The organism is Staphylococcus sp. HMSC056G08, assembly GCF_001812305.1.
In the GTDB taxonomy this organism is placed as follows: Bacteria; Bacillota; Bacilli; order Staphylococcales; family Staphylococcaceae; genus Staphylococcus; species Staphylococcus simulans.
This window is the reverse complement of the sequence record NZ_KV808454.1, coordinates 1-57,671: the sequence shown is the minus strand read 5'-3', so window position 1 is coordinate 57,671 and position 57,671 is coordinate 1. Positions and strand designations below refer to the sequence as shown.

The window sequence follows — 57,671 nt, the reverse complement described above, 5'->3', positions numbered from 1 at the left end:
TTATCACCAGTCCTAAATAGTATAGAGCCACTTTTTACTAAATAGGAACAGGATGAGTAAATTCATTTCTGTTCCTATTTTCATGAATAATAGTATCAATTCCTCAGAATATAGTACGATTTTTCTTAAAAGCAAAGATATTTCAAATAAATCCTTTTAACGATTTAATTTCAGGTTTTAAATATTTATTGCACCATGAAGAGATTTTTTTGATAGTTGTACTTTCTGTACTTGTAAACTTTTTTCTTGCAGCTTATAACTTACTACTGCCATTTAGTAATCAAATATTTCCTGATATAGCAATAGGTTTATATGGTTCATTTTTAACTGCTGAAGCTTTTGATGGAATAATTGGCGCATTAATAATAGGAATATCAAAAAAAGATCTACCAATTCAGAAATTGATGACTTTATTAGGAATTTCAGGAACCTCATTAAGTGTTTGCCCAATTGTATACTTATTACTACATAACTATTTTGTGATTCTACTCATACCATTAATTTTCAATTTATTTTTAACAATGTTTAACATACAAATTTTTTCATATACTCAAAGAAATGTTGAAGATATATATTTAGGAAGAGTTTTTGGGATTATATTTTAAGTTGCAATACTATTTATGCCGTTAGGAACTTGGGTGTTTTCTTCTATAATGAAACCTACTAATCTATTCAATTTCTCAATTGTTGGAATAGCCATAGTTATGATATCCATCATTTTCAGACTCATATTAGGTTTTCGTCATAACTAATCTTTTGAATCAAAATTAAATCATGACATACAAATCTATTATGTGATATTCAGGTTTCTATAACGTTTAAGGCTAATGAATTAAAAAGTACGATTTTCATTTGTCAGTGAAAGTCGTATTTTTATTTTGTTTTTAGAGATTTAAACTGCAAAATAACTATTTGAGGGTAACAAGTCATTACTTTTATAGGGGATTACTTTTAATTGAATACTAGATTAAGGTAAAATATAAAGGATAGTTTTGAGAAAACATGAATACTGCATCATGAATGCAATATAAAGCAGGTGAAATATATGACCAATATTTTAGTCATAAATTTAGGTAGTACCTCTTCAAAAATAGGCTTTTATCAAGATGAAAATTGTGTTTCAATGGAAACGATTCATCATGATTTGAACATCTCACAAAAGCCTTTACTTGATCAAGAATCATATCGAATTGATTCCATAAAATCATTTATAAAAGAAAAGACTCCAGGGATGCAAAGTATCGATGCGATAGCTTGTAGAGGCGGTCTACTTAAACCCATAGCTGGCGGTACATATACAGTGAATTCTAAAATGTATGAAGACTTAAGATCTTTCAAATATGGTGTACATGCTTCCAATTTAAGTGGGATTATAGGGTATAAATTAGGAGAAATACTAAATATACCTGTATTTATTGTTGATCCTGTAGTTGTTGATGAATTAATTGATATCGCAAGGATAACAGGTATAAAGGATATTAAGCGTAGAAGTGTTTTTCATGCTTTAAATCAAAAGGCAGTTGCACGTCAATATGCAAAGTCCATTCAAAAGCCTTATAACAAAGTCAATGTTATTGTGGTTCATATGGGTGGAGGTATTACAGTAGGTGCGCATTTACAAGGTAAAGTTGTGGATGTGAATGAAGGCTTATACGGCGAAGGTCCAATGAGTCCGGAACGTGCTGGCACAATTCCGAATGATATGCTTTATCAATTTGGAGTTGAGCGTGGGTATTCACCTGAAGCACTTCAACACTTTATTAGCAAGAAAGCAGGACTCGTTAATTTATGTTCTACTAATAACATGAAACAGTTAGTGAATGAATATAGCGTAAATAAAACAACTCATTTAATTTTAGATGCAATGATTTATCAAATTGCGAAGACAATTGGCGAAAGGGCTGTTATTTTTAAAGGCGATATCGATCAAATTCTTTTAACAGGCGGAATTGCACACAGTCAACTCATCACGGATAAAATTCAAGAATATGTAGAATGGATTGCTCCTGTTAGTGTATATCCAGGCGAGTTAGAGATGGAAGCTCTTGCAAATCAAGTTTATGAAGCAGTTAATTTACGCGAAGAAGTAAAAATATATAGTTAGGAGATCAATCATGGCAGAAGAACAATATGATTTAGTTATTCTAGGTGGTGGCACTGCAGGTTATGTCGCAGGCATCCGCGCATCTCAATTGGGCAAAAAAGTCGCGATTGTTGAAAATCAATTACTCGGCGGTACATGTCTGCATAAAGGATGTATTCCGACTAAAGCCTTGTTAAAGTCAGCTGAAGTATTACATACAGTTAAACATGCTGCGGCATATGGTATTGAAACAGAACAATTTAATTTGAATTATAATAAAGTATATGAACGAAAAAACGATATTGTTGAACAAATGCATACTGGCGTTAAGCACTTAATGCAGCACAACCATATCGATATCTACAACGGCACTGGACGTATCCTGGGTTCATCAATTTTTTCACCTCAACCAGGTACAATATCTGTTGAATACGAAGATGGTACATCTGAACTTATTCCGAATGATTATGTGCTGATCGCGACAGGTTCTAGACCAGCGGAATTACCTTTCTTATCATTTGATCACCAAGTTGTACTTTCAAGCAATGACATTTTAAAAATGACAGAGCTTCCTCAGTCCATTGCTATTATTGGCGGCGGTGTTATTGGTATGGAATTTGCTTCATTATTAAATGATTTTGGTGTTGATGTAACAGTTATAGAAGCAGGTGAACGCATTTTACCTAGTGAAAATAAATCAGTTACACAAACATTAAAAAAACACCTGAATGATAGAGGTGTGCAGATTCGTGAAAATGTTCAATTATCTGAAGACCAAATTCAAATTAGTGATGATTCAGCTGAAATCAAACTAGAAAATGAGACACTGCAAGTAGATAAAATTTTATTAGCAGTAGGTCGCAAACCAAATACAGAGGATATCGGCTTAAACAATACAAAAATTAATTTAGACGAAAAAGGTTTTATTGAAGTTAATAACAAACAACAAACCCAAGAACAACATATTTATGCAGCTGGAGACTGCATCGGTAAATTACAACTTGCACACGCTGGTTCTAAAGAAGGGACAATTGCAGTAGAAGCAATGTTTGAAGACTCAGTAATTCCAGTTGATTATAATGCAATTCCAAAATGTGTTTATACTTATCCTGAAATCGCATCAATCGGCATGAATGTAGAACAAGCTAAAGCCGCAGATTATAAAAAAGCACGTAGTTTTAAAGTTCCTTTTAAAGTTATTGGTAAAGCTGTGATTGAAGATGCTAATCAACAAGATGGTTTTTGTGAAGTAGTGGTAGACCAAGAAACAGATTCTGTATTAGGATTAAGTATGATAGGTCCACATGTAACAGAACTAATCAACGAAGTTGCTTTACTACAATTTATGAATGGATCTACGCTTGAATTAGGACTAACAACACATGCACATCCTTCACTTTCAGAAGTTCTAATGGAAGCTGGACTTAAAGCAGCAAAACGCTCTGTTCATGCGTAATATGAGGAGGAAATAGAAAATGATGGATTATAAATCTGCCGGTCTGACCGAAAATGATTTAAAAGAAATGTATAAATGGATGGATCTTGGCCGCAAATTAGATGAAAGAATGTGGCTCTTAAACCGTGCAGGCAAAATTCCTTTCGTAATTAGTTGCCAAGGTCAAGAAGCAGCACAAATCGGTATGGCGTTTGCGATGGAAAAAGGAGATGTTTCAGCACCTTATTATCGTGATTTAGCATTAATCACATATCTCGGTATTACACCTGCTGAAACAATGATGTCAGCTTTTGGTAAAAAAGGAGATATCAACTCTGGAGGTAAACAAATGCCTTCACATTACAGTAAAAAATCTGTCGATATTTTATCACAAAGTTCACCAGTAGGCACGCAAGTATTACAAGGTGTAGGTGCAGCTTTAGCATTAAAAATGGATCGCAAACCTAATATTGCTATGGCAACACTAGGTGAAGGAACATCTAACCAAGGTGATTTCCATGAGGGACTAAACTTTGCTGGGGTTCAAAAATTACCATTTATTTGTGTGATTGAAAACAATGAATATGCAATCTCAGTCCCATCACACTTACAATATGCTGCTGAAAAACTTTCTGATCGTGCGCTTGGATATGGTATCCACGGAGAAAGAGTAGATGGAAATGATCCAATTGCAATGTATAAAGCTATGCATGAAGCACGCGAAAGAGCATTAAGTGGCGAGGGTTCTACTTTATTAGAAGCAATGTGTACTAGAATGACTGCACATTCTTCTGATGATGATGACCAATATCGTAGTCCTGAAATCAGAGAAGGCTTAAAATCTCAAGATTGCAATATTAAATTTAAAGCACATCTGATGGATTTAGGCATTGCGGATCAAGCTTGGTTCGACGAAATTGAAAAAGAAAATAAATCAATCGTCAACAAAGCAACAAAAGAAGCAGAAGCTTCTCCTTATCCAGATCCAAGTGAAACATATACATTTGTTTACGAAGAAGGAGGGCTTGAATAATGGCTAAACTCACTTATTTAGCAGCTATCAAACAAGCAATTTATCAGGCTATGGAAAATGACCCTGATGTATTTGTATTAGGAGAAGACGTCGGTAAAAAAGGTGGCGTATTTGGTGTTACTCAAGGCTTACAAGAAAAATTCGGAATTGAACGTGTCATCGATACACCATTAGCCGAATCAAATATCGTTGGTACAGCTATTGGAGCTTCTATGTTAGGTAAGCGCCCAATTGCTGAAATTCAATTTGCTGAATATATTTTACCAGCGACTAACCAAATTATGAGTGAAGCTGCAAAAATGCGTTACCGTTCAAATAATGATTGGAGTTCACCAATCACTATTCGTGCACCTTTTGGTGGAGGTATACATGGCGCTTTATATCATTCTCAAAGTATAGAAAGTGTTTTTGCATCTACACCTGGATTAACAATCGTTATTCCATCTACACCATATGATGCGAAAGGTCTGCTATTAGCTTCAGTTGAATCGAATGATCCTGTACTTTATTTCGAACATAAAAAAGCGTATCGGTTACTTAAAGAGGAAGTACCTGAAGAATATTATACAGTCCCACTAGGTAAAGCGGATGTAAAACGTGAAGGCAATGATATTACAGTCTTTACTTATGGTTTATGTGTTAATTACAGCTTACAAGCTGCAGATGTTTTAGCAGAAGAAGGTATAGATGTAGAAGTTGTCGACTTACGTACAGTTTATCCATTAGACAAAGAAACGATTATTGAACGTGCAAAACGTACAGGTAAGATTTTACTTGTAACTGAAGATAATTTGGAAGGCAGCATTATGTCAGAAGTATCAGCAATCATTGCTGAAAATTGCTTGTTTGATTTAGATGCTCCAATCATGCGTCTTGCTGGTCCAGACGTGCCATCTATGCCATTCTCGCCACCATTAGAGGATGAATTCATGATGAATCCAGATAAAATCAAAGCAAAAATGTTAGAACTTGCGCGTTTCTAAATTATAGGAGGCTTATCAAATGGAAATCAAAATGCCGAAACTCGGAGAAAGTGTACATGAAGGTACAATTGAACAATGGTTAGTAGAAGTCGGCGATACTATTGAAGAATACGAGCCTATTTGTGAGGTTATTACAGATAAAGTAACAGCGGAAGTACCGTCTACTGAAGCTGGTACAATTACCAAAATCCTAGTTGAAGCTGGGGAAACTATTAGTGTCGGGACACCAATTTGTGAAATTGAAGCTGAAGGTTCATCAGATGAGAGTTCAGAATCTGATTCAAAACCAGAATCAACAGCAACTACAGAAAAATCCGAAAATGAAAATACATCAACAGAATCCCAATCTGAATCTAAACAAAATTTTAAGAGCGCTACCTCTGATAAACCACTAAATAATGGTAGATATTCACCTGTTGTATTTAAACTAGCTTCTGAACATCAAATTGATTTATCACAAGTTAAAGGGACAGGATTTGAAGGTCGTGTGACAAAAAAAGATATTGAATATGTAATTGCTCACTCAGAAGCTGTCTCAACTCAAGCTGGGTCAACACCAATTCAAAATAAACCTGCTGAAAAAGAAAATATCCAACCTTCTGCATCTACAGAACAATCAACTGTTCCAGCTGATTCTGTTCCTGTAAATGGTGTGCGTAAAGCGATTGCTAAACATATGGTTCAAAGTGTTTCAGAAATTCCTCATGCATGGATGATGGTTGAAGCTGATGCAACAAACTTAGTGAAAACTAGAAATCATCATAAAAAGCAATTTAAGGCAAAAGAAGGTTATAATTTAACATTCTTCGCATTCTTTGTTAAAGCAGTTGCAGAAGCATTAAAAGAGTTCCCAATGTTAAACAGTAGTTGGCAAGGCTCTGAAATTAAAGTTCATAAGGATATCAATATCTCAATTGCAGTAGCTGTAGAGGATAAATTATATACACCAGTCATCCACAATGCAGATGAAAAATCAATTAAGGGAATTGCACGCGAAGTTAATGAATTAGCTCAAAAAGCACGTCAAAATAAATTAACACAAGCTGATTTACAGGGTGGAACTTTTACTGTAAATAATACTGGAACATTCGGTTCTGTCTCTTCGATGGGCATTATTAACCACCCACAAGCTGCGATTTTACAAGTAGAATCCATTGTAAAAAAACCAGTTGTGATTGATGATATGATTGCAATTCGTAATATGGTGAACTTATGTATTTCGATTGATCATCGTATTTTAGATGGCTTACAAGCTGGTCGTTTCATGAACACAATCAAAAATAGAGTAGAACAATTTACAATCGAACATACGCATATTTATTAAACTGTTCTTAATGTTAAAGTTAATCCTGTTGAAGATTACTAAATTAATTAGTAGAATAAAATAGAACGTTATTAAGAACTGAAAGGTGATTTCGATATGGATTTAAATTTCGATTTATATATGAACGATGTTGTAGAACAAGCACGTAACGAGATAGAAAAAGCAGGTTATGAACAACTTACAACGCCTGAAGAAGTAGATGCTGTATTAAAACAAGACGGTACTACACTTGTTATGGTTAACTCAGTTTGCGGTTGTGCCGGAGGTATTGCACGTCCAGCTGCTGAACATTCATTACATTATGATAAACTACCTGATCGCTTAGTTTCAGTCTTTGCAGGACAAGATAAAGAAGCGACACAACAAGCGAGAGATTATTTTGAAGGTTATGCTCCTTCAAGTCCATCATTTGCGTTAGTTAAAGATGGTAAAATTGCTGAAATGATTGAACGTCATCAAATAGAAGGCCATGACATTATGGATGTTATTACACAGCTTCAAAATTTATTCGAAAAATATTGTGAAGAACGATAAGAGGTAAAGCAGATGATGCGTTTTAATCCCTATAAAATAGGATTTAGAACGATAAAGACTGCTGTAGGAATGGCACTTGGAATAATTATTGCCAAATTAATTGGTTTAGATAATTTTTCTTCAAGTGCCATTTTAGTTGTTTTATGTATTAAACATACAAAAGTACATTCCCTACAAGCAATTGTTTCTCGTTTTGTATCCTGTATTCTTATATTGATATTAGGATCTATCGTTTTTAGTTTGCTTGGTCAAAATGCAATTGTATTAGGTTTAATCGTATTATTCTTTATACCTTTAACAGTAGTATTAGGGGTACAAGAAGGTATTATTACAAGTTGCGTTATATTGCTACATGTTTTTAATGCTAAAGTTATTGATTTACATTTATTTATCAATGAAGTTTTACTGTTAATCGTTGGCTTAGGTATCGCTTTTATTATGAACTTAATTATGCCAAGTCTAGATAAACAATTAAAAGAATATAAACATAAAATAGAGAAACAGTTTACTGAGACTTTCAATGCATTCAGTAAATCATGTTTTGATTTAGATTATCCAGTAGATGTGCCACTCAAAAACATTGAACTCGAAATCCAAAAAGCGAAATCTTATGCGTTCAGAGACGTAAAAAATCACTTTGTTCGTAACGAAAACTCTTATTATCATTATTTTGATATGAGAGAAGAACAATTGGAAATAATAGAGCGTATTGAACACCTGCTGAAGAATATAAAATCAGAAGATAAAATGATGCACCGTTTAGGTAATTTGTTTGCTGAAATAGCTAAGAACGTTAATAGTAATGATTATACTGCGATGCGTCTGTATTCACTTTATGATTTACATATTGATCTTTATGATCAATCTCTGCCTCAGTCGAAAGAAGCCTTAATCAATCGTGCAAACGAAATACAAATTGTTAGTGAACTAGAACGTTATTTACAAATTAAATCTCATTTTGGATCGTTAAAATTATACGATGAAATATAAAAAAACGAGGGTGATCTTTTTTACAGATCATCCTCATTTTTTATTACTGCATCAATGGTGCTAAACTTGATAATATCAGTGCAACGATTACTGCTACCAACATAACGATGATAACAACTTTTGAGACTTTGCCTTTAAACACGTTATTCTCCTCCAGATAAACTTTCTTCTTAATTATAAATATAGTACTTTATTTTAAATCAATATGGTTATGTTTTCAACTTGACGCTTACAAATTATTATATCATGATTTTAACCTATTTTTTAGAACATATATGTTTTACAAAGCAGATAAATCGTATACACTAAACATAGTATAGGAAGGGGTTAGAACATGATTAACGAACAACGTTTACTAGAAACATTTTTAGAATTGGTACAAATCGACTCAGAAACAGGTCATGAAGAAATCATTCAACCAATTCTTAAAGAAAAATTTGAAAGTTTAGGTTTAACAGTAAAAGAAGATAATGCAGGTGAGCAGCCTGATTTAGGTGCAAACAACTTAATCTGTACACTTGCGGCAACAGAAAATCACAATAAAACCCAAAAAATTTATTTTACAAGTCATATGGATACAGTTGCACCTGGTATTGGCGTTAAACCTATCATCAAAGATGATGGATATATCTATTCAGATGGTACAACTGTACTAGGCGCAGATGACAAAGCAGGGATTGCTGCTTTACTTGAATTAATTCAAGTATTAAAAGTAAATCAAATCCCACATGGCCAAATTCAATTTGTTATCACAGTAGGTGAAGAGTCTGGTTTACTAGGTGCTAAGGCGCTTAATCCTGAATTATTAGATGCACAATTTGGATACGCAGTAGATGCTAGTGCACCAATTGGAACAACTGTATTGGGTGCACCTACACAGATGAAACTTAGTGCAGTAATTCATGGTAAAAAAGCACATGCCAGCACACCGGATAAAGGTGTAAGTGCTATTAATATTGCGGCGAAAGCAGTCAGTAAAATGAAGTTAGGTAAAATCGATGATGAAACAACTGCCAATATCGGTAGTTTTACTGGCGGTTCAGCAACGAATATAGTCGCTGACGAAGTCACATTACATGCAGAAGCCAGATCACATGACAATAACAAAATCGAAGCCCAAATCAACCATATGAAACAAGTATTTGAGGAAACTGCCGAAGCTTATGGTTGCAGTGCTGATGTATTTACAAGTAAAAGTTATCAAGGTTTTAAAGTAGCTGAAGATGCTAAAGTGACACAATATGCAGTAAAAAGTGCACAAAGTTTAGGATTAAGTGGAAATACAGTGGTTGCCGGAGGCGGCTCTGATGGAAATATTATCAACGCATTAGGTATTCCAACTGTGATTATTGGTATCGGATATCAAAATATCCATACAACTGAAGAAAGAATGGAAATTCAATCTTTAAATTTATTAGCTGAACAACTACTTAAAATTGTAGAATTAACTAGCGATTGATTTTAAGCTTGAATAAGTGAGCAGGAACGCTAATTGTGATACAATAAAATAGAAAATTTTATCAAAGAGAGGTAAGTAATATGACGCAACAAATTGGTGTAGTCGGTTTAGCCGTAATGGGTAAAAATCTAGCTTGGAATATTGAATCTCGTGGCTATACAGTCTCAGTTTATAACCGCTCAAAAGAAAAAACTGACACAATGGTCGAAGAATCAAAAGACAAAAATATTCACCCAACTTATTCTTTAGAAGAATTTGTGAATTCACTTGAACGTCCACGTAAAATTCTTTTAATGGTTAAAGCAGGTCCGGCAACGGATGCGACAATCGAAGGTTTATTACCATTGTTAGATGATGGTGATATTTTAATCGATGGTGGTAATACAAACTATCAAGATACGATTCGTCGTAACAAAGCATTAGCAGAAAGCGGCATTAACTTTATTGGTACAGGTGTATCAGGAGGAGAAGTAGGCGCATTGACTGGTCCTTCAATCATGCCTGGTGGTCAAAAAGAAGCATATGACAAAGTTGCTGATATCTTAGAAGCAATTTCTGCTAAAGCTGACGATGGTGCGCCTTGTGTAACATACATTGGTCCAGACGGTGCAGGACATTACGTTAAAATGGTACACAATGGTATCGAATATGCTGACATGCAATTAATCGCTGAAAGTTATGCATTAATGAAAGATGCATTGCATATGTCACATACTGAAATCGCAAATACATTCAAAGAATGGAATGCAGGCGAACTTGAAAGTTACTTAATTGAAATTACTGGTGAAATCTTCAACAAACTTGATGAAGACGGTTCCCCATTAGTTGAAAAAGTAATGGATAAAGCAGGTCAAAAAGGTACTGGTAAATGGACTTCTATTAATGCATTAGAACTAGGTGTACCATTAACAATTATTACTGAATCTGTATTCGCACGCTTTATCTCATCAATGAAAGATGAGCGCGTCGCTGCTTCTAAAGAATTAACTGGCCCATCACCAAAATTTGAAGGTAATAAAGATGAGTTCTTAGAAAAAATCCGTAAGGCGCTTTATATGAGTAAAATCTGTTCATATGCACAAGGTTTTGCGCAAATGCGTAAAGCAAGTGAAGAAAACGAATGGAACTTACAACTTGGCGATTTAGCTATGATTTGGAGAGCAGGTTGTATTATTCGTGCACAATTCTTACAAAAAATTAAAGAGGCATATGATAATAATCCAGAATTACAAAACTTATTATTAGATCCTTATTTCAAAGATATCGTAACAAATTATCAATCAGCATTACGTGATGTTGTTGCTGAAAGTGTTGCAAATGGTGTTCCTACACCTGGATTTGCTGCGAGCATTAATTACTTTGACAGTTATCGTTCAGAAAACTTACCAGCAAACTTAATTCAAGCACAACGTGACTACTTCGGTGCGCACACTTATCAACGTAAAGACCAAGAAGGTACATTCCATACACATTGGGCCGAAGAAAAATAATTTTATAAATCTATAAAAAGCACACTATCAGATTATCATTTCTGATAGTGTGCTTTTCACTTTAATTATTCATCTAAATCAACAGGCAACCATAATTGAATTTTTGTAAAAGGATTGTCGAAAGAAATATCAAATGGATAAACCTCTACATACAAAGCTTCAGTTTCATAAGGCATCGTAAGCTGCAATCTTGTTTCAATATAGTGCCATGCTTCATTGACCGCAAAATCAATCTCACCTTGTAAATTAAACTTAGCATATTGTCTAGAGGGTAAAAATCGACTTTCTAAATGAGCGGGGTACCGTTCGCTTGGTACACCTATAAACAATTCAACACCATTTTCCAGTGGGCACTTTACAACAAATAGTTCATGAGGACTTACATCGTTATAACGTTCAAGTTCTTTAATTTTACCATCTACTAATAAATCCTCTAAAAAATCAGCAACAAGAAATGGATTGCTTAAGTCCTCTGTATTCACAAATTTAGCATAACCGACTAATGCGTGATCCTCAGATTTTTCTAATCTATACGTATAAGGTGGACGATCCGTTGTTGCTATTCTTAAATATAATCTTTCTTGCATTTTCAACTCATCTTGCTTCAGCTTTGCTTGAATAGGGGAAATGCCATGATAATTACTAAATGCATTAGCAAAATCATTTGTATCTTCATAATGATACTTTTTAGCGATATCTACTAAACGAAAAGCCCCTACAATCACATCTTCAGCTGCTTTCGTTAATTTTCTAGCTTCTGCATACTCACTAGGAGATAAGCCGACAACCATTTTAAAAGACTGATCTAGATGCATGGGAGAAAGGCCAACGTAATCGCTTAAATCTTGCAAATGAAAAGGCTCATAAACACGGTCCTCAATATAAACAATGGCCTGTTGTATTTGCTTGATAACGTCCAAACTGCTCACTCCTAAAATAACTATTGTCCTATATTATACCGTATTCTTCTATGACTTTCCTACAAAAAGACGTTAAAAAAACAAGACAGTATCAATGTTGTGACACTGTCTTGTCTTCATAAATTTAAACTGATATTAATGTATATCGTCCCACCAGTGGAATCCATCACGACTTAATAACAATTCACTTGTTAATGGACCATTAGTACCTGATTTATAGTTAGGGAAGTCAGGTTCAACTTGATCCCATTCTTCTTGAATTGCATCAACATATTTCCAAGTTGATTTTAATTCTTCCCAGTGTGTAAAGTTTGTTGCATCACCTTTTAAGCAGTCGAACAATAAGTTCTCATAGGCGTCAACGGTATTCATTTTATCTTGTGCACTCATTGAGTATGATAGTTGAACTGGTTCAGTTTCAATACCTTGTACGTTCTTCTTCGCATTTAAATGAATAGAAACACCTTCATTAGGTTGGATGTTAATAACCAATAAGTTGGAATCTAAATGCTTATCTTTTTCGTAATATAAATTCATAGGTACTTCTTTAAATTCAACCACGACTTGAATAGATTTACGTTTCATTCGTTTACCAGTACGGATGTAGAATGGTACACCAGCCCAACGGAAGTTATCAATCATGACTTTACCTGAAACAAAAGTAGGTGTGATTGAGTCTTCGCTGACACGATCTTCTTCACGATAGCTTTTAACATACTTGCCATCAATTTCACCAGCATCATATTGACCACGTACAAAGTTTGTACGAACCGCTTCAGAATCCAATGGTTGCAACGACTTTAACACTTTTACTTTCTCCGCACGGATATCTGCACTATTTAAACTGATCGGCGGTTCCATCGCTAACAACGCCACCATTTGAAGCATATGGTTTTGGAACATATCTTTCAATGCACCGCTAGATTCATAATACCCTCCACGGTCTTCAACACCTAAAATCTCAGATGAAGTCACTTGAATATTTGAAATGTATTTATTGTTCCATAAAGGCTCAAACATCGCATTCGCAAATCGTAACACTTCGATGTTTTGTACCATATCCTTACCAAGATAATGGTCAATACGGTAAATTTCATTTTCTTTAAATGATTTTCTAATTTGTTTGTTTAATTTTTCAGCTGAAGCCAAATCACTGCCGAATGGTTTTTCAATTACAAGGCGTTTGAATCCTCTTGTCTTAGTTAAACCAGATGATTTTAAGTAATCCGTAACTAAACCAAAGAAATTAGGGGCCATAGCTAAGTAGAATAGGCGATTTCCTTGTAAGCCGAATTCTGAATCGAGTTGATTACTAAACTGCAATAAATCATCATAGCTTTGTTCTTCGCTGACATCATGTTTGAAGTAAAATACATGTTCCATAAATTGATCAAGGTGTTTTGTATCTTTTACATGAGCTTGAATAGATGACTTAACTTGGTTGCGAAAATGCTCATTCGAATAGTCACGACGGCCAATACCAATGATTGCAACATGTTCATCTAAATTATCTTGTTGGTATAAATGGAATAGTGAAGGGAACAGCTTTCGATGACTTAAATCACCAGTTGCTCCAAAAATTGTAATCAAACATGGTATATGCTTTCTTTTATTACTCAAGATTCAAAACCTCAATTCTATATTAGATATGCTATTATTATAAACTATGAAGAATTAATGTAACACATTTATGCTTAAATTTCTTCGTGTTTGTCATTTTAGATATGGTACACTAACGTGTAGAGAGGAGCGTTATAATGGAAATTACATTTTTAGGTACTGGAGCGGCGTTGCCAACCAAAGAACGCAATACACAAGCAATAGCGCTCAACTTAGAACCCTATTCAAATTCAATATGGCTATTCGATGTAGGAGAAGGAACGCAACATCAAATCTTGCATCATTCGATTAAACTCGGAAAAGTAGACCATATTTTCATCACCCATATGCATGGTGATCATATATTCGGCTTACCTGGCTTATTAACAAGCCGCTCTTTCCAAGGCGGGGAAGATAAACCCTTAACAATCATTGGGCCAAGAGGTATTAAAAGCTATGTTGAAATGACATTACAAGCCTCATTATCTAAATTAAATTATCCAATTACATTTATAGAAATTGATGAACAATTACATTACCATCACGAAGGTTTTACAATCAGTGCATATGCTTTGAATCATGGTGTACCATCATTCGGCTATCGTATTGAAGCACCAACCACACCTGGTAAAATAGATGTCGCTGCATTAAAAGCTATCGGTATGGAACCAGGACCAAAATACCAAGAAGTCAAAGAACAAAATACTTTTGTATTCAACAATCAAACTTATGACTCATCACAATTTAAAGGTTCAGATAAAATAGGTCCTAAAATCGCAATATTCGGCGATACCATGCCTTGTAAAAATGAATATTTACTTGCTGAAGATGTTGACGTGATTGTTCATGAAGCTACATATATTGATGGTGATAGAACATTAGCGGATAGTCATCATCATAGCCATATTTCAGATGTATTAAAACTATTAGAAGATTCTCATGCGAAACAAGCATTGTTGAATCATATTAGTAACCGTTATAACCTGAGTGATATCGATGTGTTGTATGCTGAATTACAAGAGCATTATCCACATTTAAAATTTAAATTCGTAAGAGACTTTGATGCGTTTGAAATATAAAAATGCTGAGGCAGATAATTTAACTGTCTCAGCATTTCTTTTATCAATTTTAACTTATTCGTCGTTCGATAACTCTTTACTTCTTTTTACTGCCGCATTGAAGCAATCTTCGAAAATACTTTCAATATCGTGTTGAGCTAAAGCATCTAAGCCTGCTTGCGTCGTTCCACCTTTAGAAGTCACGTTTTGTCTTAATTGTTCCATACTTAAATCAGAACGCTCAATCATTTTTCCAGTTCCGATTATCAAGTTACGTATAGATTCTTCAACTTCTTCTTTATCTAAACCAAGTCTGACACCCGCTTCTACATATTGTTCAAACACATGATACAAGAAAGCAGGGCCGCTGCCAGTAATCGCAGTGACTTGATGCAACGCATCTTCTTGAACTTCAATTTCTGAACCAAACGCATGGACAATATCAATAACTTGTTTTCTATCTTCTTGCTTATAGTTTTCTGAGAAACTGATACCTGTGACTGAATGACCGACTTGTGCGTTCGTATTAGGCATAATACGTGCAATTGGGTTATCATGGTCAAGTTGTTTTCTGATATACTGTATCGAGATACCAGCCATGATGGAAATAAATCTATTTTTATCTGTAATATATGGACGGATTCTATCAGCTAATGCTTCAAAATCATAGGGTTTCGTTCCTAAAAAGACAAAGTCAGCATCTGCTAATAATGCGGCGTCATCATAACTATAATTAACGCCTAATTCGTCAGCATAGCCTTTTAAGACCGCTTCATTAGAACGGTTTGTAATATAAATATCATTAGGATCGATTACTTCAGATGCAATTATTCCTGCAAAAATAGCATGAGCCATGTTGCCTGAACCATAGAATACAATTTTCATATTTTGAATAGCACTCCCTATATTTTGATAATTGATACACTTATCATAGCAATATCAATCATTTTGCACAACAATGTTAATTTGAGGCTATAATTTCAACGGATATACAACTCATACAGAGCGGAGGATTATAATGCAACAGATAATAGGAAAGCATTTTATCGTAACAGGAGGCACGAGTGGACTTGGCTATGCACTTACGCAACAACTTTTAGCCAAAGGTGCTCATGTGACTTTACTAGTAAGAAACATAGAAAAATTTAATGAAACACATTTTCCAGTCAATCAACACTTATTAGATTCAAAGTATTGTGATTTAAATGATGCAACAGATATTCATCAACTCACATTTTCAAAACCAATCGATGGATTTATACATAGTGCAGGGTTGGGATATTTTAAACCTATACTGCAACATAGTGAACAGGAAATGATAGAAACGTATACCATTAATGTCCTTCATTTCAACTTATTATTATCTCAACTTGCACCTTATTTTACACAACATCCTTTTATAGTCGGTATCAGTAGTTTAGCAGCTTTTTCTACCCAAACAGCAAGTGGTCACTACGCAGCGAGTAAAGCAGGATTTAATCAAGTATTAAACACATTAAGATTGGAACAGCCAGATTATCAAGTGACAGTAGTAAATGCAGGACCGATACGTACACCATTTCATGCTAAAGCAGATCCTACACTAAATTATGCTGCACAAGTTGATAAGTTTATGTTAGATCCTAATGTACTAGCGAGAGATATCATTTCTGCGATGTTAAAAGGAAAGGCTGAAGTTAATCGCCCTAAATGGTTGCACAAACTTTTGAAAATCTATCAATTATCACCAAGAACACTTGAAAGGTTGGCACCGCAATTATTTAATAATAAAAACTCATAATAAAAAGACTTGTCATATCCGTCCAAAATAGTTCTCAGTAACAACGTTACGTTATTTTGAGGAGATGACAAGTCTTATTCATTTATATTCCTATTTATGATTTAGTGGTTTAGTTGAGATGATTTGTATAATGCAAATCTTTTACGCGTTCTTTTGCGGCATGTAAACGTGTTAAATCCACATGTGTTTGATAATTCTTCACGTTTTCTTCTAGTTGTTCAACACTACTAGCACCTGCCACAATTGAACCTAAAACGTCTTGTGTTAATAAGTAATTGAAAGTGAGTGCTGATAAATTATTTTCAATTTCTTTAAGCGATGCGACTGTACTGCCAAGTTCTTGATAGCTATAATCAAAAATACCATCCGCAAATTTTTGGTCTAACGCTGTATTGCTTTCAGCTGTCAGTAACCCTTTAAATAATGGTCCACGCGCGAGCATTTTAACACCTTTTTGATGTGCTTGTTGAATTAAATCTTCAGGACGATTATCAATCAAATTATACTGTGCCATCCAAGTGTCAATTTGACTGTGCTCTAAATAATATTTAATAACATTAGGGCGAATAGAAGAGATACCATAGGCACGAATTAATCCTTCTTGTTTTAATTCGTCAAAAGCACTGATTGTTTCATCAAGCGGATCTTCAATTGTTCCGCCATGTAATTGATATAAATCTATTTGATCGACACCTAAGTTTTTTAATGATTGTTTGACACTTTCTTTGATGTGTTTCTTAGAAGGATCCCAAAATGTCGTACCATCTGGTTGAAGGTGATTACCGACTTTGGTTCCGATAACGATATCTTCTGAGTTTTGATACGGTTTCAAAATTTCTCCTACTAACTTTTCATTGATGCCTTTGTCATACATGTCTGCTGTATCAAAATATATTATTCCTAATTCAATGGCACGTTCGATAATGGCTTGTGCATGTTTCTTTTCTGTACCAAGACTCATACACCCTAAACCTAATTCAGAAATCTCTAAACCGCTATTCAAAACATTCTTTTGCATGTTGTGACTCCTTTCGATACACTTTAATTGTCTAACACTGCTAGTTTATCAGTATTTCAATATAGTTAAAAGGAACGTGATTCAAATGGATTTAACAGAGAAAACATTAAATAAACAAACTATCTACAAAGGTAAAATTATTGAAGTAGATGTAGATGAAGTACAATTACCAAATGGCAAGACTTCAAAACGTGAAATTGTTAATCACACAGGTGCAGTTGCAGTATGTGCATTAACTAACGAAAACAAAGTAGTTTTCGTTAAACAATATCGTAAACCGATTGAACAAGTATTGTTAGAAATCCCAGCAGGCAAGTTAGAAAAAGGGGAAGAACCAAAATCAGCAGCTTTACGAGAATTAGAGGAAGAAACAGGTTATAAAGCGAATAGTTTAGAATTGATTGCTGATATTTATACCTCTCCTGGATTCGCAAATGAGAAAATCGCTATTTATTTCACTGACGATTTAGTAAAAGGCGAGGTCCATCTAGACCCAGATGAATTTGTTGAACAAGTAGAGTTGAGTCTCGATGAAATCAATGATTTAGTACAAAATCATAAAATTGAAGATGCCAAAACTTTAATCGCGTTACAACATGTATTATCACATTATAATCATTCTAAATAACAAATGAGAATGTGTTGCAATTTACCTCAAATACTGGTAATTTATAGATGAGTCATTAAGTTACATTACAATGATAATAATTATTAGTAGAGGAGTGAGGCTTCCGTGGAAGAACGTTTAAAACGCGTGAAGCAACAGTTACAAAAATCATCCTACAAATTAACTCCACAACGTGAAGCAACGTTAAGAGTGCTTATTGAAAACGAAGAAGATCATCTCAGTGCAGAAGATGTCTATTTAAAAGTAAAAGACAAAGCACCAGAAATTGGTTTAGCAACTGTCTATCGTACTTTAGAACTGCTTGCTGAACTTAAAATCGTCGATAAAATCAACTTTGGCGATGGCGTTTCACGTTTCGACTTGAAAAAAGAAGGCGAAAAGCACTTCCATCACCATCTTGTATGTATGGAATGTGGTAAAGTTGAAGAAATTGTCGAAGACTTATTGCCAAAAGTCGAAGAAAGAGTAGAATCTGAATTTCATTTCAAAATTTTAGACCACCGTTTGACATTTCATGGTATTTGTCGTGAGTGCCAACAAAAGAAAAAAGAGAGTTAGTTTAGGTTAGAAGGTGAACGGATTGGAAACGAATTTTCAAAATATTATTGAGGAATATTTAAAGTTCATCCAAATTGAAAAAGGTTTAAGTGTTAACACCATTGGGGCCTATCGTCGTGATTTAAATAAATATAAAGCCTATTTAGAATTAAAAAAGGTTAAACATATAGATTTTATTGATAGAGAAACGATTCAACAATGTTTAGGATATTTACACGATGAGGGTCATTCCGCAAAATCAATCGCACGCTTTATCTCCACTGTTCGAAGCTTCCATCAATTTGCGCTCAGAGAACGCTATGCCGCAAAAGACCCGACAGTTTTAATTGAAACTCCGAAATATGAACGCAGATTACCAGATGTGTTAGATGTCGATGATGTTTTAGCGTTGTTAGAAACGCCGAATTTAGGAAAAAACAACGGCTATCGTGACAGAACTATTCTAGAGCTTCTTTATGCAACGGGTATGCGTGTAACAGAGTTGATTCATGTCAGAGTCGAGGATGTCAATCTGATTATGGGCTTTGTCCGCGTATTCGGTAAAGGAAGCAAAGAGCGGATTATCCCTTTAGGTGAAACGGTGATTGATTATTTGAAAAAGTATATCGAAACTGTTCGTCCGCAATTATTAAAGCGTACAGTTACGGACGTACTCTTTTTAAATATGCACGGCAAACCTTTATCACGACAAGGAATATGGAAACTCATTAAACAATACGGTGTCCAAGCCAATATATCTAAAAAGCTGACACCCCATTCATTACGTCATTCATTTGCGACACATTTACTAGAAAATGGGGCAGATTTAAGAGCAGTTCAAGAGATGTTAGGACATTCTGATATTTCAACTACACAACTTTATACGCATGTTTCGAAATCTCAAATCAGAAAAATTTACAACGAATTCCATCCACGTGCATGAGCCATGATCATTTGGTTCATGCACTATTTTTTATGTTTCAAATGATTTTGTTTTAATGCTTCTAATCTTGCTTGTTCAACTTCATGGCGATCTCTTAACAGGTGATGGTCGTAGATATAAGGAAGCGTATTAATTTGATGCATGATTGCATAATCAGGATAAATGCGTTTGATTTGTTTTTTCATTGTTGATAGTAAAGGTAATTCTACTGGTTTAAATAGTAGCTCCTGATTAGTACTTTCAATTAACTCACGTAATAACATTAGATAACTTCTGCTTTCTAATCCTAATTGATCTAATTTAGCATAATTCGCATGAGCAACTCGATAAGCACGATTAAATAATGTATGTGCACCTTTATAATTTGCGCGTCTATAGTGATAGCATCCGGTCGCACACAAAATTAAACTCACTACAGCGTCTTGTTTCGTGAAATGAGATTGAGCTTTCCATGCGTCTTCTAAAATATCATGGCACAAAAAATAATGTTGTTTAGTGTGGAACTGATAGTAAAACTCGATTAATGCTTGTTTCATCTGTTAAGCGCTCCTTGTTTCTCGTTTAATTCTTATAATGATTGATGTATAATATTGTACTGAATGACAAATGCGACTTGCAATTAAAGGAGATACAAATGGATGTACGAAGTTAAACTAGATGCTTTTAATGGGCCGCTCGATTTATTATTACACTTGATACATAAATATGAAATTGATATTTATGATATTCCCATGAAAGCTTTAACCGAACAATATATGAATTATATTCATGCGATGAAACAATTAGAAATTAATATTGCAAGTGAATACCTAGTTGTAGCATCAGAGCTGCTTATGATTAAAAGCAAAATGTTATTGCCGCAACAACCAGATCTAGAAGATGAAGACTTAGACGATCCTCGTGAAGATTTAGTAGGAAGATTAATAGAATATCAAAACTACAAAGAATATACTGAATTTCTAAATGAAATGAAAGTTCAAAGGGAACAGTACTATAGTAAACATCCAACTGACTTAAGTCATTTAGAAACTGCAGAATTATGGGATGAAAACCATACGATTGACCTGACTGAATTAATTATGGCCTATCAACGTATCAAGACTAGAGCTTCATTTGACACGCCGAGACAAGTTACTATCCAAAAAGAAACATTTACGATTGAACAAGCGTCAACACAAGTGTCTGAACGTTTGGCAAAAGCAACGTCATTTAATTTCTTCAGTTTGTTCACTTTTAAAGAGACAACAGAGCATGTCGTTACACATTTTCTAGCAATTTTAGAATTGTCTAAATCAGGCATTATTCAAATTACACAAGATAAAGAATTCGCAGACATTAATATAACTCGAGGTGTAAATTATGGCGCTTAAGCAAATCGGAATATTAGAAGGTTTATTATATACAGCAGGGGATGAGGGGTTAGAAATAACTCAGCTGCAAGACATATTAGATGTCTCTGAGGAAGAATTGCTTGCATTAGTAGCTGACTATGAATCACCCGGACTCATGATTCATCAATATGGAAACACATTAGTTCTGACAACTAAACAAGCATTAGCCGATTATATCGAACAACTTGTGAAGCAACAATCTAATATGAAACTGTCTCAAGCAGCCATGGAAGTCCTTTCAATCATTGCTTACAACCAACCTGTCACAAGAAGTGATATTGAAGTCATACGAGGAATTAATTCTGATGGTGCTGCCAAAACATTGATTGCTAGAGGGTTAATCGAAGCTAAAGATGAAGACAATTCAAGAAGCCAACAATTATATACTACGCCGTTATTCTTGAATGTATTCGGCATGAAAAATATAGATGAATTACCAACGACCGAAGAAGAGGAAGAAGAAATAGAATCATTCTTCAACAATTTAATTAACCAAAAAGGAGATAATAATGAGTAAAGAATTAGAGAGATTACAAAAGCGTATTGCAAATAGCGGTTATACGTCTAGAAGAAAAGCAGAAACATTAATTACAGAAGGTAAAGTTAAAGTGAACGGGGAAACTGTAACTGAATTAGGTACTAAAGTAAAACCTTCAGATAATGTTGAAGTTGAAGGCGTTAAATTAGAACAAGAAGACAAACTTTATATTTTATTCTACAAACCAGCACAAGTTATCACAAGTGTATCTGATGATCGAGGCAGAACAGTCGTAACTGATTATTTCGAAGACTTAGAAACACGTATTTATCCAGTTGGCCGTTTAGACTACGATACATCTGGATTGCTTATCTTAACTAATGATGGCGAGTTTACAAACTTAATGACACATCCTCGTTATAAAATTAAAAAGAAATATGTAGCTAAATTAAAAGGTTATTTGATGCGTGATGAAGTGAAACAACTTGAAAAAGGAATTCAATTAGAAGACGGAAAAACACATCCAGCAGAAGTTAAAATTAAAAATCAAGATAAAGAAAAAAATACAACACTTGTTGAAATTACAATTTCAGAAGGTAGAAATCGACAAGTACGTCGTATGTTCGAACATTTCGGTCATGAAGTAACAAAATTGACGCGTATTGAAATGGGTGGTCTGACATTAAAAGGCTTGAACGCTGGAGAAGGACGTGTCTTAACGCCACATGAAGTAAAAAAACTTCGCAATTTAGCCGCAAATGGTTAAAACTTGTAGCAACAGCATAAAAGTTTGTGAAATTATGCACAAATTATGTTAATCTATTTTTATTCACAAGGTTACAATTAACTTGTTGATATATGCTTATGTTATAATATGCTTTGTAGTGAAAAATCGTCTTTTTTTACAACCTTTATATATAATAAAAATACGAAGACGATACTCAAATTATTAAATCCGAGAAAGTTATGACAGATATTTTATCAATACAGGAAATCATTCATGATGTTTATGATGTTTTAGGACTTGTCTGTCTATCTTATTGGACAACTATTGTTGAATGCTCATATGGGAGGTACATAAAATTATGACAAAAATTCTTGTCGTTGATGATGAAGAAAGAATTCGCAGACTATTAAAATTATATTTAGAACGAGAATCTTTTGATATCGAAGAAGCTCGAGACGGCAAAGAAGCATTAGATTTAGCTTTAAATCATGACTATGCTTGTATCTTGTTAGACTTGATGCTTCCCGAAATCGATGGTATTGAAGTTGCAAACCGTTTGAGAGAGTACAAAGAAACTCCAATCATTATGTTAACTGCAAAAGGGGAAGAAACGAACCGTGTAGAAGGATTTGAATCAGGTGCAGATGATTATATCGTCAAACCATTCTCTCCAAGAGAAGTCGTACTTAGAGTAAAAGCTTTATTACGACGCACGCTAACAGCAACTTCAGATCAAAATGAACCACATGCTAGAGATTTAATAGAATTTAAGCATTTGGTTATTGATAATGATGCACACCGTGTACTTGCAGATGGTACACAAGTCAATTTAACACCTAAAGAATACGAATTATTAATTTTCTTAGCGAAAACACCTAACAAAGTATTCGACCGTGAACAATTATTAAAAGATGTTTGGCATTATGAGTTCTATGGAGACTTGCGTACTGTAGATACTCATGTTAAACGACTCAGAGAAAAATTAAACCGTGTCTCAAAAGATGCAGCTCAAATGATTCAAACTGTATGGGGCGTTGGTTATAAATTTGAGGTCGACAACAACGATGAAACGACTCAATAATGTCGTCATAAAACTGTGGTTAACTATTATTTTAATAGTAACGACAGTTTTAATTTTACTTAGTGCTGCATTAATCACATTCATCCAACAGTATTATACGCAAGATACTGAACATTCTTTAGTCAACGATGCACATCGTATCAGTAATCTGCTAGAGGAGTCAGATAATAAATCATTAGCTATCAAACATAGTAAAATGCTTATCGAAGGCCCAAGCGGTTTGATTATAATGAAAAATAAAAAGGATGAATATTATAACTCACATTCAAAATTCAAAGAACAAATGATGGATGTGATTCAAAAAGATAAAGACTTTGCGCAAGTATTCGACAATAAACAAAAAGCATCTGAACATATTAAAATGACTGTTGATGGTCAAAAACATACGTATGTTTTAGTAGGATATCCAACAAAAGTTGATAACACACATCCTAATGGTGCAGTCTTTATTTACCAAGACCTAAAAAGCATCGATGATACAAATAATGTTATTACCATTATCATACTTGTTACAGCGGTTATTTTCTTAATCGTGACCACTGTATTCGCTTTCTTCTTATCATCACGAATCACAAAACCGCTTCGCCAACTCAGAACCCAAGCAACCGGCGTTTCTAAAGGCAATTATTCTTTAGTGAACGATATTCATACAAAAGATGAAATTGGTGAACTCGCACACTCATTCAACCTGATGAGCAACGAAATCCAACGTCATATTGATGAAATCTCAGCCTCTAAAAATATTAGAGAAAGTTTAATCAATTCGATGGTAGAAGGTGTATTGGGTATTAATGAGAATAGGGAAATCATCCTATCTAACCAACTCGCTCAGCAAATGGAAAATGAGCTTGATGGAGAAAACAAAGCATTATTCGTTGAACAAATGAATAATACTTTCACAGATAAGGAAACTCAGTTTGAAGAATATGAAGTCAATAACCGTTATTATGTGGTAATTATGAGTTATATTGATCAATTCCAACCAAACGGCAGCAGTGGTATTGTCGCAATCATTCGAGATATGACAAATGAACACAAACTGGATCAAATGAAAAAAGACTTTATTGCGACAGTTTCACATGAACTCAGAACACCAATTGCCTTATTGCAAGGTTATACGGAATCAATTGTAGACGGTGTAGTTTCAGAACCTGAAGAAATTAGAGATTCGCTTTCTATTGTCTTAGATGAGACACAACGTTTGAATCGATTAGTCAATGAGTTGTTAAATGTTGCGAGAATGGATGCTGAAGGCTTATCTATTCACAAAGAAGTGCAACCTATCAGCCAATTGCTTGATCGCATGCAGTTGAAATATCGTCAACAAGCAAGTGAATTAGAAATTGATATAGATCTCGCGCCAGAGACACACAACCAATTATGGTTCTATGATTCGGATCGAATGGAACAAGTACTAACAAACCTAGTCGATAATGCGACAAGATATACTGGTCCTGGAGATTCCATTAAAATCACAACTGGCGAAGATGATAATTACGATATTTTATATATCTCAGATACTGGCAGTGGTATTGCACCTGAACATGTAGAATTAGTTTTCGATAGATTCTATAAAGTAGATGCTTCTAGAAAACGCGGCAAAGAGGGAACAGGACTTGGTCTATTCATCAGTCGTATGATTATTGAAGCACAAGAAGGTACAATTAATTTAACGAGTGAATTAGGTAAAGGCACGACTTTCATTATTAAATTACCAAAACCGCATCATCATGAAGCATAATCATTTAACTTGGGCGTTTCGCCCAAGTTTTTTTCCTAGTTAAGCAATCGGATTGAACTTTTAAGATAAATCGGCTACAATAAATAGGAAAATATTAATGAAATTCATCTTCGGGGTCGGGTGCAATTCCCAACCGGCAGTAATTTAAGCCTGCGACCTGTATTTATCGATTGATAGATATGGCTGATCTAGTGAGATTCTAGAGCCGACAGTATAGTCTGGATGGGAGAAGATGGAGGGTTTATTTGTTGTGCAATGAAATCCTCCTATTCACGTAGATGAATGGAAGGAGCCTTTATGAATCAACAAAACAACAAACGTTTCATCGTCATAAGTATGTTGAGTGCAATTGCTTTTATTTTGATGTTTATCAAATTTCCTTTACCATTTTTGCCTCCGTACTTAACTTTAGATTTTAGTGATGTCCCTGCTTTACTAGCAACCTTTATTTTTGGACCTATAGCAGGCATCATCGTCGAATTGATTAAAAACTTATTGAATTTCTTATTTAACATGGGAGATCCAATTGGGCCTTTAGCAAACTTTGTAGCAGCAGTAAGTTTATTATTAACTGCGTACTATGTCAGCAAAGCGGTTAAAAGCCGCTTCAATATCATCATTGGCCTCATTGTAGGTACAATCGTCATGACATTGGTATTAAGTGTTTTAAACTACTTCGTATTATTACCGCTTTACGGTATGATTATGAACTTAAGCGATGTCATGAAAAACTTAAAAATCATAATAGTATCTGGTATTATACCGTTCAATATTATTAAAGGTATCGTAGTATCTATCGTTTTCTTATTGTTATATAAACGATTAAAGAAAGCACTGCGTTATTAATAACAAACTAAAGAAACCCCCGGAAATATTTTTCCGGGGGATTTTTTAAGACATCATCTGTCTTGTTTTATCAATCTATGTTAAGCGAAGACAGCCAACTGGTCTCACGATTGATACTATTCGAATTTTAATGCATCACCATCAAACGGTTCGTCTGCAATTTTAATAGAATCTGTTGGGCAACCTTCGTCTGCATCTTCTAAGTCTTCGTATAATTCTTCTGGAACAGGCGCTGTCCCTTCATTATCATCTAAGATAACATATGCAATACCTTCATCATCATAATCATAAATGTCAGGTGCTGCAGCACCGCATGCGCCGCAAGCAATGCATGTATCCATATCTACAATCGTATATTTAGCCAATTTACTTCGCCTCCTTCTCTAAAAATGCTACACTGATAACGTAATTTATATTTTAACACCAGTTTATCTTTTTTCAATACTGTAAGTCATAGGTGATGATGGATTTGAACGAAATAATTCAATACATAAAAAAACATGCATTTCATTATAAAACTGACAAAAGTATCTACAATATACTGATTGGTGCTAAAACGCATCAAACCTACTTTGATGCATGTAGCCAACAACTTTTATCATTATATCATAGTCAACCTGATTTAAAATATACGTCATTCGAACGAATCTATCATCAGAATAACGAAGATTTATCATCAATTCCGTTAAAAGTTTCAACACGTTATACCTTTGAAAGTATCCAACAGACTTTTCAAGTTTTGCAGTTGTTAATACAAACCATTTCATTCAAACAACATCACACGCTTTCTTTTATACCCGTTTCAGAAATCAGTAAAGTACAAAAGCGAGTAAAAACTATTTATTTTAAGCTTGAAGCACAGCAAAGCTTAGATGCATTTAAAACAGAGATATATCAGCTTTTCGAACTATTAAACCAAGCACAGCCGCGTTCTATATTGCATTACTTCTTACAAGGTTATGATGAAGTCATGTATACGAACCAACAAGTCAGCTTAATCGAAAATTTAAAAATGTCAGAGTTAGCCATCATTAAAATGAATGATTTAGTCGAGATGATGCATTTATTGGAAGATCAAGAGACTTTTCCTACCTTGCACCAAGCTATTATCTTACCTGCGCTTTCTATCAATACTAAAGATACATTAAAGTTAGTAAATAACGGTTTATCGTTAGAAGCAATTGCACAAAAAGAAGGCGTAAAATTAAATACAATTGAAGACCATATCATTGAGCTATATATTAAAGGATATTTTACTGATTACAGCTTGTATTTGGATAAGGAAGATTTAAATGAATTTAAAACATTTTATATTGACCGCCAAGAAGAACGATTACGAAATTTTAAGGCAGCGTTTCCTAATATGAGCTATTTCGAAATTAAACTTGCGATTACCATATTAGCGAGGGAGGGGATTTGATGCTGGAAGAAGCTTTAAAAAAATGGTTTGGCTTTGATTCATTTAAAGAAGGTCAAAAACCTATTATCGAAAATGTATTGAATCATCAGCACACTTTAGGCATTTTACCTACTGGTAGTGGTAAAAGTTTGTGCTATCAACTGCCGACTTATATTAAACAAAAACCCACACTTATCATTTCTCCTCTAATTTCATTAATGGATGATCAAGTTATGCAGATGCGAAAGAACGGAGAACGTTCTGTCAGTTACATTCACTCTGGTATGAGTTATGAAGAAAAGATGAAGAATTTAAAACAATTGAAATCATCAAAGTTTATCTTTTTAAGTCCTGAATTTATCTTGCATCAAGATAATATTAAATGGATTGATTCGATAGATTTAGGTATGATTGTGCTTGATGAAGCACACTGTATTACAGAGTGGGGTTATGATTTCAGACCGCATTACGCGTTAATTGGCAGGATCACTAAAAAATTTCCAAAAGCGACATTGCTCGCACTGACTGCTACTGCACCATTACATTTACAAGAGGATATAGAAGATATCGTACAGACAAAATTGAAGGTGGTCAAAACCAAAATGAGCAGAGATAATATTATGTTATCTCATCTAAACTTTGAAAATAACGCCGAGAAAAATGAATGGTTAAAATCTTTCATAGAACATTCAGGACCAACTATTATTTATGTATCTTCAAAGAAAAAGTGTAGGGAACTAGCGCAAATGATTTATGATGAAGGTTACCTTACCGGCATATACCATGGTGATTTATCATATCAAGAAAGACAAACTGTACAACAACAATTCATACAAAATAAAATTCCTATGATTGTCGCAACAAGTGCATTTGGCATGGGAATTAACAAACCTGATATCCGCACAGTCATTCATTATCATTTACCGGTCAGCCCTTCAAGTTACCTTCAAGAAATTGGTCGTGCCGGAAGGGATGGGCAACTTAGCCAAGCTATCAGTCTTTATCAACCAGACGACTATTTCTTATTAGAAACTATTCTTTTTGCGGATATCATAACCGAAGCTGATATTGATGCATTTGATCAAGGTGCCAACTTACCTGAACAAAAGGCAGAAATTCTTGATGTTTTAGCAACTCAATATACAATCGAACAAATAAAAATGATTTTCTCAATCTCAGAACAACGCAAAAAAGAAGGGTTATTAACCATGATGGGATACAAAAACTTAACAACTTGCAGACGTCATTATTTAATGTCATATTTCGGAGAAACGATCACTCCTACAAAAAAATGTTGTGACAATGATAATACAATTCAACCTATAAATGTATTGAATAAAAAGAAAGTCGCAAGAAAAATGGATTATTTAGAAAAATTAAACCAAATATTTACTTAATATTAATCATTATCCTTTGATTTAATGTTATGGTTAGTGAATAACCACTTACATCCTAGAGATATTAGTAGAAATAATATAAACTTGTGACAACGTAGTTAAATGGATACTTTATTTTGAAAAACAAGTTGCAGATAGGGTATAATTCTCTTTGCTTAGTATGTATTGCAAGTTATAATTAACTTACAAGATGTGTTTTTCAACCTCTTCATTTAGGGTATGAACACTACATATGTAAATAAAAATATTTTTAATATAGAAAGGATGATGACGTTGTCAAACAACAATTTCAAAGATGATTTTGAACGCAACCGTCAATCGATTGATCCTAAACCATCTCATAAAAAGCCTGATCATTTAGACGAGTCAGTTGACACAGAAACAAATCATCAAGAAGAACCTATAAAAGAAAAGCAGGAACAACATTTCCCACCGAGAAATGCGCATAAAAGACGTCAAAGAAGACGTGCTACTGCAACACATCAACGTGAAGAAAAGACAGAAAAACCAAATGACTTACATAGCCAAGAAGAAGAACCAACGAAAAAAGAGTCAAAAGGTCATATTTCTGAAACTGTAAAAGGTCAACAAAACGGCAAGAAAAAAGCTGCAGGTACAGCAGCAGGCAGTGTTGGCGGCGGTATTATCGGTAAAGATTTAGAAAAAAATCATGAAAAAGCTTCTGAATCTAAAGAAGATAAGAAAGATCAGGATATCAAAAAAGAAGAACCCACAAATACTGAAAAAGACAACTCTGGTAAAAAAGCTGCTGCTGGTGTAGCTGGAGGCGCTGCTGCTGGTAAAGCCGCTCAAAAACATTCTGATAAGAAAAAGGCCGAAAAACAAAAAGCTGATGAACAACCTAAAGAGAAAGACACTGCGAAAAAAGACAACTCTGGTAAAAAAGCTGCAGCTGCTGGTGCAGCCGGTGTAGCTGGTGGTGCTGCTGCAAGCAAATCAGCGCATGCAGGTTCTGGAAACGGAGGCGCAGGTAATGGCGGTTCTGGCAATGGTAGTTCCGGAAACGGCAGTGCTGGCAATGACGGAGAACCGCCTAAAAAGAATAAAGGCGGATTAAAAAAATTACTTCCTTTACTTTTAGGCTTATTATTAATCGCAGCTATCGCAATTTTTGCTGGTTTAGCATTAACAGAACAAGGCAGTCATAAAGCACAAGACGACAACAAAGTTGCACAAAAATCGGATAAAGACAAAAATAAAGATGCAGCTAAAGATAAAAATGAAGATAAAGATAAAAAAGCAGCAGACAAAAACAAAGATAAAAAATCTGATAAAGCAAAACACGATCATTCTAAACATCATGCCGCTTCAGATTCAGAAGCAACTGACGAATCACAAGCACAAGATCAAGACCAAAATGCTTATGATCAACAACAAAACGCTGCACAAAACCAAAACGGTCAATATAATCAAAATCAGCAAGGTCAACAAAACAATCAATACAACCAAAACCAACAAGCGCAACAAGCACAACAACATAATCAAGGTGGCCAAACACATACAGTATACGGTAAAGAAAACTTATATAGAATTGCAATCCAATACTATGGTGAAGGTACACCAGAAAATGTTGAAAAAATTAAACGTGCAAATGGTTTAAGCAACAATAATATTTCAAATGGACAACAACTAGTTATTCCACAATAATGATATTAGCCTCACTACAAAATGGTAGTGAGGTTTTTTCTTTCATTAATGCTTCACAATTTCTAATCTTTCTTAGATGAAAAAAGATGAATACCTTTTAAAAATTTGTATGACTGATATAATATTAGGGGTGTGAAGAAGGAGGTCAACTGTATGCAAACAGTAGAAAGTATCATTATCGGCGGCGGACCTTGCGGGTTAAGTGCTGCGATTGAACAAAAGAAAAAAGGAATTGAAACATTAGTAATAGAAAAAGGCAATGTTGTAGAGTCTATTTATAATTACCCTACGCATCAAACATTCTTTTCTTCTAGTGATAAATTAAGTATCGGCGATGTACCATTCATCGTTGAAGAGTATAAACCAAGAAGAAATCAAGCGTTGGTGTACTATAGAGAAGTTGTTAAGTATCATCAATTAAATATTCATGCATTTGAAGAAGTGCTTACAGTTAAAAAAATGGGTAAACGCTTCACAATTACAACAACTAAAGATACGTATCAATGTCGTTTCTTGACTGTTGCGACAGGCTATTACGGTCAACATAACGAATTGGAAGTAGAGGGTGCTAAATTGCCAAAAGTCTTCCATTACTTCAAAGAAGCACATCCTTATTTTGACCAAAACGTTGTGATTATTGGAGGTAAAAACTCAGCAGTTGATGCGGCGCTTGAACTAGAAAAAGCAGGTGCAAATGTGACAGTACTTTACCGTGGCTCAGATTATTCATCAGCAATCAAACCATGGATTTTACCTAACTTCGAATCATTAGTAAGACATGAAAAAATCGATATGCATTTTAATGCAAACGTGACTAAGATTGATGAGGATAGCCTAACATTTGAACAAGAAGGCGAATCATATACAATTCCTAACGATTATGTCTTTGCGATGATCGGTTATCATCCAGACTATGACTTCTTACAAACGATTGGTATCGATATTAATACAAATGAATTCGGTACTGCACCTGTGTATGATAGAGAAACGTACGAAACAAATGTAGAAAATTGCTATATTGCAGGTGTTATTGCAGCTGGTAATGATGCAAATACTATTTTCATTGAAAATGGCAAGTTCCACGGTGGCATTATTGCACAAAATATTGTTTCTAAAAAACAAACACCGCTTGAATCTTAATTCAATACTCAAAAAACCGAGAAACAGTACTAGCTGCTTCTCGGTTTTTAGTTATATCCAATTATACTTGTGCATCAAAGTATGCTTTAAGTTGTTCTTTATCATAATGATTGCTCATCGCAACAAGGAGCTTAAGACGTGCTTTTTGACCATTCAAACCGTTTGAAAAGATGACGCCTCTTTGTGCTAAATCGTATCCGCCACCTTCGTAAGCATAGATAGGACCAACAATACCGTTAAATGATCTTGATACCAGGATTATAGGAATACCTTTATCTAAACAAGCCATTAATCCTTTTAAAGCAGTAGGGGGTAAATTACCTTGTCCAAGGGCTTCAACTACAATACCGTCAACTGCTCTTTCACTGTAAAACAAGAAAATATCACTCGGCATATCCATATAAGCTTTAACAATAGGTACATCTAATTTCGGATTGATTTTATCTAAAATTTTATGTCTGTATGGTTTATGGTGAAACTGTACACTCGTTTTTGTTAATACACCTAATGGTCCATGGTTAGGACTTTGGAAAGTATTCGTATTTGATGTATGTGTTTTAGTTACATTTCGCGCAGTGTGAATTTCATCATTAAATACAACCATTACACCTTTATCAGATGAATCATCTGAAGCAGCCACACGAAGTGCTGAAATGAAATTATACAATCCATCTGAACCGATTTCGTTAGAGGAGCGCATTGCACCTGTGATTACAATAGGTTTGTCAGTTTGTGTAATTAAATCTAATAAGTATGCTGTTTCTTCTAAAGTATCTGTACCATGTGTAATTACAAAACCATCGTATTGATCATGCTTGCTGTTTTCTTCAATAACATCCCTGAGCTTAACAACATCTGCAATTGTCACATGGGGAGACGGCAGATTAATAGGGTTAATCTCAGTAACGTCTGCATATTGTTTGATAATATCATGGTGCTTTGAAATGGGATTTTCTTCATTTTCTACTACTTTATTGCTTTCATCTTCAGACATACTGATTGTACCACCGGTATGCATGACTAAAATCTTTTTCAATGTCATCGCTCCTATCTCTATAATACGTTTTTATGATAAAATAAATATGAATAAACGACAAGGGAAGGTTTTCTAGATATGAGTTTAATTAATATAGCTATTGATGGCCCTGCAGCAGCGGGCAAGAGTACCATTGCACGAAAGGTTGCTGAAAGCCATTCTATGATCTATGTAGATACAGGCGCGATGTATCGTGCAATTACCTATAAATATTTAAAAGAAGGTAAACCAGAAGACTTTCAATCTCTTATTGAAAATGTAACATTAAAATTGGTTTATGATGATGTGAAAGGTCAACGTGTGTTGTTAAACGATGAAGATATTACAGATTTCTTACGTTCTAACGAAGTCACACAAAATGTTTCTTACGTAGCATCTAAAGAACCAGTTAGAACATTTGCGGTTGAAGTACAGCAACAATTAGCTGCTGAGAAAGGGATTGTTATGGATGGACGTGACATTGGCACAGTAGTGTTACCAGATGCTGAATTAAAAGTATATATGATTGCATCTGTTGATGAACGTGCTGAACGCAGACAAAAAGAAAATGAAGCAAGCGGAATTCCTTCCTCTTTAGATCAATTAAAAAAAGAAATCAAAGCACGTGATGAATACGACATGTCTCGTGAAATATCTCCATTACGTCAAGCAGATGATGCAATTACTGTGAACACAACTGGAAAATCTATCGAAGAAGTAACTGAAGTAATTAATCAACTTATCAGTGAAACACAAAACAAGCAGTCATAATTTAAGATGTTAGGCTGATGTTAATTATATTAATTTGATTATAAAAATTCATAATCATTCTATGGCGATGCTAACAGATTCAAATAATTATGCCATACTGTGAATAATAAATGAGTTTTTGTGGTATATATTATAGTGAGAATAAATACGTACATTGGAACGTAAAAATAATACTTTTTTACTGCAGAACTTGAGAGAATTCTTCACTTTTTGTGAATAGAGGTGAATTTCTTGACAATTCTGTCAGTTTGTAAGATGTTATAATTATGTAGTGTACAAGGAGGCATACAAGATGACTGAAGAATTCAATGAATCAATGATTAATGAAATTAAAGAAGGAGATAAAATCTCTGGACAAGTCCAAAAAGTCGAAGAAAAACAAGTGATTGTTGATGTCGACGGTGGCAAATTTAGCGGTATTGTACCGATTAGTCAATTATCTACTCATCATATTGATAGCCCAAATGAGGTTGTCAAAGAAGGAGATGCGGTAGAAGCTTATGTGACTAAGGTAGAAAATGACGAAGAAAATGAAACAGGTGCATATATCCTTTCAATTCGTCAATTAGAACAAGAGAAGTCTTATCAATATTTACAAGAGAAACAAGAAAATAACGAAATTATCGAAGCAAAAGTAACTGAAGTCGTTAAAGGCGGTTTAGTTGTAGACGTAGGACAAAGAGGGTTTGTCCCAGCTTCATTAATTTCTACTGATTTCATTGAAGACTTTTCAAGCTTTGATGGACAAGTTTTAGAACTACGTGTTGAAGAACTTGATCCAGAAAATAATCGCGTCATCCTTAGCCGTAAAGCAGTTGAACAAGAGCGTAATGAAGCTAAAAAAGCTGAATTACTAGAATCTCTTAATGAAGGCGATGTAATTGAAGGTACAATCGCACGTTTAACTAACTTTGGTGCTTTCGTAGATATCGGCGGTGTTGATGGTTTAGTTCACGTATCTGAACTTTCTCACGAACACGTCGATAAACCAGAAGACGTTGTTTCAGTGGGCGAAAAAGTTAACGTAAAAGTAAAATCTGTTGAAAGAGACTCAGAAAGAATCTCACTTTCAATTAAAGATACTTTACCAAGCCCATTCGAAAGTATTAAAGGTGAAATCCATGCGGATTCAGTAATTGAAGGTCGCGTGGTAAGATTAACTGACTTCGGCGCATTTGTAGAAATTGCTGCTGGCGTTCAAGGACTTGTTCATATTTCAGAAATCAGTCGCAAACATATCGCTAAACCTAGCGATGTACTAGCACCTAACCAAACAGTTACTGTGAAAGTACTAAGCGTTGATGAAGAAAATGAAAGAATTTCACTTTCTATCAAAGCAGCTGTACCAGCTGAAGAAGAAGTACTTCAAATCGACGATGACGAATCACGTGACTATGTTGAAGGTAAACATGAAGAAGAAGACAATGATAACCCAACATTAGGTGAAATGTTCGGCGACAAATTGAAAAACCTTAAATTTTAATAAGTAATTCGCTAACATCAGTCAAGACTGTAGTAAGTGTCCTAACTTCACACTTTACAGTCTTGACTTTTTTATTGCCTAAATTTCTTTTGCTTTAAATAAGCCATGTGATAAAATTAACTAGATATATGAAAGAGAGGAAGTTAGCTTATGACTAAACCTGTTATTGCTATTGTAGGTCGACCGAATGTCGGTAAATCCACAATATTCAATAGAATTGTCGGAGAGCGTGTATCGATTGTAGAAGATACACCCGGCGTTACAAGAGACCGCATCTATTCTAGCGGTGAATGGTTGACACATGACTTCAATATTATTGATACAGGCGGTATTGAATTATCTGATGCACCATTCCAAACACAAATCAGAGCACAAGCTGAAGTCGCAATTGATGAAGCAGATGTTATTATTTTCATGGTTAACCAACGTGAAGGATTAACACAAACTGACGAAATGATTGCGCAGATGCTTTATAAAACAAATAAACCTGTCGTTTTAGCTGTCAACAAAGTTGATAATCCAGAAATGAGAGCAGACATTTATGATTTCTATGCACTTGGTTTCGGAGAACCATTCCCAATTTCAGGTTCACATGGACTTGGTTTAGGGGATTTGTTAGATGAAGTAGCTAAACACTTCAAAGATGAAGGCGACGATCTTTATGATGAAGACACTATCAGATTATCTTTAATCGGACGTCCTAATGTTGGTAAATCCAGCTTAGTCAATGCAATTCTTGGGGAAGATCGTGTTATTGTTTCTAATATCGCCGGAACAACACGCGATGCCATTGACACAGAATATTCTTATGAAGGACAAGATTATGTCTTAATTGATACAGCAGGTATGCGTAAAAAAGGTAAAGTATATGAATCAACAGAGAAATACTCTGTATTACGCGCATTAAAGGCCATAGAGCGCTCTAATGTCGTACTTGTTGTCTTAGATGCTGAAGAAGGTATTATTGAACAAGACAAGCGTGTTGCAGGGTATGCACATGAAGAGGGTAAAGCTATTGTTATAGTAGTAAATAAATGGGATACGCTTGAAAAAGACAGTAAAACCATGAAAAAATTCGAAGACGAAGTTCGTAAAAACTTCCAATTCTTAGATTATGCACCAATCGCATTTGTTTCTGCGAAAGAAAAACAACGTTTACGTACATTGTTCCCATTAATCAATGAAGCGAGCGAAAACCATAAAAAACGTGTTCAAAGCTCAACATTGAATGAAGTCATCACAGATGCTATCGCAATGAATCCAACACCGACTGATAAAGGTCGCAGATTAAAAGTGTTCTATGCAACACAAGTTGCTATTGAACCACCAACATTTGTGGTATTTGTTAACGATGAAGAACTAATGCACTTCTCATATAAACGCTACTTAGAAAATCAGATTCGAGATGCATTTGGTTTCGAAGGAACACCAATCAAAATAATTCCAAGAAAACGAAATTAGTATTGAAAGGATGAAGTATATGAGTAAGGTTGCCGTTTTTGGTATGGGCAGTTTTGGTACAGCATTAGCGAATGTACTCGCACAAAACGGTCACGAGGTCTTAATGTGGGGTAAAAATAAACAAAGCATTGAGGAAATCAATACTTATCATACAAATTCACGCTATCTAAACGAAGCTAAATTAGAAGAGACAATTAAAGCCACTTCTGATTTAGAAGAAGCTGTCAATTTTTCAGATACGTATCTGATTGCACTACCAACAAAAGCTATTAGAGAAGTAGTTAAACAAATCGATGAAAAATTAGATTCGAAAAAAGTGTTTATCCATGTCGCAAAAGGAATTGAAAACTCAACATTCGAACGTGTATCAGAAATGATTGAAGATTCTGTTGCGCCAGAACATAATGGCGGTGTTGCTGTATTATCTGGACCAAGTCACGCGGAAGAGGTAGTTATTCAACAACCAACAACTGTTGCAGCTTCTTCTAAAGACCCAGAAATCAGTAAATTAACACAAGATTTATTTATGAATGAATATCTGCGTGTATACACGAATAACGATTTGGTTGGCGTAGAATTAGGAGGCGCTTTAAAAAACATTATTGCCGTGGCTAGTGGTATTGTAGCTGGTATGGGGTTCGGCGATAATGCTAAAGCAGCCTTAATGACACGTGGATTAGCTGAAATCAGCAGATTAGGGGAAGCACTTGGCGCAGATCCGATGACGTTTTTAGGTCTCGGCGGTATCGGGGACCTAATTGTAACTTGTACTTCAACGCATTCAAGAAACTATACACTTGGGTATAAAATCGGCCAAGGTAAAACAGTAGAAGAAGCACTTTCAGAAATGAACATGGTTGCTGAAGGGTTCTATACAACTGAATCTGTGCATAATTTAGCTAAAGAAAAACACATTGATATGCCGATAACATCTGCATTATATGGCGTATTGTTTGAAAATGTGCCATTAGAGAAAAGTTTAAAATTATTAATGGATAGAGACAAAAAGTCAGAATAGAAATTAAATTAATTTACTATTATTGTATATTTACACATAGGTGGCTAAAAAACCTTATAAATCGCGGTTTTATGCTTATAAATAATTGCGATAGTAAGAGCCGTTGTGTTAAAGTCATAGCATAATGATATTAAGTTATCATTAGCAAACCCTTGGGAGGTGACTCATAATGAACAAAACAGACTTAATTAATGCTGTTGCAGAACAAGCTGAATTAACTAAAAAAGAAGCTGGTTTAGCAGTTGATGCTGTATTCGAATCAATTCAAAACTCACTATCAAACGGTGAAAAAGTACAATTGATTGGTTTCGGTAACTTTGAAGTTCGCGAACGTGCAGCCCGTAAAGGTCGCAACCCGCAAACTGGTAAAGAAATCGACATCCCAGCAAGCAAAGTTCCAGCATTCAAAGCTGGTAAAGCTTTAAAAGATGCAGTTAAATAATGAATTCAATACTTAACAGAAAAGCCCTTTTCGGGGCTTTTCTTTTTATTACATACTTTTACATTGAATTACTTTTACGACTGAAATTGCTAGATATTGCAAGCAGTTGAACAAAAGTGATTTTATTTTTCTATATATAATGTTAAGATGATTATTGATTAATAACGTGAGGTGCAGACATGGATTCAACATTAAGTACATTAAAAAACCAAATAGATCGTAAGCTTAATGGTATACATAGTCATGAACCAATTCAGTATAATCATCAATTGGCTCATGTACTTGATGCGCAAGATATTTTGCCTGACGCAAAATTAGCATGCCTCGCAATTGATACATCCATGAGTCATCTTGATTCAATCACGAGTAGTCATCTTTCTAAAAATGCGATTCTGATAGGGGATTTGATCAGTGCACATTTTTATACGTTGACAGCATCTATCAATGATTCAGAATATCTAGAAGCTATGAGCAATGCAATCATTAAAGTAAACGAATTAAAAACCGCTTTGCATTACAAAACGCTTTCTCATGACGCGATAAAAGACGCAGTTCGATATATTGAAACTATTTTCCCTGCAATTACCATCCAGCATTTCAATCCAAATGTTGAATTAAGCAACGCAAAAGATAGTTTAATTCAATACGCTTCAGAAAATTATCCAGCGTATCTTAAAGATTATAGTGAAACAGAACTCGAAGCTATTTTTAATGAATTGCGCAGTAATATAAAATAAAGTAGAGGTAATATATATGGCTAAAAATAAAGCAGATAAAGAAAAAGTGCACAAAGTCTTTCAAAACATTTCCACTAAGTATGATCGACTCAATAATATTATCAGTTTTGAACAGCACAAAGTATGGCGTAAACGCGTCATGAAATCAATGCAAGTTAAACCTGGCAGCAAAGCATTAGATGTTTGTTGCGGTACAGCGGACTGGACAATTTCATTAAGCAAGGCTGTCGGTCCTACAGGTGAAGTCATTGGTCTAGATTTCAGTGAAAACATGTTAAAAGTTGGAGAAGAAAAGACTAAAAATATGGCTAACATTCAACTTGTACAAGGCGATGCCATGGAATTACCTTTTGATGATAATGAATTTGATTACGTAACAATTGGTTTCGGATTAAGAAATATCCCTGATTATGTCATTGCACTTAAAGAAATGAACCGTGTTTTAAAACCAGGTGGCATGGTGGTCTGCTTAGAAACAAGCCAACCTACAATCCCAGTTTTCAAACAACTTTATCAATTATACTTTAAATTTGTTATGCCGATTTTCGGTAAGTTTTTCGCTAAATCTAAAGAAGAATATGAATGGCTTCAACAGTCAGCTTTCAACTTCCCAGATCGTGATGAACTTAAAGCGCTGTTCCAATTAGCAGGCTTCAGAGATATTGAAGTTAAAAGTTTCACTGGCGGAGTTGCCGCAATGCATTTAGGGTATAAGGAAAAAGAAACAGCAAAAGGTGATTAATGTGGATAAGCTGAACATTAATAGAGAAGTTAAAAAAATTGAAAGACAACTGAAGGACACAATAAAAAGCAATAATGTTGTATTAGAAGAGGCGGCACACCATTTACTTTCATCAGGCGGTAAACGTGTGCGTCCGTCTTTTGTTATTTTAAGCAGTGAATATGGGAATTCACCTAGAAACAAAGATACTTATAAAATTGCTGTTTCGTTAGAATTGATTCATATGGCAACTTTAGTGCATGACGATGTGATTGATAAAAGTGATAAACGCAGAGGCCGTTTGACTATCAGTAAAAAATGGGATCAAGATACAGCGATATTAACAGGGAATTACTTATTAGCTTTAGCTTTAAAACACATTGCATCAATTGAAGACAAAAGAATACATACAATTTTATCACATGCTATTGTAGATGTATGTCGTGGGGAACTCTTCCAATTCCAAGATCAATTCAACTCAAACCAACCTGTTACAAATTATTTACGTCGAATTAACCGCAAAACAGCTTTGTTGATTCAATTAGCGACAGAACTAGGTGCATTATCTGCACATGCAGATACTAAAACGGCTAATAAAATGAAAAGAATCGGACATTATATTGGAATGAGTTTTCAGATTGTCGATGATATTCTAGATTTTACAAGTACTGAGAAGCAACTAGGTAAACCAGTTGGCAGCGACTTAATGAATGGTCATATAACGTTACCAGTGCTATTAGAAATCAGAAATAATCCATCATTTAAACAAAAGATTGATGCATTACAACCAAATAGCCCAAAAGAAGATTTTATTTATTGTGTTAATTATATTAGACAATCTGATAGCATCGACCAATCTAAGCAAGTGAGTCGTCATTATTTACAAAAAGCAGTACGTTTGTTAGATGAATTAGAAGAAAACACAGCTACAACATGGTTTAAAAAGCTAATTAAGCGTATGGAATCTAGAAATGTATAAAAAACAATCACAAAATATTGAAAGCGCTTAAATAAACTGTTAAACTAAAAATGTATTTATTTAGATTCATAAAAATACACATCTATTTTCAGGAGGATTTGCGAAATGGAAAGAACTTTTCTAATGATTAAACCAGATGGTGTTCAACGTAATATCGTTGGAGAAATCATCACTCGTTTAGAGAAAAAAGGATTAAAACTCGTTGGCGGTAAATTTATGACTGTTTCCAAAGAATTAGCAGAAACACATTACGGTGAACATGCTGATAAACCATTCTACGAAGGTCTTGTTTCATTTATTACTTCAGCACCAGTATTTGCGATGGTAGTTGAAGGTGAAAATGTAGTAGAAGTAACAAGAAATATGATTGGTAAAACAAATCCAACTGAAGCAGCACCAGGTACTATCAGAGGTGACCTAGGCTTAACTGTAGGCAGAAATGTTATTCATGGTTCAGATTCTCCAGAATCTGCGAAAAGAGAAATCAGCTTATGGTTCGAACCTAATGAACTAAGTGTTTACACAGCCAACAATGAAGAATGGTTATACGAATAATAATATAGAGTATACAAATTAAATTCATTTTATCCAATGTAAACCAGATTGAATTACTTATTCAGTCTGGTTTTATTTTTTACCTACTATAATAGTCAGAAAAATTTTACAATTAAATCATTTTAATTGTTTCTGTCCATATTTCACGTGTGCTATGATAGTAGGTATACTTATTATTACTAATTTGAAATGGAGTGATTGCATAATGAGATTTTTAACTTCTGGAGAATCCCATGGACCGCAACTGACTGTAATTGTTGAGGGCGTTCCAGCTAATTTAGCTGTAACAGCTGAAGATATCAACGTAGAAATGTTTAAACGTCAAGGCGGTTATGGTCGTGGTCGTCGAATGAAAATTGAAAAAGATGCAGTAGAAATTGTTTCTGGTGTGCGTAATGGTTATACATTAGGAAGCCCAATTACTTTTGTAGTGACAAACGACGACTTTACACATTGGAGAAATATTATGGGTGTTGCTCCTATTTCTGAAGAAGAACAAGAACAAATGAAACGTAAAATTTCAAAACCAAGACCTGGTCATGCAGACCTTGTCGGCGGTATTAAATACAATCATCGTGATTTAAGAAACGTCTTAGAGCGTTCATCTGCAAGAGAAACAGCTGCGCGTGTAGCTGTCGGTGCCTTATGTAAAATTTTATTAAAACAATTAGGTATTGATATATATAGCCGTGTCGTTGAAATCGGTGGTATCAAAGATGACGCTGAATATGATTTGGAAACAATTAAATCTCATGAAGATAGTAATGATGTTCGTGTTATCAATGAAGAAAAAGCACAAGCAATCAGAGATAAAATCGATCAAGCTAAAAAAGACGGCGATTCACTTGGTGGTGTCGTACAAGTAATTGTTGATCATATGCCAGTCGGTGTCGGCAGTTATGTTCATTACGATCGTAAATTAGACGGCAGAATTGCTCAAGGAGTAGTCGGTATCAATGCCTTTAAAGGTGTAAGCTTCGGCGAAGGATTTAAAGCAGCCGAAAAACCAGGCAGTCAAATCCAAGATCCAATTCTTTATAATGAAGAAACAGGCTATACACGTGCTTCGAACCATCTCGGCGGTTTAGAAGGCGGAATGAGCAATGGTATGCCGATTGTAGTCAACGGTGTGATGAAGCCTATCCCAACTCTTTATAAACCATTAGCTTCTGTAGATATTGAAACAAAAGAGCCATTCAAAGCTACAATTGAACGTTCAGACAGCTGCGCCGTACCAGCAGCAAGTATCGTTTGTGAACATGCAGTAGCATTTGAAATTACGAAATCATTATTAGAAGAATTCCAATCAAACTATATGGAACAACTTCAAGCACAAGTAGAAGAACGCAGACAACGTAACATTGAATTTTAAAATCAAAGGTGATTAAGATGCAACTGATGACAACATATCAAGACAATAACTATCCTATTATTATTCAGCATGATGCAATGACTCATTTAAGTACTTTTTTGTCACAATACAGAGATGTCGCTTTCATTGTTGATAAAAATGTAGCAAGTTTTCATCCAACAAAAATAGAACAAGCAACTTCAGCTATCAAATCAAATCAGATTTCACATATGATTTCAGTAGAAGGCAACGAACAAACGAAGTCCTTTTCTGTTTATGAGTCTGTGCTTGAACAACTTTTAGAAACAGGTATCACACGTAATACATGTATAGTCGCTATCGGGGGAGGCGTGGTTGGAGATTTTGCCGGATTTGTAGCTGCAACATTATTACGTGGCGTAGATTTTATACAAGTACCAACAACCATTCTTGCACATGATTCAAGCGTTGGCGGTAAAGTAGGTATCAATACGTCTCAAGGTAAAAACTTAGTAGGTGCTTTCCATCGTCCTAAAGCTGTTATATATGACTTAGACTTTTTAACATCATTACCTTATGTTGAAATCAGCAGTGGCTATGCTGAAGTATATAAACACGCATTATTGAACGGCGAAAGTGCGCTAAGTGAAATTGAAGCAGCTTATCCAAATAAAACTGCATTATCAGAACTTAACCAATTAGATGATTTCTTACTTAAAGGTATTGAAACAAAACTGAATATCGTTGTTGCTGATGAACATGAACAAGGGAAACGCAAATTCTTAAATCTTGGTCATACCTTTGGACATGCGATTGAATATCATGAGAAAATACCACATGGTCACGCAGTAATGATTGGTATCATTTATCAATTCATTGTTTCTAATCTCATTTTAGACACAAATTATGATGTCCAACACTTCGTAGATTATATGCAAAAATTGGAATATCCGCTTGATGTTGTTTTAAATGCTGAATTCCAACCTTTATTAAATTTAATGTTAAAAGATAAGAAAAACGATCAAAATGGCGTTCAGATGGTGCTCTTGTCTGAAATTGGCAAACCAGTGGTGACACATGTTGATAATACTGTGCTCAAAAATGCATTTGAACAACTACAAAACCTGTTAAAGTGAGTGAAACTAATGAGTAAAACTGAAGAAATCAATGTTCAAGGTCCTTTACGCGGTGAAATAGAAGTACCTGGTGATAAATCTATGACACACCGTGCGATTATGTTAAGTTCATTAGCAGAAGGACAATCAACTATTTATAAACCTTTATTGGCAGAAGACTGCCTACGTACAATTCAAATATTTCGCCAACTTGGTGTTGAGTTTAAAGTTGAAGATGATAAAGTAATTGTAAATTCTCCAGGTTATCAAAAATTCGTTACACCACATCAAACCTTGTATACGGGTAATTCAGGTACGACGACACGTATCATGGCTGGATTACTTAGTGGATTAGGAATTGATTCTGTATTATCTGGTGACGAATCTATCGGCAAACGACCTATGAACAGAGTCATTGATCCTTTAACTGAGATGGGCGCTGCAATTCGCGGTATTGATGGCAATTATACACCTTTAATTATCAATAAAGGACAAATTAAAGGCATCGATTATAAAATGCCAGTAGCAAGTGCACAAGTTAAAAGTGCCATTCTATTTGCGAGCTTATTTTCTGATGCGTCTTCTATAATCCACGAGATAGGTATTACACGCAACCACACGGAAACCATGTTTGCACATTATCAAATACCGATTAAAACTGATGGTATGACAATTGAAACGACACCACGTGCGATTGATTCTATTCAAGCAAGAGATTTTAAAGTACCGGGTGATATTTCATCAGCTGCTTTCTTTATTGTTGCAGCTTTAATTACACCAGACAGCGATATTACAATTCATAATGTAGGAATGAATGAGACACGTTCTGGTATTATAGATATAGTCCAGAAAATGAATGCGAACATTGAAATTTTCAATGTGACAGAAGGGGCGGAACCTACAGCTTCTTTACGCATCAAATACACACCCGATTTAAAACCACTCGACATATCAGGCGAATTAATTACACGCGCAATCGATGAAATTCCAATCGTTGCTTTGTTATGTACACAAGCACAAGGTTCAAGCGTGATTAAAGATGCAGAAGAGTTAAAATACAAAGAAACGAATCGAATTGAAACAACTTCAGATGAACTCGGCTTACTCGGCTTTGAAGTTCATCCAACCAATGATGGTTTTGTAATTCATCCATCTACATTCGAACATGCAGCAGAGGTAAGTTCTTACACTGATCATCGCATTGGAATGACCTTGGCAATTGCGTCACTATTAGGAACTGAACCGCTTCACATCAAACGATTCGATTCAGTCAACACTTCATTCCCAGAATTCTTACCTTTACTTAAATCGATAGCACAGAAAGGATAATTTGAAAGTATGGAAGATACACAAAAATTAATTGATGATATTCATCTGCAAAAAATAGATAACTTAGACAGCAGAGTTGAGCAAGCAATTTCAACAGCTGATGACGATACATTATTCATGTTAGGAGAAACACTCTATAACTATGGTTTAACTCCTCAAGGTTTAGAAGTATTCAGAGCCTTATACAATAAATATCCAAACGAACCAGAATTATTGATTTATTTCATTGATGGATTGATTTCTGAGGATAAGACAGATGAAGCTTTAGAATATTTGAGCCAAGCAGACCTGAGTACAGAACGTTTAATGTTAGAAGCAGATTTATATCAACAAATTAATATGCTTGAAGTAGCCATTGATAAAGTCCAAGAAGCGATTGAGTTAGAACCGAATGATCCCGTTCTGCATTTCGCCCTTGCTGAATTGATGTACTTCGATGGGCAATATTTACGTGCGTCTGCAGAATATGAAACAGTTCTAGAAACTGGTGAATATATGGTAAACGGGGTCAACTTGTATGCACGACTTGCAGATAGTGCTTTACAAAGCGGTAACTATGACGACGCAATTAAATTATATGACGACATTCATGAGCAAGACATGACCCCAGAAGACTTTATGAAGAAAGCATTAGCATATGAAAAAAATGAATTAGTTCAAGAAGCCATTAAAATTATGAGCACATTAATGGAAAAAGACCCTGATTACATTCAAGGCTATTTTTATCTCCAACAGCTTTATTTACATCAAAGAGATTATAAGTCAGCCATTGAAGTCGGTCACGAAGGTTTACGACTTAATGCTTTTTACAAAGAGCTAATGTTATCAACAGGTAAACTCGAATTAGATCAAGGAGATGCTGAAAAAGGGGTAAAACTCTTACTTAACGCATTAGAAGTAGATAACGCTTATCAAGAACCTTTAATTGAACTTAGCAGCTATTATCGTACTAAAGAAGATAATGAATCGATTATCGCGCTCTTACAATATGCGAGCGAAGACGATTTAGATCCTCGCTTTATGTGGAACTTAGCTTATGCGTTAGGGGCAGAAGAACGTGATAAAGAAGCGCAGCATTTCTTCGATCTCGCTTATCCTACATTTGAAAATAATCCTGATTTCTTAGGAGATTATTACTTCTTCTTAATTGAAACAGGACAAATTGCACAAGCTAAACAATTGTTACCTAAATTATTAGAACTTGATCCAAACAATGATGAATGGCAACAAGAAGCTGAACGACTGCAATACGATTAAGGTGTTGGTGAATTTTAATGAGAGATTATGAAAGTTTAAATCTGCAGAAGAAAAACTTGATTGATTATTTACTCTTTCAATATGAATTTAAATCTAGAATCAGCGTATGGGTATTGAATTTAATCAAGTCTGATATTCAGCGTTTAGAGAGCGTATATTTTGTAGATGAACCATTATCACATCGTAATACACTTGAACTTGCGGTGAATGAAACCTCAAGTATTGGAATTAAACTTACGCTTGATCAGAAGCAGTATCATAATACCAATGAAATCTTCCGTCTTGTCGCATACGATAAGCCTGTGTTGGATATCAAAATTCATATCCCTAAAAGAGATATACGTATTGATGAAATTTTATTAGCACAATTGTTAACTTCACCAGAATATACGTCTCATTTGAGCGATCTGCATGCGGTCACAACGACACCGCAGGCTGAATTATCATTGATTCACCGTCTACAAAATACAATAGATTTAAGCTTGCAAATCAATGATCCTGAATACTTTTATCGACTGTCTCACTTATTAAATACGATTAAAGCGAAATCTTATAATTTCCCAACAAAGGAATGAAAGCGATGAGTATCTTGCAGTGGTGGAGATGGGCGTTATATGCACGCCCATTTCTTTTATTAGTTTTAGTTTGTAATATTTTAGGTACAATTTACGGTTACATATGGTATCGCAGTCAGTTAAAAGAAGCTGCATGGTATTATTGGATATTTATTCCAGATAGTCCCACAGCTTCGCTCTTTTTGTGTATTGCCATTTTGTTGTTCTTGTTGAATAAACAGTGTTCTATCATAGAAGCATTAGCATTTATGACGCTCATCAAGTATGGTGTATGGGCTGTTATCATGAATTTGATTTTATTTTATCAATACGATGAAATTACAATCAGCGGGATGATGTTATTAGTGTCACATGGCATCATGGCATTTGAGGCCATATTATTTTATCCACGCTTCAAAATCACTTTAGGTGCAGGTCTCATTGCGATTATTTGGATATTCCATAATGACTTAATAGACTATGTCTTTATGCAGTTTCCATACTATCCGTTTATCGATACGCATTTAGAACTTGTTGCATATATTGCGTTTATATTAAGTACGCTATGCATCATTTTATATTTTTATTTAAAACCTTTGATACGACGCAAATTAATTGACCAAAGTTTACGTTCTCAGTAAAATAATGTTATAAAGGAGTGAGCATTTTGTCTTTAGTAAGTATGATAATTTATTTTGCAATATTAATGATTTTGCCGCTTTGGGCACAACATAAAGTTAAGTCTAACTACGAAAAATATTCACAAGTCAGATCGACAAGTGGTAAAACTGGACGAGAAGTGGCTGAAGAAATATTACACGCCAATGGTATCAATGATGTTGAAGTACTAGAAGGTCAAGGTTTCTTATCAGACCACTATGACCCGACTAAAAAAGTAATTCGTTTATCTCCTGCGAACTACAATCGTCCAAGTGTTGCTGCAACAGCGATTGCGGCACACGAAGTAGGGCATGCGATTCAAGACGCTCAAGGTTATTTCTACTTGAGATTCAGACACGCATTGTTCCCATTAGCTAATATCGGTAGCAGCTTGTCATACATTATAATTATGGCAGGTATCGTATTAACGTCGATGCAAATACCAATGGGTTCTACAGCGTTATGGATTGGGATTTTCTTAATGGCATTTGCAGTGTTATTCTCAATCATCACTTTACCTGTAGAATTTGATGCAAGTAAACGTGCGATGAATAATATCAAATCATTGCATATCGTTAATGACAAAGAATATAAACATGCACGCAAAGTATTGAGTGCTGCAGCAATGACATATGTAGCTTCAACAGCTGTTGCAGTTGCAGAATTATTAAGATTTATCTTAATTGCACGCTCAAGCGATTAATTTAATAAAGTAATGAAACCTTGCTCTCGCAGCAAGGTTTTTTATTTTGTTGAGATTGCACTTAAAATGCATAATAAAAAAATATAAGATATACTAGGAGTTAAGATGTAAGGAGATGAAATGCATGAAAACTATGTCAGAAATGCAAAAAGAAGTCGATGCATATATCGGCCAATTTAAAGCTGGTTATTTCTCACCCCTTGCGAATTTAGCACGTTTAACAGAAGAAGTCGGGGAGCTTGCTAGAGAAATCAACCATGTATATGGAGAAAAGAAAAAGAAAGATACTGAAGAGGAAAATACGATTAAAGCTGAACTCGGAGACAACCTGTTCGTTTTATTATGTATCGCAAATTCTTTAGATATCGATATGACCGAAAGTTTTGATGAAACAATGCATAAATTTAATACACGAGATAAAGATCGTTTTGAACGTAAATAAAACTATATAGAGAGATAAAGGAGAGTCGGTTTGAAATGAAGATAGGAATTACATGTTATCCTTCTATGGGAGGTTCAGGTATTATCGCAACTGAACTTGGGATAACACTTGCTGAAAGAGGGCATGATGTCCATTTTATCACTTCAAACTTACCGTTTCGTATTAGAAAACCACTTCCAAATATTACTTTCCACCAAGTAGAAGTAAACCAATATGCAGTTTTTCAATATCCACCTTATGATATCAGTTTAAGTACAAAAATCGCATCTGTAATTCGTGAATATGATTTAGATATCCTACATATGCATTATGCAGTGCCTCATGCGATTTGCGGCATATTAGGACATCAAATGTCTGGTAAAGACGTCAAAATCATGACGACTTTGCATGGTACAGATATTACAGTGCTTGGTTTTGATCATTCTCTTAAAGATGCGATTAAATTCGGTATTGAAAATAGTGACGTTGTAACAAGTGTAAGTAAATCATTAGCACATCAAACGCAAGAAATCATCGGTACTGATAAAGAAATCATACCGATTTATAACTTTGTCAGAGAAATTGATTTTCCGACAAAACGAAACGATGCATTGAAAAAAGTTTATGGTATCAAACCTGATGAGAAAGTATTGATTCATGTTTCGAACTTTAGACAAGTCAAACGTATTGATACGATTATTGAGACTTTCAAAAAAGTGCATGATCAAATACCATCGAAATTACTATTACTAGGTGATGGACCAGAGTTAATGGAAATGAAACGTTTAGTACGTGAACTAGATATTGAAGATGATGTCATGTTTTTAGGAAAACAAGAATTTGTAAATCAATTTTATCAAATGTCTGATTTAGTACTCTTGTTAAGTGAAAAGGAAAGTTTTGGTTTAACTTTATTAGAAGCGATGAAAACAGGTGTTGTACCCATCGGTTCAACGGCTGGCGGTATTAAAGAAGTGATTAAACATGAAGAAACAGGCTTTATTGTTGATATTGGAGATAGCGATAAAGCGAGTGAATATGCGATTAAGTTATTAACGGATGATACGTTGTATCAACGTGTTCGCGAACAAATGCTGAAAGACGTGACAGAACGTTTCAACTCTGAGTTAATCGCAGATCAATATGAATATTATTACAACCAAATGTTAGAGGAAAATCATGAATAAAGACTTATTTTTAAAAGCTGCACCTATTTTAAACCAAATACAAGAGAATGGATTTGAAGCCTATTATATTGGTGGATCGGTCCGTGATTATTTAATGAACCGTCCTATTCACGATATTGATATTACTACTAGCGCTTCTCCCGATGAAATCGAATCCATATTTGATCATACGATCCCAATTGGTAAAGAACATGGAACGATTAACGTGGTTTATCGAAATGAAAATTATGAAGTAACCACATATCGTGCCGAAGGTGAATACAAAGACCATAGACGGCCAGATGAAGTTTATTTTGTACGTGATTTATATAAAGATGTAGAGCGTAGAGACTTCACAATGAATGCGATTGCGATGGATACTGATTTTACCATTAGAGACTATTTCGGCGGATATGAAGATATTAAACAAAAACGAATTATTACAGTAGGACCTGCAGAAGAGCGTTTTACTGAAGATGCTTTGCGCATACTACGAGGCTTACGCTTTAAATCGCAATTAGGGTTTGACATAGAAGATGCCACATACAATGCGATGAAAAATCGTATGGCTGATACTGCCTATTTGTCCATCGAAAGAATCATAGTGGAGTTAACGAAACTACTAAATGGTAAAGATGTCGCACACGTTTATCCATTATTACTTGAACTGAATTTCTTTGATTATGTGCCATTTTTCAAAAATTATAAGATGTCACACATTCATATTTGCGAACCAATTTCATTAGAATTAATGCTTGCGGTAATGATGTTTAAACAACCTGAAAATAATGGTGCTTTAACAAAACTAAAAATTAGTAACGATATGAAAAAGAAGGTAAAAATGTATTGTAGTATTTTTGAAAAGCTAGAAACACTTTCAGATAAAAAAGCATTGCGTCTTTTGGTTTACGACTACGGCTTGCGTGTATTATCTTATATATTGTCGATGCATGAAACACTGAATGAAAACAGGATTTATTTAGGTCATCCTTTAATAATAAATCAAGAATCAATTAAAGAGATTGACAAGGACTTAGTGATTTCTAAAAGAAGTGATATCGCTATCAATGGTAAAATCATATTAGAAACATTAAATCGAAAAGGCGGCCCATGGTTAAAAGATATACTAAGAAAAATAGAATGTGCGATTATCAATCATGAGTTGCAAAATGAACAAAGTGAAATCATAAAATGGGTGAAAGCAAATGTCTAAATATAGTCAAGATGTCGTTAAAATGTTATATGATAATCAACCAGAATATATATCTGGTCAAATGATAGCAGAACAGTTACAAATTTCGAGAACTGCTGTTAAAAAAATTATAGATCAATTAAAAGCAGAAGGGTGTGTTATTCACTCTGTTAATCATAGAGGCCATCAATTAGAACAGCTTGCGGATACTTGGTATCCTGGTATTGTAGAGCAAATTGTGGATGCACAAGGTTTTTTCGATGATGTCTATGTTTATGATACGATTGATTCGACACAGCTTGCTGCGAAACAAAAAATGGTTGGACATCAAAACGCAATGTTAGTGTTGAGTAATGAACAAACGAAAGGGCGTGGCCGTTTCAACCGTTTTTGGGACTCAGCAAAAGGGAAAGGTCTATGGATGAGTGCAGTATTTCGTCCTAAAGTTCCTTTTTCTTTAATCACTACATTTAATTTATTTATGGCTTTAGCAATTCGCGAATCTATCCAACCATTTTCAAACGATAAAGTTGAAATCAAATGGCCGAACGATATTTATATCGGTTCGAAAAAAGTATGTGGTTTTTTAACGGAAATGTCCGCAAACAGTGATGGTATAGAAGCTGTTATATGTGGTATCGGTATCAATATGAATCAACATGCTGACGAATTCCCAGAAGAGATTGCACATCGTGCCACAAGCATTTTTGAACATGCCGATCAAAAAGTAGACCGTTATGCATTTTTAGATACATTATTAAAAAATATGAAAAAACGTTATATTCAATTCTTAACCGTACCATTTGAATCTATTAGAGACGAATATAGAACACACTCGAATATCTGGCATAGAACATTGAAATTCACAGAAAATGATGAACAGTTCAGTGGTCAAGCGATAGATATCGATAAAGATGGTTTCTTATTAGTCGTAGATGAAGCAGGTACAAACCACCGTTTAATGAGTGCAGATATAGATTTATAGAAAGGAGGCGATCGTGTGAGTCAAACTACTTATGCAGTGGTAGATTTAGAAACGACAGGTAACCAGAAGGATTATGATGAAATCATCCAAATCGGTATTACATTTGTACGTAATTATGAAATTGTCGGCTCATACCACTCTTTAATAAAGACAGACTTAGAAATTCCGCCTTTCATTCAGGCACTCACGTCAATCGAAGACGCTATGTTAACACAAGCGCCATACTTTCATGAAATTGCAGATGAAGTTTATGAAGTCTTGAAGGATTGTGTGTTTGTTGCACATAATGTCTCTTTTGATTTGAACTTCTTAAAAAATGCATTTAGAAAATGTAATATTACTTATCATCCAAGAAAAACGATTGATACTGTAGAATTGTTTAAAATTGCATTTCCAACGGATAAAAGCTATCAGCTGAGTGAATTAGCAGAAAATCATAATATTCCACTGAATAATGCTCATCGCGCTGATGAAGATGCGGCTACTACAGCAAAATTAATGGTTAAAGCTTTTAATGTATTGAACGCATTACCGACTGATACATTGAAACAACTTTATTACTTAAGCAAAGATTTAAAATATCAGTTACATGATGTATTGTTTGAAATGGTTAGACATCATGGCGATCAGCCATTAGATAATCAATACGCTCAATTTGAACAAATCATTTACAGAAAACAAGTCGATTTCAAAGCACCTTCCATTGATTTTGAAGGTTCAACTGAAGACTTTTATAAAAAGGTCATTGACGCTTTGGGGTTCACATATCGACCAAAGCAACTTTATTTAACAGAAATTATTTTAGATCAACTCATGCATAATGATAAAGCATTGATTGAAGCACCCTTAGGTTCAGGTAAATCTATTGCGTATTTAATTGCAGCACTGATGTATAATATTGAAACTAAACAACATGTCATGATTTCAACAAATACTAAGTTATTGCAAAATCAGTTATTAGAACATGAAATACCTACACTAGAAAAAGTACTTGGTTACCGTATCAATGCGGCGATTATCAAAAGTAAACGTGAATATATTTCTTTAGGACTCATCAGTCAAATCCTTAAAGACGAAACACAAAACTACGATGTAACTTTACTTAAAATGCAGTTGTTGATATGGATTACCCACACAGAAACAGGGGACATTCAAGAGCTTAATCTTAAAGGCGGACAAAAGATGTATTTAGAGCAAAAAGCTGAAACTTATGTGCCGGTCCGTCATGATATTCATTACTATAATTTCTTAAAACGTAATGCACAAAATATCCAAATTGGTATAACAAATCATGCGCATTTAATACATGCTTCTCAAGAAAATAGTATTTATCAATTGTTTGAAGACTGTATTATCGATGAAGCACATCGCTTACCAGATTATGCATTAGACCAAGTCACAAATGAACTCAGCTATTCAGATATTAAATATCAACTAGGTTTAATCGGTAAGACTGAAAATGAAAAACTATTAAAGGCAGTAGATCGTCTTGAACAAAAACGTATCTTAGAAAGATTAGATATTCCACCGATTGATGTTTTTGGACTTAAAACCGCAGTAAATGATATTCATGAATTGAATGAACAATTATTTACGACAATCTTCGATATTATCCATGATTCTACGATTCATGATGATGATAATCATAAGATTCATTTTGTAAATCAATTTGATAAAGCGCCGATATTAAAAGATATCCATGAGATTATCCATAAATTGAACTTAACGTTAGAATACTTTAATGGCATGAGTCATAAAACTATCAAATCAATTCGTAAACATTTACTGTACATCAATGACCACTTCCGTGCGATTGAACAAAGTTTAAAAGCAGATCACACATGCTTTTTATCCATTAAAAATTTAGAACAGAAATCAACGATTACGATTTATGTGAAGGATTATAAGGTGAAAGATATACTTTCACATCAAATTTTAGACAAGTTTAATGCCTTAACTTATATTTCAGGCACGTTAACTTTTAATGGATCCTTTGAAGCTTATAAAAAGTGGTTTAACCAAGATGCTGAATTCAACACGTATATTATTGACGATGTAGTTGATAACCAAAATAAAGCAACTATCTTTATTCCAAATGATGTTGAGCCTTATCATTATCGTGATGTAGAAAAATATGAGCACGCGATTGTCAGTTATATTACTGAATATGTAAATATGACTGAATCTAAATGTTTAGTGCTCTTTACAAGTTACAAAATGATGTATCATGTTCAAGAATTATTAAATGACTTACCTGATTTTGAAGATTACATTATCTTGTCACAGCAAAACAATAGTCAAAACTATAAAATAGCGCAACAATTCAACAGCTTTGATAAAGCAATCTTATTAGGAACAGGAACATTCTTTGAAGGCTTTGATTTTCAAGGTGACGGCATTAAATGTGTCATGATTGCAAAACTGCCGTTTATGAATCAGAACAATACGAAATACTGGTTGATGGATTCAGAGTTTGTCTCCACGTTTAAAGACTATGTGCTGCCTGATGCAGTCATTCGTTTCAGACAAGGATTAGGGCGTTTAATTCGAAACGAAAATGATAAAGGCATCATTGTTTCCTTTGATGACCGCTTAATCAAAAGTAATTATCAGCATTTCTTTATGCATACGTTAAAAGCATTCAATCAGCAAATCGGTAATCTGCAAAAGTTCAGTAAAATATTAAAGCGATTAACCGCACAATAGAGTTTATCAACTAGAAGAAAACGCATTTATTTGATAAAATATATACGGGTTAAAAGTTAATCAAATGCTCAAAGCAACTTGATAAAATTAGAAGTTTCGAGCAATCATTAATTCTCTAATAAATGTCAAAAAGAAGTATAGGAGTTTGAATAATGAAGACTACAATCAAAGAAGCAAAGAACTACATTGGTCAAGAAGTCACAATTGGCGCTTGGCTTCAAAACAAACGTTCTAGCGGTAAAATTGCATTCTTGCAATTACGTGATGGAACTGGATTCATGCAAGGTGTCGTAGTGAAATCTGAAGTAGATGAAGATACATTTGCGACAGCTAAAAACTTAAATCAAGAATCATCAATGTACATTACAGGTACAATTACAGAAGATAATCGTTCAGATTTAGGTTATGAAATGCAAGTTAAATCTATTGAGATTATTCATGAAGCACATGATTATCCAATCACACCAAAAAATCACGGTACAGAATTCTTAATGGATCACCGTCATTTATGGTTACGTTCTAAAAAACAACATGCAGTGATGAAAATCCGTAATGAAATTATTCGTGCAACATACGAATTCTTCCACGATAACGGATACGTTAAAATTGATCCACCAATTTTAACAGCAAGTGCACCAGAAGGTACAAGTGAATTATTCCACACTAAATATTTCGATGAAGATGCCTTCTTATCACAAAGTGGTCAGCTTTATTTAGAAGCAGCAGCAATGGCATATGGTAAAGTTTTCTCATTCGGTCCGACATTCCGTGCTGAGAAATCTAAAACACGCCGTCATTTAATCGAATTCTGGATGATTGAAGGCGAAATGGCTTTCTATAACCACGACGACAGTTTAGAAGCACAAGAGCAATACGTTGCTCATGTTGTTCAATCTGTACTTAAGAATTGCGCCTTAGAACTTAAAATCTTAGACAGAGACACTTCTAAACTTGAAAAAGTTAAAACACCATTCCCACGTATCACATATGATGATGCAATCGAATACTTAAAACAAGAAAGATTTGATGACATCGAGTGGGGTGAAGACTTTGGTGCACCGCATGAAACAGCGATCGCAAACCATTATGATTTACCAGTATTTATCACAAATTATCCTACAAAAATCAAACCATTCTATATGCAGCCAAATCCAGACAATGAAGACACAGTCTTATGTGCTGACTTAATCGCACCTGAAGGTTATGGTGAAATTATCGGTGGCTCTGAACGTATTAATGACTTAGAATTATTAGAGTCACGTATCGAAGAACATGGTTTAGATAAAGAAAGCTATGAGTACTATTTAGACTTACGTCGTTATGGTTCAGTACCTCACAGCGGCTTCGGTTTAGGTTTAGAAAGAACAGTGGCATGGATTTCTGGCGTAGAACACGTTAGAGAAACAGCACCATTCCCACGCTTATTAAACCGTTTATATCCATAAACAATTCTATGATTTGAATGAAAAATAAATGGGTCCAGTCATGTGTGTAAACGATGACTGGACCATTTCAATAGGTAAAATATCAAAAAAGGAGGGTCACTTTGGATATAGAATTACTTAGAAAACGCCCCGTTGTTATTAGAAGAGAATTACTCGATCACTATGCTGACATGGGATTATCAGAAACTGATTTAATCATCTTATTAAAATTAATTTATGAATATGAGCATTCAAATAAACAACCTTCTATTTCATATCTTAGTAAAGGTACAACGATGAAGGAACGTGAAGTGACAGGTGTTATTCAGCGTCTAATTCAATTAGACTTATTAGATTTAACAGTACAAAAAGATGAAGAAGGACGTTTTGCGGAATTTATGAATCTAGATGGTTTTTATCAATCTTTCAGTAAAATTTTAAAATCCCAAGAAACACAACAACGTGAAATGAATAACCAAGAGTCCTTTAAGTCATTATTCCAAATGATTGAAAGCGCATTTGGCCGTCCTTTATCACCCATTGAAATTGATACATTAAATCAGTGGATTGACGTTGATCACCATGATATTTCAGTGATTCAAGCTGCGGTGAATGAAGCATTGAGTCAAGAAAAAATGAGCTTTAAATACATTGATAGAATCCTATTAAATTGGAAGAAAAACAACGTTAAAACAGTGGAGGACTCTAAAAAGATCAGTAGTCAATACCATACACCGCAAATGAAACATACAGTCAAAAGCATTCCGAAATTTGACTGGTTGAATCAGGAGGAATCATAATGTTAAGTAAGAAAAAAGCATTAAGTATGATAGATGTCATTGATGAAATGTTTCCAGATGCAGAATGTGAGCTTAAACATGATAATCCATTTGAATTAACCATTGCGGTGTTGCTATCTGCACAGTGTACAGACGTATTAGTTAATAAAGTAACACGTGAGTTATTTAAAAAGTATAAAACACCACAAGATTATTTGGATGTCAGTTTAGAAGAACTGGAACAAGATATTCGCTCAATCGGGTTATATCGTAATAAAGCCAAAAACATTCAAAAGCTATGCCGATCACTTATCGATAAATTTGATGGCAAAATACCTAATAATCGTACAGATTTAGAAAGTCTTGCAGGTGTTGGTCGAAAAACTGCGAATGTTGTATTAAGTGTCGCATTCGGTGTTCCAGCGTTAGCAGTTGATACACATGTAGAACGTGTTTCTAAAAGATTAGGTATTAATCGATGGAAAGACAGCGTCAAAGAGGTAGAAGAGCGCCTGTGTTCAATTATTCCAAAAGAAAGATGGAATCAAAGTCATCATCAACTGATCTTCTTTGGACGTTATCACTGTTTAGCACGTGCACCGAAATGTGATATTTGTCCTTTATTCGATGATTGTAGAGAAGGGCAGAAACGATATCGTGAAAAACTAAGAAAAGAAGCTAAAGCATAAGAGGTGATTTTTTGATTACAAAATCTGATTTTGAAGCTTTAGAAGCCCAAATTGATGTCTTTGCGAAAAAGAAACAATTAACATCAGACCAAGGAAAAACGTTACTTGATGAATATTTAACTTTAATCGAACACTATTTTTGTCAGATTAACAATGTTGAAACAATTGATTACGATAAATTAGATACTTATCCAGTTGTGCCCATTAATTTCCAAGAACGATTTGATTATATTCATCAACGAAAACATCACTTTATGGGCTATCGTCAGATGAAAACACTCATCAGTGAACTCATTAAAATGAACGCAGCGTATAAAGCAAGACAAGCACATCAAAAACGCTAATAATTTAAATGAAAATGATAAAAGACATGTTTGAATTTCTTGTTCAAACATGTCTTTACATATTATTAAGTATAGAAAAAGTGCAGTGCTCAGAAGTTTGAGTCACTGCACCTTTATTATTTGGCTCTATACTATTTAGGACTGGTGATAATC

57 protein-coding genes and 1 riboswitch are annotated in these 57,671 nt (G+C 34.5%); of the genes, 50 read left to right on the top strand and 7 right to left on the bottom strand.

The window, feature by feature from the left end; all coding sequences use genetic code 11:
* The first annotated feature begins 209 nt into the window (after positions 1-209).
* From HMPREF2846_RS04830 to gndA, 10 genes are all read left to right on the top strand, one after another.
* The gene (locus HMPREF2846_RS04830; RefSeq protein ID WP_070625952.1) at positions 210-605 is read left to right on the top strand and encodes an MFS transporter; all 396 of its coding nucleotides are present in this window, start codon (positions 210-212) and stop codon (positions 603-605) included.
* Between the two features lie 440 nt (positions 606-1,045).
* Complete coding sequence (gene buk, locus HMPREF2846_RS04825) at positions 1,046-2,104, top strand: butyrate kinase (protein WP_057510481.1); 1,059 nt, start codon at positions 1,046-1,048, stop codon at positions 2,102-2,104.
* Between the two features lie 10 nt (positions 2,105-2,114).
* Positions 2,115-3,539, top strand: a complete 1,425-nt coding sequence (lpdA, locus tag HMPREF2846_RS04820; protein ID WP_070625950.1) for a dihydrolipoyl dehydrogenase — start codon at positions 2,115-2,117, stop codon at positions 3,537-3,539.
* Positions 3,540-3,558: 19 nt separating this feature from the next.
* Positions 3,559-4,551, top strand: coding sequence for a thiamine pyrophosphate-dependent dehydrogenase E1 component subunit alpha (locus tag HMPREF2846_RS04815; protein ID WP_002481011.1), 993 nt, complete (start codon positions 3,559-3,561; stop codon positions 4,549-4,551).
* The gene (locus HMPREF2846_RS04810) at positions 4,551-5,534 is read left to right on the top strand and encodes an alpha-ketoacid dehydrogenase subunit beta (RefSeq protein ID WP_070625948.1); all 984 of its coding nucleotides are present in this window, start codon (positions 4,551-4,553) and stop codon (positions 5,532-5,534) included. Before HMPREF2846_RS04815 ends, HMPREF2846_RS04810 begins: the two co-directional genes overlap by 1 nt.
* Before the next feature lie 19 nt (positions 5,535-5,553).
* Positions 5,554-6,858 carry a dihydrolipoamide acetyltransferase family protein gene (locus HMPREF2846_RS04805; RefSeq protein ID WP_070625947.1) on the top strand — a complete coding sequence of 435 codons (1,305 nt, stop codon included), beginning with the start codon at positions 5,554-5,556 and terminating at the stop codon, positions 6,856-6,858.
* Positions 6,859-6,954: 96 nt separating this feature from the next.
* The gene (gene brxB, locus HMPREF2846_RS04800; RefSeq protein WP_002481008.1) at positions 6,955-7,392 is read left to right on the top strand and encodes a bacilliredoxin BrxB; all 438 of its coding nucleotides are present in this window, start codon (positions 6,955-6,957) and stop codon (positions 7,390-7,392) included.
* A gap of 12 nt (positions 7,393-7,404) precedes the next feature.
* Complete coding sequence (locus HMPREF2846_RS04795) at positions 7,405-8,382, top strand: aromatic acid exporter family protein (RefSeq protein WP_057510485.1); 978 nt, start codon at positions 7,405-7,407, stop codon at positions 8,380-8,382.
* A gap of 334 nt (positions 8,383-8,716) precedes the next feature.
* A complete protein-coding gene (locus tag HMPREF2846_RS04790; RefSeq protein WP_070625945.1) occupies positions 8,717-9,841 on the top strand; it encodes a M20/M25/M40 family metallo-hydrolase in 1,125 nt (374 codons plus the stop codon).
* Between the two features lie 80 nt (positions 9,842-9,921).
* The gene (gene gndA, locus HMPREF2846_RS04785) at positions 9,922-11,331 is read left to right on the top strand and encodes an NADP-dependent phosphogluconate dehydrogenase (protein WP_057510487.1); all 1,410 of its coding nucleotides are present in this window, start codon (positions 9,922-9,924) and stop codon (positions 11,329-11,331) included.
* A 65-nt stretch (positions 11,332-11,396) separates the two neighbouring features.
* On the opposite strand, the gene HMPREF2846_RS04780 is transcribed toward gndA, so the two are convergent.
* Positions 11,397-12,251 carry an effector binding domain-containing protein gene (locus HMPREF2846_RS04780; RefSeq protein ID WP_070625943.1) on the bottom strand — a complete coding sequence of 285 codons (855 nt, stop codon included), beginning with the start codon at positions 12,249-12,251 and terminating at the stop codon, positions 11,397-11,399.
* A 135-nt stretch (positions 12,252-12,386) separates the two neighbouring features.
* Positions 12,387-13,871, bottom strand: a complete 1,485-nt coding sequence (zwf, locus tag HMPREF2846_RS04775; RefSeq protein ID WP_002481003.1) for a glucose-6-phosphate dehydrogenase — start codon at positions 13,869-13,871, stop codon at positions 12,387-12,389.
* A gap of 137 nt (positions 13,872-14,008) precedes the next feature.
* Between zwf and rnz the strand changes: the two genes are divergently transcribed.
* A complete protein-coding gene (gene rnz, locus HMPREF2846_RS04770; RefSeq protein WP_002481002.1) occupies positions 14,009-14,929 on the top strand; it encodes a ribonuclease Z in 921 nt (306 codons plus the stop codon).
* Between the two features lie 54 nt (positions 14,930-14,983).
* On the opposite strand, the gene proC is transcribed toward rnz, so the two are convergent.
* The gene (gene proC, locus HMPREF2846_RS04765) at positions 14,984-15,793 is read right to left on the bottom strand and encodes a pyrroline-5-carboxylate reductase (RefSeq protein WP_002481001.1); all 810 of its coding nucleotides are present in this window, start codon (positions 15,791-15,793) and stop codon (positions 14,984-14,986) included.
* 133 nt (positions 15,794-15,926) lie between these two features.
* Here proC and HMPREF2846_RS04760 point away from each other — a divergent pair, with 133 nt between their 5' ends.
* Positions 15,927-16,688, top strand: a complete 762-nt coding sequence (locus tag HMPREF2846_RS04760) for an SDR family NAD(P)-dependent oxidoreductase (RefSeq protein WP_176745468.1) — start codon at positions 15,927-15,929, stop codon at positions 16,686-16,688.
* A gap of 109 nt (positions 16,689-16,797) precedes the next feature.
* Here HMPREF2846_RS04760 and HMPREF2846_RS04755 read toward each other — a convergent pair whose 3' ends face one another.
* Positions 16,798-17,706, bottom strand: a complete 909-nt coding sequence (locus tag HMPREF2846_RS04755) for an aldo/keto reductase (RefSeq protein WP_070625941.1) — start codon at positions 17,704-17,706, stop codon at positions 16,798-16,800.
* An 85-nt stretch (positions 17,707-17,791) separates the two neighbouring features.
* Here HMPREF2846_RS04755 and HMPREF2846_RS04750 point away from each other — a divergent pair, with 85 nt between their 5' ends.
* The 3 genes from HMPREF2846_RS04750 (at position 17,792) to xerD (ending at position 19,814) form a co-directional block, all read left to right on the top strand.
* Complete coding sequence (locus HMPREF2846_RS04750; RefSeq protein ID WP_023015176.1) at positions 17,792-18,334, top strand: NUDIX hydrolase; 543 nt, start codon at positions 17,792-17,794, stop codon at positions 18,332-18,334.
* A gap of 105 nt (positions 18,335-18,439) precedes the next feature.
* Complete coding sequence (locus tag HMPREF2846_RS04745; protein WP_002480997.1) at positions 18,440-18,892, top strand: ferric iron uptake transcriptional regulator; 453 nt, start codon at positions 18,440-18,442, stop codon at positions 18,890-18,892.
* Between the two features lie 22 nt (positions 18,893-18,914).
* Positions 18,915-19,814, top strand: a complete 900-nt coding sequence (gene xerD / locus HMPREF2846_RS04740; RefSeq protein WP_070625939.1) for a site-specific tyrosine recombinase XerD — start codon at positions 18,915-18,917, stop codon at positions 19,812-19,814.
* 23 nt (positions 19,815-19,837) lie between these two features.
* Here the strand turns inward: xerD and HMPREF2846_RS04735 are convergent, their stop codons facing one another.
* The gene (locus tag HMPREF2846_RS04735; protein WP_070625938.1) at positions 19,838-20,350 is read right to left on the bottom strand and encodes a DUF309 domain-containing protein; all 513 of its coding nucleotides are present in this window, start codon (positions 20,348-20,350) and stop codon (positions 19,838-19,840) included.
* Positions 20,351-20,452: 102 nt separating this feature from the next.
* Between HMPREF2846_RS04735 and HMPREF2846_RS04730 the strand changes: the two genes are divergently transcribed.
* The 6 genes from HMPREF2846_RS04730 to HMPREF2846_RS04705 all read left to right on the top strand — a co-directional run bounded on the left by HMPREF2846_RS04730 (position 20,453) and on the right by HMPREF2846_RS04705 (position 26,078).
* Entirely contained in the window at positions 20,453-21,184 is a 732-nt protein-coding gene (locus HMPREF2846_RS04730) for a segregation and condensation protein A (RefSeq protein ID WP_023015178.1), read from the top strand.
* Complete coding sequence (gene scpB, locus HMPREF2846_RS04725; RefSeq protein ID WP_002480993.1) at positions 21,174-21,722, top strand: SMC-Scp complex subunit ScpB; 549 nt, start codon at positions 21,174-21,176, stop codon at positions 21,720-21,722. Before HMPREF2846_RS04730 ends, scpB begins: the two co-directional genes overlap by 11 nt.
* A complete protein-coding gene (locus tag HMPREF2846_RS04720) occupies positions 21,715-22,449 on the top strand; it encodes a pseudouridine synthase (RefSeq protein ID WP_023015179.1) in 735 nt (244 codons plus the stop codon). The genes scpB and HMPREF2846_RS04720 overlap by 8 nt, the downstream gene beginning before the upstream one ends.
* Before the next feature lie 319 nt (positions 22,450-22,768).
* Complete coding sequence (locus tag HMPREF2846_RS04715) at positions 22,769-23,491, top strand: response regulator (protein ID WP_002480991.1); 723 nt, start codon at positions 22,769-22,771, stop codon at positions 23,489-23,491.
* Entirely contained in the window at positions 23,475-25,232 is a 1,758-nt protein-coding gene (locus tag HMPREF2846_RS04710; RefSeq protein WP_002480990.1) for an ATP-binding protein, read from the top strand. The genes HMPREF2846_RS04715 and HMPREF2846_RS04710 overlap by 17 nt, the downstream gene beginning before the upstream one ends.
* A 102-nt stretch (positions 25,233-25,334) precedes the next feature.
* Positions 25,335-25,470, top strand: a riboswitch (FMN riboswitch).
* A 59-nt stretch (positions 25,471-25,529) separates the two neighbouring features.
* Positions 25,530-26,078: an ECF transporter S component gene (locus HMPREF2846_RS04705; RefSeq protein ID WP_002480989.1), complete on the top strand. Its 549-nt coding sequence runs from the start codon at positions 25,530-25,532 to the stop codon at positions 26,076-26,078.
* A gap of 116 nt (positions 26,079-26,194) precedes the next feature.
* Here HMPREF2846_RS04705 and HMPREF2846_RS04700 read toward each other — a convergent pair whose 3' ends face one another.
* Positions 26,195-26,443, bottom strand: a complete 249-nt coding sequence (locus HMPREF2846_RS04700) for a ferredoxin (RefSeq protein ID WP_002480988.1) — start codon at positions 26,441-26,443, stop codon at positions 26,195-26,197.
* A gap of 98 nt (positions 26,444-26,541) precedes the next feature.
* Between HMPREF2846_RS04700 and HMPREF2846_RS04695 the strand changes: the two genes are divergently transcribed.
* The 4 genes from HMPREF2846_RS04695 (at position 26,542) to ypdA (ending at position 31,682) form a co-directional block, all read left to right on the top strand.
* Positions 26,542-27,498 carry a helix-turn-helix domain-containing protein gene (locus HMPREF2846_RS04695; RefSeq protein WP_083309975.1) on the top strand — a complete coding sequence of 319 codons (957 nt, stop codon included), beginning with the start codon at positions 26,542-26,544 and terminating at the stop codon, positions 27,496-27,498.
* Complete coding sequence (locus HMPREF2846_RS04690; protein ID WP_070625935.1) at positions 27,498-28,874, top strand: RecQ family ATP-dependent DNA helicase; 1,377 nt, start codon at positions 27,498-27,500, stop codon at positions 28,872-28,874. Before HMPREF2846_RS04695 ends, HMPREF2846_RS04690 begins: the two co-directional genes overlap by 1 nt.
* Positions 28,875-29,147: 273 nt before the next feature.
* Positions 29,148-30,542, top strand: coding sequence for an elastin-binding protein EbpS (gene ebpS, locus HMPREF2846_RS04685; RefSeq protein ID WP_070625933.1), 1,395 nt, complete (start codon positions 29,148-29,150; stop codon positions 30,540-30,542).
* 153 nt (positions 30,543-30,695) lie between these two features.
* On the top strand, positions 30,696-31,682 hold the full coding sequence (ypdA, locus tag HMPREF2846_RS04680; protein ID WP_070463609.1) for a bacillithiol disulfide reductase YpdA: 987 nt from the start codon (positions 30,696-30,698) through the stop codon (positions 31,680-31,682).
* A 61-nt stretch (positions 31,683-31,743) separates the two neighbouring features.
* Here the strand turns inward: ypdA and HMPREF2846_RS04675 are convergent, their stop codons facing one another.
* Positions 31,744-32,718: an asparaginase gene (locus tag HMPREF2846_RS04675; RefSeq protein WP_002480983.1), complete on the bottom strand. Its 975-nt coding sequence runs from the start codon at positions 32,716-32,718 to the stop codon at positions 31,744-31,746.
* 78 nt (positions 32,719-32,796) lie between these two features.
* Between HMPREF2846_RS04675 and cmk the strand changes: the two genes are divergently transcribed.
* The 25 genes from cmk (at position 32,797) to HMPREF2846_RS04550 (ending at position 57,518) form a co-directional block, all read left to right on the top strand.
* Positions 32,797-33,468 carry a (d)CMP kinase gene (cmk, locus tag HMPREF2846_RS04670; protein ID WP_070625931.1) on the top strand — a complete coding sequence of 224 codons (672 nt, stop codon included), beginning with the start codon at positions 32,797-32,799 and terminating at the stop codon, positions 33,466-33,468.
* Between the two features lie 292 nt (positions 33,469-33,760).
* On the top strand, positions 33,761-34,951 hold the full coding sequence (gene rpsA / locus HMPREF2846_RS04665) for a 30S ribosomal protein S1 (protein WP_070463607.1): 1,191 nt from the start codon (positions 33,761-33,763) through the stop codon (positions 34,949-34,951).
* A gap of 150 nt (positions 34,952-35,101) precedes the next feature.
* Entirely contained in the window at positions 35,102-36,412 is a 1,311-nt protein-coding gene (gene der / locus HMPREF2846_RS04660) for a ribosome biogenesis GTPase Der (RefSeq protein WP_002480980.1), read from the top strand.
* 19 nt (positions 36,413-36,431) lie between these two features.
* Entirely contained in the window at positions 36,432-37,430 is a 999-nt protein-coding gene (locus tag HMPREF2846_RS04655) for an NAD(P)H-dependent glycerol-3-phosphate dehydrogenase (protein WP_023015188.1), read from the top strand.
* Between the two features lie 169 nt (positions 37,431-37,599).
* Positions 37,600-37,872, top strand: a complete 273-nt coding sequence (locus tag HMPREF2846_RS04650; protein ID WP_002480978.1) for an HU family DNA-binding protein — start codon at positions 37,600-37,602, stop codon at positions 37,870-37,872.
* Positions 37,873-38,051: 179 nt separating this feature from the next.
* Complete coding sequence (locus tag HMPREF2846_RS04645) at positions 38,052-38,609, top strand: hypothetical protein (RefSeq protein WP_002480975.1); 558 nt, start codon at positions 38,052-38,054, stop codon at positions 38,607-38,609.
* Positions 38,610-38,625: 16 nt separating this feature from the next.
* A complete protein-coding gene (locus tag HMPREF2846_RS04640) occupies positions 38,626-39,351 on the top strand; it encodes a demethylmenaquinone methyltransferase (RefSeq protein WP_023015189.1) in 726 nt (241 codons plus the stop codon).
* 1 nt (position 39,352) lies between these two features.
* Positions 39,353-40,309 carry a polyprenyl synthetase family protein gene (locus HMPREF2846_RS04635; protein ID WP_070625929.1) on the top strand — a complete coding sequence of 319 codons (957 nt, stop codon included), beginning with the start codon at positions 39,353-39,355 and terminating at the stop codon, positions 40,307-40,309.
* Between the two features lie 105 nt (positions 40,310-40,414).
* Positions 40,415-40,864, top strand: a complete 450-nt coding sequence (ndk, locus tag HMPREF2846_RS04630; protein WP_002480972.1) for a nucleoside-diphosphate kinase — start codon at positions 40,415-40,417, stop codon at positions 40,862-40,864.
* A 205-nt stretch (positions 40,865-41,069) separates the two neighbouring features.
* The gene (gene aroC, locus HMPREF2846_RS04625; RefSeq protein ID WP_023015191.1) at positions 41,070-42,236 is read left to right on the top strand and encodes a chorismate synthase; all 1,167 of its coding nucleotides are present in this window, start codon (positions 41,070-41,072) and stop codon (positions 42,234-42,236) included.
* A 17-nt stretch (positions 42,237-42,253) separates the two neighbouring features.
* Positions 42,254-43,330, top strand: coding sequence for a 3-dehydroquinate synthase (aroB, locus tag HMPREF2846_RS04620; protein ID WP_070625927.1), 1,077 nt, complete (start codon positions 42,254-42,256; stop codon positions 43,328-43,330).
* 9 nt (positions 43,331-43,339) lie between these two features.
* Complete coding sequence (gene aroA, locus HMPREF2846_RS04615) at positions 43,340-44,638, top strand: 3-phosphoshikimate 1-carboxyvinyltransferase (RefSeq protein ID WP_070625925.1); 1,299 nt, start codon at positions 43,340-43,342, stop codon at positions 44,636-44,638.
* 9 nt (positions 44,639-44,647) lie between these two features.
* Positions 44,648-45,895 (top strand): tetratricopeptide repeat protein, encoded by a 1,248-nt coding sequence (locus HMPREF2846_RS04610; protein WP_070625923.1) that lies wholly within the window; start codon positions 44,648-44,650, stop codon positions 45,893-45,895.
* Between the two features lie 17 nt (positions 45,896-45,912).
* Positions 45,913-46,470 (top strand): YpiB family protein, encoded by a 558-nt coding sequence (locus tag HMPREF2846_RS04605; RefSeq protein WP_023015195.1) that lies wholly within the window; start codon positions 45,913-45,915, stop codon positions 46,468-46,470.
* A 5-nt stretch (positions 46,471-46,475) separates the two neighbouring features.
* Positions 46,476-47,090 (top strand): DUF1405 domain-containing protein, encoded by a 615-nt coding sequence (locus tag HMPREF2846_RS04600; RefSeq protein WP_070625921.1) that lies wholly within the window; start codon positions 46,476-46,478, stop codon positions 47,088-47,090.
* Between the two features lie 41 nt (positions 47,091-47,131).
* Complete coding sequence (locus tag HMPREF2846_RS04595; protein ID WP_141751864.1) at positions 47,132-47,812, top strand: zinc metallopeptidase; 681 nt, start codon at positions 47,132-47,134, stop codon at positions 47,810-47,812.
* Between the two features lie 124 nt (positions 47,813-47,936).
* Positions 47,937-48,254: a nucleotide pyrophosphohydrolase gene (locus tag HMPREF2846_RS04590; RefSeq protein ID WP_002480964.1), complete on the top strand. Its 318-nt coding sequence runs from the start codon at positions 47,937-47,939 to the stop codon at positions 48,252-48,254.
* Positions 48,255-48,289: 35 nt separating this feature from the next.
* Positions 48,290-49,420 (top strand): N-acetyl-alpha-D-glucosaminyl L-malate synthase BshA, encoded by a 1,131-nt coding sequence (gene bshA / locus HMPREF2846_RS04585; RefSeq protein WP_070625917.1) that lies wholly within the window; start codon positions 48,290-48,292, stop codon positions 49,418-49,420.
* Positions 49,413-50,612, top strand: coding sequence for a CCA tRNA nucleotidyltransferase (locus HMPREF2846_RS04580; RefSeq protein ID WP_070625915.1), 1,200 nt, complete (start codon positions 49,413-49,415; stop codon positions 50,610-50,612). The genes bshA and HMPREF2846_RS04580 overlap by 8 nt, the downstream gene beginning before the upstream one ends.
* The gene (locus tag HMPREF2846_RS04575) at positions 50,605-51,576 is read left to right on the top strand and encodes a biotin--[acetyl-CoA-carboxylase] ligase (protein WP_023015197.1); all 972 of its coding nucleotides are present in this window, start codon (positions 50,605-50,607) and stop codon (positions 51,574-51,576) included. The genes HMPREF2846_RS04580 and HMPREF2846_RS04575 overlap by 8 nt, the downstream gene beginning before the upstream one ends.
* 15 nt (positions 51,577-51,591) lie before the next feature.
* On the top strand, positions 51,592-54,282 hold the full coding sequence (locus HMPREF2846_RS04570) for a helicase C-terminal domain-containing protein (RefSeq protein ID WP_070625912.1): 2,691 nt from the start codon (positions 51,592-51,594) through the stop codon (positions 54,280-54,282).
* 152 nt (positions 54,283-54,434) lie between these two features.
* Positions 54,435-55,727, top strand: a complete 1,293-nt coding sequence (asnS, locus tag HMPREF2846_RS04565; RefSeq protein WP_070625910.1) for an asparagine--tRNA ligase — start codon at positions 54,435-54,437, stop codon at positions 55,725-55,727.
* A gap of 101 nt (positions 55,728-55,828) precedes the next feature.
* Positions 55,829-56,506: a DnaD domain-containing protein gene (locus tag HMPREF2846_RS04560; protein ID WP_002480958.1), complete on the top strand. Its 678-nt coding sequence runs from the start codon at positions 55,829-55,831 to the stop codon at positions 56,504-56,506.
* Positions 56,506-57,174 (top strand): endonuclease III, encoded by a 669-nt coding sequence (nth, locus tag HMPREF2846_RS04555; RefSeq protein WP_002480957.1) that lies wholly within the window; start codon positions 56,506-56,508, stop codon positions 57,172-57,174. Before HMPREF2846_RS04560 ends, nth begins: the two co-directional genes overlap by 1 nt.
* A gap of 11 nt (positions 57,175-57,185) precedes the next feature.
* The gene (locus HMPREF2846_RS04550; RefSeq protein ID WP_070625909.1) at positions 57,186-57,518 is read left to right on the top strand and encodes a YpoC family protein; all 333 of its coding nucleotides are present in this window, start codon (positions 57,186-57,188) and stop codon (positions 57,516-57,518) included.
* The last annotated feature ends 153 nt before the right edge of the window (positions 57,519-57,671 follow it).

Coding starts and splice junctions, on each gene's coding strand:
- buk (WP_057510481.1), top strand. CDS start 1,046: ATGACCAATATTTTAGTCATAAATTTAGGTAGTACCTCTTCAAAAATA.
- lpdA (WP_070625950.1), top strand. CDS start 2,115: ATGGCAGAAGAACAATATGATTTAGTTATTCTAGGTGGTGGCACTGCA.
- HMPREF2846_RS04815 (WP_002481011.1), top strand. CDS start 3,559: ATGATGGATTATAAATCTGCCGGTCTGACCGAAAATGATTTAAAAGAA.
- HMPREF2846_RS04810 (WP_070625948.1), top strand. CDS start 4,551: ATGGCTAAACTCACTTATTTAGCAGCTATCAAACAAGCAATTTATCAG.
- HMPREF2846_RS04805 (WP_070625947.1), top strand. CDS start 5,554: ATGGAAATCAAAATGCCGAAACTCGGAGAAAGTGTACATGAAGGTACA.
- brxB (WP_002481008.1), top strand. CDS start 6,955: ATGGATTTAAATTTCGATTTATATATGAACGATGTTGTAGAACAAGCA.
- HMPREF2846_RS04795 (WP_057510485.1), top strand. CDS start 7,405: ATGATGCGTTTTAATCCCTATAAAATAGGATTTAGAACGATAAAGACT.
- HMPREF2846_RS04790 (WP_070625945.1), top strand. CDS start 8,717: ATGATTAACGAACAACGTTTACTAGAAACATTTTTAGAATTGGTACAA.
- gndA (WP_057510487.1), top strand. CDS start 9,922: ATGACGCAACAAATTGGTGTAGTCGGTTTAGCCGTAATGGGTAAAAAT.
- rnz (WP_002481002.1), top strand. CDS start 14,009: ATGGAAATTACATTTTTAGGTACTGGAGCGGCGTTGCCAACCAAAGAA.
- proC (WP_002481001.1), bottom strand. CDS start 15,793: ATGAAAATTGTATTCTATGGTTCAGGCAACATGGCTCATGCTATTTTT.
- HMPREF2846_RS04760 (WP_176745468.1), top strand. CDS start 15,927: ATGCAACAGATAATAGGAAAGCATTTTATCGTAACAGGAGGCACGAGT.
- HMPREF2846_RS04755 (WP_070625941.1), bottom strand. CDS start 17,706: ATGCAAAAGAATGTTTTGAATAGCGGTTTAGAGATTTCTGAATTAGGT.
- HMPREF2846_RS04750 (WP_023015176.1), top strand. CDS start 17,792: ATGGATTTAACAGAGAAAACATTAAATAAACAAACTATCTACAAAGGT.
- HMPREF2846_RS04735 (WP_070625938.1), bottom strand. CDS start 20,350: ATGAAACAAGCATTAATCGAGTTTTACTATCAGTTCCACACTAAACAA.
- HMPREF2846_RS04730 (WP_023015178.1), top strand. CDS start 20,453: ATGTACGAAGTTAAACTAGATGCTTTTAATGGGCCGCTCGATTTATTA.
- scpB (WP_002480993.1), top strand. CDS start 21,174: ATGGCGCTTAAGCAAATCGGAATATTAGAAGGTTTATTATATACAGCA.
- HMPREF2846_RS04720 (WP_023015179.1), top strand. CDS start 21,715: ATGAGTAAAGAATTAGAGAGATTACAAAAGCGTATTGCAAATAGCGGT.
- HMPREF2846_RS04715 (WP_002480991.1), top strand. CDS start 22,769: ATGACAAAAATTCTTGTCGTTGATGATGAAGAAAGAATTCGCAGACTA.
- HMPREF2846_RS04710 (WP_002480990.1), top strand. CDS start 23,475: ATGAAACGACTCAATAATGTCGTCATAAAACTGTGGTTAACTATTATT.
- HMPREF2846_RS04705 (WP_002480989.1), top strand. CDS start 25,530: ATGAATCAACAAAACAACAAACGTTTCATCGTCATAAGTATGTTGAGT.
- HMPREF2846_RS04695 (WP_083309975.1), top strand. CDS start 26,542: ATGGATTTGAACGAAATAATTCAATACATAAAAAAACATGCATTTCAT.
- HMPREF2846_RS04690 (WP_070625935.1), top strand. CDS start 27,498: ATGCTGGAAGAAGCTTTAAAAAAATGGTTTGGCTTTGATTCATTTAAA.
- ypdA (WP_070463609.1), top strand. CDS start 30,696: ATGCAAACAGTAGAAAGTATCATTATCGGCGGCGGACCTTGCGGGTTA.
- cmk (WP_070625931.1), top strand. CDS start 32,797: ATGAGTTTAATTAATATAGCTATTGATGGCCCTGCAGCAGCGGGCAAG.
- rpsA (WP_070463607.1), top strand. CDS start 33,761: ATGACTGAAGAATTCAATGAATCAATGATTAATGAAATTAAAGAAGGA.
- der (WP_002480980.1), top strand. CDS start 35,102: ATGACTAAACCTGTTATTGCTATTGTAGGTCGACCGAATGTCGGTAAA.
- HMPREF2846_RS04655 (WP_023015188.1), top strand. CDS start 36,432: ATGAGTAAGGTTGCCGTTTTTGGTATGGGCAGTTTTGGTACAGCATTA.
- HMPREF2846_RS04650 (WP_002480978.1), top strand. CDS start 37,600: ATGAACAAAACAGACTTAATTAATGCTGTTGCAGAACAAGCTGAATTA.
- HMPREF2846_RS04645 (WP_002480975.1), top strand. CDS start 38,052: ATGGATTCAACATTAAGTACATTAAAAAACCAAATAGATCGTAAGCTT.
- HMPREF2846_RS04640 (WP_023015189.1), top strand. CDS start 38,626: ATGGCTAAAAATAAAGCAGATAAAGAAAAAGTGCACAAAGTCTTTCAA.
- ndk (WP_002480972.1), top strand. CDS start 40,415: ATGGAAAGAACTTTTCTAATGATTAAACCAGATGGTGTTCAACGTAAT.
- aroC (WP_023015191.1), top strand. CDS start 41,070: ATGAGATTTTTAACTTCTGGAGAATCCCATGGACCGCAACTGACTGTA.
- aroB (WP_070625927.1), top strand. CDS start 42,254: ATGCAACTGATGACAACATATCAAGACAATAACTATCCTATTATTATT.
- aroA (WP_070625925.1), top strand. CDS start 43,340: ATGAGTAAAACTGAAGAAATCAATGTTCAAGGTCCTTTACGCGGTGAA.
- HMPREF2846_RS04610 (WP_070625923.1), top strand. CDS start 44,648: ATGGAAGATACACAAAAATTAATTGATGATATTCATCTGCAAAAAATA.
- HMPREF2846_RS04605 (WP_023015195.1), top strand. CDS start 45,913: ATGAGAGATTATGAAAGTTTAAATCTGCAGAAGAAAAACTTGATTGAT.
- HMPREF2846_RS04600 (WP_070625921.1), top strand. CDS start 46,476: ATGAGTATCTTGCAGTGGTGGAGATGGGCGTTATATGCACGCCCATTT.
- HMPREF2846_RS04595 (WP_141751864.1), top strand. CDS start 47,132: ATGATAATTTATTTTGCAATATTAATGATTTTGCCGCTTTGGGCACAA.
- HMPREF2846_RS04590 (WP_002480964.1), top strand. CDS start 47,937: ATGAAAACTATGTCAGAAATGCAAAAAGAAGTCGATGCATATATCGGC.
- bshA (WP_070625917.1), top strand. CDS start 48,290: ATGAAGATAGGAATTACATGTTATCCTTCTATGGGAGGTTCAGGTATT.
- HMPREF2846_RS04580 (WP_070625915.1), top strand. CDS start 49,413: ATGAATAAAGACTTATTTTTAAAAGCTGCACCTATTTTAAACCAAATA.
- HMPREF2846_RS04575 (WP_023015197.1), top strand. CDS start 50,605: ATGTCTAAATATAGTCAAGATGTCGTTAAAATGTTATATGATAATCAA.
- asnS (WP_070625910.1), top strand. CDS start 54,435: ATGAAGACTACAATCAAAGAAGCAAAGAACTACATTGGTCAAGAAGTC.
- nth (WP_002480957.1), top strand. CDS start 56,506: ATGTTAAGTAAGAAAAAAGCATTAAGTATGATAGATGTCATTGATGAA.